Source organism: Devosia sp. 2618 (genome assembly GCF_040546815.1).
In the GTDB taxonomy this organism is placed as follows: Bacteria; Pseudomonadota; Alphaproteobacteria; order Rhizobiales; family Devosiaceae; genus Devosia.
Map to the genome: position 1 here is coordinate 1630447 of NZ_JBEPOO010000001.1, position 52821 is coordinate 1683267.

The window sequence follows — 52821 nt, forward strand, 5'->3', positions numbered from 1 at the left end:
TTGAACGGCTCGCCATTCTTGAGCAGGCGCACCAGCTGGCAGATGCGGACGTCCATGTCGGCAGCGTTGAGCGAGACGGCCTTGGTGGCCGCCTGCAGGCGCTTGACGTAGCCCGAGTGGTCGGCGCCGAGCACGTTGATCATGTGCTTGAAGCCGCGCAGGAACTTGTTGCGGTGGTAGGCGATATCGGCGGCAAAATAGGTGTAGGAGCCGTCGGACTTGACCAGCGGACGGTCGATGTCGTCGCCGAAATCGGTGGCGCGGAACAGGGTCTGCTCGCGGTCTTCCCATTCCTCGGGGGCCTTGCCCTTTGGTGGCTCAAGCCGGCCTTCATAGACCATGCCCTTTTCGCGCAGCCACTGCAGCGTCAGTTCGATGTCGCCGCCGGGGCCATGCAGCGTCCGCTCGGAGAAGAACACGTCGTGGTGGATGCCGAGCTGGGCCAGATCGGCCTTGATCAGCACCATCATGGCAGCGAGCGCCTTTTCGCGGGCGATGAGCGCGGCTTCATCCTCAGGCAGATCGAGCAGCGTGCGGCCGAACTCTTCGGCCAGTTCTTTACCAACGGGGATCAGATAATCGCCGGGATAGAAGCCGGATGGGATCTCGATGGTTTCGCCAAGGGCCTCGCGGTAGCGCAGCAGCGCAGACCGGCCGAGCGTGATGGTCTGGCCGCCGGTGTCGTTGATGTAATATTCGCGCGTCACTTCATAGCCCGAATAGGCCATGAGCGAAGCCAGCGTATCGCCGAACACGGCGCCACGAGTGTGGCCGACATGCATGGGGCCGGTTGGGTTGGCCGAGACGTATTCGATGTTAACGGCTTCGCCCTGCCCAAGGCTCGACCGACCATAATCAGCGCCCTGCTCGCCAACGGCGCGCAGCACCTGATGCCAGATGGGAGCATCGAGGCGGAAATTGATGAAGCCGGGACCGGCGACTTCGACAGAGGTCACGTCGGTATCGTGCTTGAAGTGCTCGACAAGCGCATTGGCGATTTCGCGCGGATTTTTGCCGAGGGGCTTGGCGACGATCATCGCGGCATTGGTCGACAGGTCGCCATGGGCGGCGTCGCGCGGGGGCTCAACCACGATGCGGGCGAGCAGATCGGCGCCGACTTCGGGGAACAGAACCTGCATTGCATTGGCAATGCGCGCGGAGAAAAGGGCGAAAACGTCCATGATAGACCTGACTATTGAAGTGGGCCGGGGTTAACGGAAATCCGGGCGAGCGTCAAACAGCCGGGCATATTCGTCGATGGCGTAGGGATCGGTCATGCCGGCGATAAAATCGGCAACGACGCGGGCGAGATGGCTTTCATCGGTGGCCGACAGGGCATATCCGCCCCAGCGGCCCGGCAGGTCGCGGGTTTTCATGTAGTGGGCGAAAAGGTCGCGGACGAGGGCCTCGCTGCGGCGGACGGGCACCATGACGGATTCGTGGCGATAAACCTCGGTGAAGAGGAAGGCCTTGAGGCCGCGTTCGGCTTCGGCGACGCGGTCCGAGAAGGTGACGAGCGTCTGGCCGGCATTTCGCACATCTTCGGCCGAGGTGACGCCCGAGGCGCCGATATTGGCGGAGGTGGTGGCGATGACGTCTTCGATGGTGCTGGTGATCAGCCGGCGCTGGACCTCGTGAGCCTGCCGGTTGGGCGCGACTTCGGGGTAGCGGGCGAGCACTTCGCTGACGATGGGGCCGGCGAGCGGCACATCGATGAGGTCTTCGAGCACGATCAGATCGGCGCGCAGGGCGTCGTCGATGTCGTGGGCATTGTAGGCGACGTCGTCGGCAATGGCGGCGATCTGGGCTTCGAGCGAGGCGTGGCTGGATATGCGCAGATCGGCGATGGCGGGAATGTCATCGAGACCGGCAGGCACGCCTTCGAGGGCGTATTTGCCGTAGGGCGTGCCGTCCTGATTGGTTAGCGGCCCATTATGCTTGAGGATGCCTTCAAGGGTCTCCCAGGTGAGATTGAGGCCATCATGCTCGGCGTAGCGGTTTTCGAGGCGGGTGACGACGCGCATGGCCTGGATGTTGTGGTCGAACCCACCATAGGGCTCCATGACGGCGTGCAGCGCGCGTTCGCCGGCATGGCCGAACGGGGTGTGGCCGAGATCATGCGACAGGGCGACGGCCTCGGCGAGGTCTTCGTCGAGCCGTAGGGCGCGCGCCATCGAGCGGGCCATCTGGCTGACTTCGAGTGTGTGGGTCAGCCGATTGCGGAAGTGATTGCCATCGTGCTGCAGGAAGACCTGAGTCTTGTGCTGGAGGCGCCGGAAGGCAGTGGAATGGATGATGCGGTCGCGGTCGCGCTGGTATTCGGAGCGCGTTGGACTGGGTCCGGTGCCGTAGAGGCGGCCGAGGGAAAGTTCGGGTTTGGAGGCGTATGGCGCAGTATCGCTCATTGGTGATGGTTGCCCATTGAATTGGCCCTTTTCATTCGCGCCAAGAGTTACTATTTTAGCCTGACCGTTATGACATTACGGCTTGGAATAAAAATGACTGCAACCGCCCTAGCCTCCCCCAAAGTCGTGTTGACCGATCGCGCTGCCAAGCGCGTGTCGCGCATTCTCTCGAAAGAGCCCGAAGGCACAGTGCTGCGCATCTCGGTCGCGGGCGGCGGGTGTTCCGGATTCCAGTATGAATACAATCTCGTACAGGAAAAGGCGGGCAACGACGACATCGTTCTGAGCAAGGGCGATGCCGTGGTGTTGATCGACTCGATGAGTCTCGAATTCATGGGTGGCGCGGAAATCGACTATGTCGACGACCTGATCGGCCAGTCGTTCCAGATCAAGAACCCCAATGCCGTCGCATCCTGCGGTTGCGGCACGAGCTTTGCGGTGTGATCTGACCGACATCAATGACGTTTAATCCCCGCGCGAGCGGGGATTTTTGTTTGTGGGCAGTGATGTTCCGCTGGGCGATAGTGGATGCCTGCACGGAGGATTCGGATGGCTTTGGAAGCAGCACTCGATCAGGTGGTCGCCAAGGCGATTGCCGATGAGCGTATCGTCGGCGCGGTGCTGATCGTCCGCAAGGATGGCCAGCTACTCTACGAGAAAGCGCATGGTCTGGCGGATCGCGAGGCCGGTCGGGCAATGGCGACGGATGCGATTTTCCGGCTGTCGTCGCTGACCAAGCCCGTGGTTGCGGCGACAATTCTGGCGCTGGTCGACGGCGGAAAGATGGGAGTCAGTGATCTGGCGACGGCCTATCTGCCGGACTTCAGGCCGCGACTGGCGGACGGTTCGACGCCTGATATTTCCATTCATCAGCTGCTGACGCACACGTCGGGGCTGGGTTCCCTCGACATTCTGACGGCGGCCGAGACTGCTGCTGGCGTCAACAAATGGCATCTAGGGACCGATGAAATCCTGCGGCGACTGGCTGATCTGCCGCTGCTGTTCACGCCGGGAACCGCCTGGAGCTATGGCGCGTCGATCGATGTTCTGGCGGTGATCGCTGGGCAGTTGGTTGGCGGTACGTCGGAAGATGCGATCCGAAAATACGTAACCGATCCGCTACGGATGAGCGATACACGGTTTGGGGTGACGGACCGGACGCGGCTGGCGGCAGCTTATGCGGATGCGCCGACAGGCGCCGAGCTGATGGGCGATCTGCATAGCGTGCCCAACAATTGGGGTGGCCTCACCACCTATGATCCCGGCCGGATATTTGACGCACTGGCGTTTCAGGCGGGCGGCGGCGGCATGGCGGGCAGCGGTGGTGACTTCATGACTTTGCTCGAAACGCTGCGCACGGGAGGCGGAGCGATTCTGAAGCCTGAGACGGCGCGGCTGGGGATGCAGGATCAGACGCCGCAACTGGAGTTTGCGCAGCAGCCGGGCTGGAAGTTCAGCTATTTTGGCGCCTGGGTGGATGATCCGGCGCTGGGCGGCACGCCCGCGCCGCGCGGGACCAATCGCTGGGGCGGCATTTATGGGCACAACTGGTTTATCGACCCGGTGAACGAGCTTACCGTGGTGTCGATGAGCAATACCGGGCTTGAAGGGTCGGACGGAGCCTATGTGGCAGAGGTGCGTAACGCGATTTATGCGGCGCTGGGCTAGTTGCCCCCTGCCCGGCTGAACGGTAGTTTCGCGGCAACGGAGAATCCGCATGCGTATCGCGACCTGGAATATCAACGGCATCAAAGCCCGGCTCGAAATCCTGCTGACCTGGTTGGCGCAGGAAAAGCCGGATATCGTGGTGCTGCAGGAGATCAAATCGGTCGACGAAGGCTTTCCGCGCGCCGAGATCGAAGCGCTTGGCTACAATGTGGAAACGCATGGGCAAAAGAGCTGGAATGGCGTGGCGATCCTGTCGCTGTTGCCGTTTGACGAGGTGTCACGCGGGCTGCCGGGCGACGATAGCGACGAGCAAGCGCGGCTGATCGAGGGCGTGTTTTCGGTGGAGTCCGGTGCGATCCGGGTTTGCGGGATTTATCTGCCGAACGGTAACCCGGTTGATACGGAAAAATTCCCCTACAAGCTGGGCTGGATGCGGCGGCTTGAGGCCTATGTCGAGGAACGACTGGCGCTTGAGGAGCCGTTCGTTTTGCTGGGCGATTTCAACCTGATCCCCGCGCCAATTGATGCGCACGATCCGCAGGCGTGGTGGGGCGATGCGCTCTATCGTCCGGAAAGCCTCGAACGCTGGCGGACGCTGTGCAATCTGGGGCTGACCGATGCGCTGCGCGCAACGACGTCAGAGGCGGCTTATACGTTCTGGGATTTCCAGGCGGGCGCGTGGCGCCGCAATGCCGGTATCCGCATCGACCACCTGATGCTGTCGCCACAGGCGGCGGATCGGCTGGAAGACGTGGTGGTGCACAAGGATGTGCGCGGCTGGGACAAGCCGAGTGACCATGTGCCGGTCGAGGGGCGATTTACGTTCTAATTGGTAAGTGGTTGTTCAACCGCTGAACCCCTCACCCGACCCGTTGGGTCGACCTCTCCCCTCAGGGGAGAGGTGAAGGGGGTGGCACGATCTTGCCACGCCCTCGTGGTTCGAGGGTCGCTGCGCTCCCACCTCACCATGAGGGCTACTCTTGATGCACAGCGTCATTCCCGCGAAGGCGGGAATCTCACTTTGGACAGGCGCTAGAAAAGGTAGATTCTCGCCTTCGCGGGAATGACGTCGTGTTTAGGGGTGCGCCTGGAAGCAAGGGCCCTCAAGGACGGGTGCGCGCTGGCGCTACCTGCTAGAACCCAGCGAACTGCGGCGCGATGCTTTGGGCAAGAGCCAGGGCCTCGGCCTGCTGGGCCGGGGTAGCGTTGGCGTTGGCGTGCTGGAGCATGTCGTCGACCCAGGCGGCGTCGCTGGTACCGGCGCAGCGCAGGTGGGAGACGGTGAGCCACATCAGGCCTTCGACCGGCTGGGCTTCGATGCCAGCGAGGCCGTTGAACAGCAGATTGCCGAGCTGAGCCTGCGCCGGGCAATTGCCCTTGCGGGCGGCCAGCGAGAACCAACGGGCGCTTTGCAGCGGGTTCACGCCCATTTCGGCGTCATTCATGTAAAGCAGGCCGACGCGGTACTGAGCGTCGGCATCGCCGAAATAGGTTGCGGCGTGCAACAGCAGGGCATGCGACCGATTGGCATCGGCGACGATGCCAGCGCCGGGCAGACCCTTTTTGTAGTAGTCGCCAACCTTGACGAAGGACTGGGCGACAATGTCGGCCTCAACGCCCTTGGGGGCTGCGTCGGCATGCTGATTGGCGATCTGGGAAAAATAGCCGAATGCCTTGGCCGGGTCGCGATCAACGCCCTCGCCATTCTCGTACATGGTGCCGAGCTGCCACATGGCCATAGGCTGGCCGGCATCGGCCGCGTCTTCGAGCGCCGACAGCAGATCATCGCCCGAAACGCCGCCACCGGCGCCATCGAGCATGTTGGCCATGTTCAGCGCGGCGTCGGCCGCGGTCTGGGCGTGCACAGGCAGAATTGTCGCGAAAGCGAGCACTGCTGCCGTTGTCACGGAAATCAGGGAATAGCCCCTAATGGTCCGCATATTTCTCCTTTTGCCCGCAGTCACGCGGGCTAAAACTACTGGTCGGTCGCAACTGTCGAGGCCATCAGCCGTCGCCAAAGCGCCCGTGAAATGTTTCCGGGTCGAGGACCGATGTGACGCCATCGGAAATGTTTCAGTTAAGAATTCAGTAATCTTTGTTTGCGGCAGGATTTGAGCCAAGCCCATCACAACATCGCTTTTGCTGCGTGCGTTCTGATGCAGAGAAAATACGGCCATTGCTCGCTTCGCCTTGGTCACGTCTACGTCCACTCTTTCCCGACGTAAGGCCCTGCGACTCTTGACAGAGTCGCGTGCCACGCCATGGCCTGGGCATCGAGGGGAACAAAAACATGCAGGCACAGCAAGACTGTCGCCTGCACAAGTCACCCGCCCCCAGATGCCTGTGCCATTCTCGTTTAGGGTGAGATTGTGGCGACAAACATCGCCAAAAGGTTGCCAGGGCCGCAGGGCAAAGTGATTCAACCGCGTTGTTGCTGATTCAGCACAGAAATGGGCGGTTTGGGAGAATTCCGTCCTATAGCCAGCGGCGGCCGCGCATCCACCAGACAAGGGTCAGCGACAGCACGAACAAAGCCACGCAAACCACCCAGAAGGCATGCGGATTGTCCGAGAAGGGAATGCCGGCGACGTTCATGCCAAGGGCACCGGTGAGCAGCGTCAGCGGCATGAAGACGACCGTCACGGCCGCCAGCACCAGCATGGTGCGGTTCATCTGTTCGGCGCGGGCATCGATGATCTGTTCATGCACCAGCACGGCGCGTTCCGACAGCGCCTGTAACTCATCGCCGAGGCGCGCCGAACGGGCCGAGGCTTCGCGCAGGCGCAGGCGGTCGCGGGCGGTGAAGTGGCTGAGGTCTTCGATTTCGAGCGTGTTGAGCACGTCGCGCTGCGGCCAGACCAGGCGGCGGAAGCTGATCAGTGTGCGGCGCAGATGGCTGAGTTTGCCCTGGGCCTTGGAGGTGTTCTGGATGATCAGCGATTCCTCGATCTCGTCGAGGCGGTCACCCAGGCGCTCGACCAGCGGCTCAAGACGGTCGGCGGCGCGCAAGCCAAGGCGCGACACCAGATCGGCGGGCGAGACCGGCGCGTGATGGGAGGCCTCCCATTTGGTGAGGCCGAGGAAATCCAAAATATTGAGCTCGGATGCGATGATGACGCGGCCTTTTTCGATCCACAGCGTCAGCAACTGGCGGCCCAGGTCCTCGGGCTCGGCGCCGGGACGCGCGACGCGCATGACCACCATGGCTCGGTCTTCGATGACCGTGCAGCGCGAGCGGCTGCTGGGGACCGTGAGCAGATCGGCATTGAAGGGGCCGAGCTCTTCCTTGAGCCAGACCTTGAATTCGGGCGCTTTGGAATTGCCGCAGACCAGCTTGAAGCCGCGGAGCGGGATCTTGACCTCAGCGGCGGTGGGCTCATGGCGGATAACGCCGCCCTTGCCGTCAAATACCAGCACTGCGCCAACGCCGATCATGCCGTTCTGTACGGCACGATCAGGCGGTTCGTGCGGGATATCGTCCATGATGGGTCTCGATGGTGAAAGGCGTTGGCGAAGATGCACTGCACGCTCAGTCGTCACCCTCCCCCTTGAGGGGAGGGATCAAGGGAGGGGGTATGGTTCCGCGCAGACAGTGTGCGGAACCATACCCCCTCCCGGTTCGATCACGGACTTAGCTGAAGCTAAGTCCTATCTCACTCGCCCTCCCCTCAAGGGGGAGGGTGAGGCCGGTGGTTGTTGCAGTTTAGGCTAGTTCAAACGCTTGAGCGCTTCGGCGATATGGTGGCGGCGTTCGATGGCGGCTTCACGACGGGCTTTTTGCTCGTCGATCACTTCTTCGGGCGCCTTGGCGACGAACTGCTCGTTGCCGAGCTTCTTGTCGATCTGGCTCACTTCGGCGTCGAGCTTGGCGACTTCCTTTTCGAGGCGCACCTTTTCGACAGCGATATCGATGACGCCGGCAAGAGGCAGAGCCCAGGTCGCTTCGCCGACGACGAACTGCGCGGATTCGCCTGGAACGGTCGATTGCGGCGAGATTTCCTCAAGGCGCGCCAGGCGGGTGATCAGCGAGGTGCCGGCGACGAGGCGGCGCAGGGTGGTTTCCCCTGCCCCAACCACGACGATCGGCAGCTTGGCGCCAGCGGGCACGTTCATTTCGCTGCGAACCGAGCGGACATTGGTGATGACGTCGATCAGCCAATTGAGTTCAGCATCGGCTTCGGCATCTTCAAGGCCCGACAGGTCTGGCCATTCGGTGAGGATCAGCATGTTCTCGCGCGGGGCGCCGAACTTGCCGGTCTCGGCCCAGAGCTCTTCGGTGACGAAGGGCATGAAGGGGTGGAGGATGGTCAGGATCTGGTCCAGCGCCCAAGCAGCAGTGGCACGGGTTTCGGCCTTGGCGACCTCGTCCTCGCCCATGAAGACGGGTTTGGCGAATTCGACATACCAGTCGCAGAAGGTGCCCCAGACGAAGTCATAGGCGGCGTTGGCGGCTTCGTTGAACTTGTAGTCGACGATGCCCTGCGTGATGGCGGCAGCACCGCGTGCAGTGGCTCCGACGATCCAGCGATTGAGCGGAAGCTTGTTGGTCTTGGGATCGTAGCCCTCGACGCGGCGGCACTCGTTCATCTCGAGGAAGCGCGCGGCGTTCCAGATCTTGGTGACGAAGTTGCGATAGCCTTCGACGCGCTGGATCGAGAGCTTGAGATCGCGTCCCTGCGCCGCCATGGCGGTGAGCGTGAAACGGGTGGCGTCGGCGCCATACTGGTCGATCAGGGCCAGCGGGTCGATGACGTTGCCCTTGGTCTTGCTCATCTTCTGGCCCTTTTCGTCGCGGACCAGGGCGTGCATGTAGACGGTGTGGAAGGGTTCTTCCTCAAGAAATTCGAGGCCCATCATCATCATGCGGGCAACCCAGAAGAAGATGATGTCAAAGCCAGTGACGAGAACGCTGGTTGGATAATAGCGCGCCAGTTCGGGTGTCTTGTCGGGCCAGCCGAGCGTCGAGAACGGCCACAGCGCCGACGAGAACCAGGTGTCGAGCACGTCTTCGTCGCGCTTGAGCTGGGTCGGCTTCATGTAGTGAGCATCGGCCTGACGCTGCGCCTCGGCTTCGTCATAGGCGACGAAGGCGTGATTGTCCGGGCCATACCATGCCGGGATCTGGTGACCCCACCACAGCTGGCGCGAAATACACCATGGCTTGATGTTTTCGAGCCAGGCGAAATAGGTGTTTTCATACTGCTGCGGCACAAATTTGGTGCGGCCTTCGCGGACGGCGGCCATGGCCGGCTGGGCCAGAACGTCGGCCTTGACCCACCACTGGTCGGTCAGGAACGGCTCGATGACCACGAGTTTGGACTTCTCGTCATGGGGCACCATGATCTTCTTGTCCTCGATGTGATCGAGGCCACGCAGCGGGTTCTCTTCGGCAAGCGCGGTCAGATCGGCAACGATGGCCTTGCGCGCGGCGAAGCGCTCCAGACCGCGATAGGCGGCCGGAATGAACTCGTCGGAAATGATGTGGCCGCGCGTCGTGAAGACGTTGATCTGCTCGAGATCGTTGCGAACGCCTACTTCAAAGTCGTTGAAATCGTGCGCAGGCGTGATCTTGACCGCGCCGGTGCCGAGCGCTGGATCGGCGTATTCATCGGCAACGATTGGAATGCGGCGACCGACCAGCGGCAGGTCGACGAACTTGCCGACCAGCGAGGCATAGCGCTCGTCTTCAGGATGCACGGCAATGCCGCTATCGCCGAGCATGGTCTCGGGGCGCGTGGTGGCCACGACGATGTAGTCGCGGGTTTCGTGGCCTGTGACCTCGCCGTCTTCGTCCTTGATCGGGAACTGATAGGTTACGCCATCGGCCAGCGGATAACGCAGGTGCCACATGTGGCCCTTGATCTCGATGTTCTCGACTTCAAGGTCCGAGATGGCGGTTTCGAGGCCGGGGTGCCAGTTGACCAGTCGCTTGGCGCGATAGATCAGGCCGCGATTGTGCAGCTCGACAAACACCTTGGTCACGGCGCGAACCATCTGGTCGTCTGGCGCGCCATTCTGGCCCATGGTGAAGCGTTCACGCGAAAAATCAGCAGACGCGCCGAGGCGCTTGAGCTGGTTCATGATTGCGCCGCCGCTCTCGCCCTTCCATTCCCAGACGCGTTCCAGGAATTTTTCGCGGCCCATCTCACGGCGACCGGGCTGCTGGCGTTCTATCAGCTGACGCTCGACGATCATCTGGGTGGCGATGCCCGCATGGTCCATGCCCGGCTGCCAGAGCACGTCCTTTTTGAGCATGCGGTTGAACCGGATCAGGATGTCCTGAATCGTGTTGTTCAGCGCATGGCCGATATGGAGCGAACCGGTGACGTTTGGCGGCGGAATGACGATGGTGAAGGTCTCGGCACCGGGCGCGGCCCCTGCCCCGGCGGCAAAGGCATTGGCCTTGAGCCAATCGGCATAGACCCGGGTCTCGACGGCGCCGGGCTCATAGGACTTCTCAAGCATTGATCACTCGCAACAGCAGCGACCCGCCAAGGGGACATTCTCGGATGAGAAGGACCCGGCGAGCCGGACAAACAGGTTTGGCAGACTTCAAGCAAATGCGGGGTGCGGGGTCAACTGGAAGTGCGCATGGCTGATGACCGCGTGGTGGGGGTGCGGGGTTCATAAAGGGGAATGGGCGACGCGGAAGAAAGAATACCCCCACCTAACCTCCCCCTGAAAAGGGGGAGGGACAGATCGAGGTTTGGGCGCGATCTGGGATGTAGCGAAAAGCTTGAGTTGGACTCGATAGATCGCGCACACGCGATGGGATTCCTCCCCCTATCAGGGGGCGGTTAGGTGGGGGTACTGCGATGGTGCAGTCGTTCGCCTATTCGCCGCGCGAAACGCGGGAAATTTCTTTTTCGACCATGCGCTCGACGACGGATGGCAGGTTTTCGTCCAGCCATTCCTTGAGCATGGGGCGCAGCATGTCGCGCATCAGCGACTCGATGGTGGCGCCGGTATTGCCGAGGCCCATGCCATTGAGGCGAGTAATCGAGCTGCGGACGGCAGCCTGGGTGGCTGGCTCAAGCAACTGATCGGCCATGTCGCTGGACAGGGTTGGATCGGGCAGCGGCGCGGTGGGCTGCGGGCGCGGCGCGTTGAACGACGGCGCTGGCTGGCGAGCAACCAGTGGCGGCGGATCAAATGCCGGCAGTTCTTCTTCCGAAGAATCAAAAGCAATGTCTTCGGGATCGATCAGCTCGGGTTCGGCAAAAGCCACCGGCTCATCATCTTCATCTTCGGCGGCATCGGCGAGGATCGAGTCAAAGCTCAAACCGCCAACACTGTCCCCGCCCCGATCGATGATCTGCGTCGGCGACAGAGCCAGAGGCTCAACATCGTCGAGCATGTCGCTCAGATCGCGGTCGATTGGATTGCTCAAAGCACGCGAGGGCGCGGCCTGCATCGGCGGAGGCGCGGCCTGAATGTTGGGCCGACGCGGTACACCCGCTGCGTCATCATCCGCAATGATCTGCCGGATGGACGACAGAATTTCGTCCATGGAGGGTTCTTTGGGGGCCGGCTTGTTCATTGGTGCCTCTTACTCGTGCGCCCGAACCAGTACGCAGTCTCCGCAATATGACTGATCTGATTCGTCAACATCACCTTAACGGCAGAGGTTGCGTTTAGGAATCACTGAGGCGAGGAGTCACACGGTCTTCCACTAAAAGTTGTGGCCGGGCATAGGCCCGGCCACAAAACATGGACGAAACTGCGTTTCGCCTAGTCGGCGACGTTGCGCAATTCGAGCCAGACGTCATCGACAACCTGGTTGTAGCGCACGGCCGACTTGACCTCGACGGGCAGGCCAAGGTTTGGCGCCGTCAAACGGCCCATGGCCGCGAGCAGCGAGAACGTCGCGACGACCTTGTTGGTCTGGGCGTTGATCAGTGTTTCGCGAGCCGTAGTGAGATCGGCCTGCGAGTTGAGCACATCGAGCGTGGTGCGCGACCCGAGATCGCGTTCCTGGATGACGCCATCGAGCACGGTGCGGCTGGCCGAAACGGCCGAGTTTGCCGCAGAAATCTGGGCGTCGGCGCTCTGGATGCCGGCCCAAGCCGAAATCACGGCTTCACGGACCTGATCGTAGGACGACATGGCCGTCACTTCAGACTTGATCTGCTCGATATTGGCCTTACGCACGCTGGCGCCAATCGCGCCACCGGCATATATCGGCACCGAAATCTGGAAGCCGAGGCTGCCGCGAACAACGTCTTGGCCCGGTAGGGTCGACAGACCAGTCCCCAGCGACCCCGTTACGGTAGCGGTCGGACCGAACGCGGCCTGGGCTGCGTCGCTGCCGGCCTGAGCGGCGCGGATGGCGGCCTTCGACAGCAGAATGGCGGGATGGCCGGCCTCGGCCTCGGACAAAGCGGCCTGCAGCGTGCTTGGAATCAGGCGCGCATAATTGTGCGACGCATTGAGATTGCTCGGGGCTGCGCCAACATAACGCTGGAAAGTGGCCTGGCTGATTTCAAGGCTGCTCAGCGAGGCACGGTAAGCCGCGTCGCCCTGCGCGAGACGCGCTTCGGACTGTGCGACATCGATCCGAGTGCCTTCGCCAACATCGAGGCGGTCACGCGACGACTGTAACTGCGCCTGGAAGAAGGTCTGGTTATCCTGGCGGAGTGAAACCAGCTGGCGATCGGATAGCACCGACATATAGGCCTGCACCACAGCAAGCAGAACGTTCTGCTCGGTGTTGCGGATCTGGTATTCAGCAGCTTCGGCGGCGGCGCGGGCCGCCTCGACCTGTGCGTCAGTCTTGTAGTTGTCGAAAATGGTCTGGCTGTACTGCAGGCCGGCATTGATCGAAGTGCTATCGGAGTAAGTCCCGCCAACACCCTGGAAACTGTAAGTACCACCAACAGCCGCGCCGAGCGTGGGGCGCGTTCCGGCCTTTGCCAGCGCGACGTTTTCGGCCGATGCCTTGGCTTCAAGCAGCGCTGCCTGCAAGTCTGGCGCGTGATTATAAGCCGCCGTCAGTGCCTGTGTGATTGACTGGGCGTTAGCGCCGCCGACCGATGACGCCGCCAGCGCCATAGCCAATACGCTGGCGACCAACTTTACGCGAAAACTCATTGCCCGCCTCCAAAATACCCCAAAATCATATGCGCGGCACATGGGGCACACAACAGGCCGCGGTCATTCATTGCGTCTATTAACGCGCTATTAATCCGGTTCGTGCCCGCCGGGCAACACAAGGTTGGCCGCATCAGAACACAAATTCTTCTTTTGCCGGGGGCGCAAACAACGGGGGCAAGTAGGCATTGAACTCGCTCCTCGACGTTACTTTATGGCCGGCATTGACGTAAACATGGGCGGTTGCGACCGCGCCAGCCCGTATCAGCGCGACGAGACGCCCACCCGGGGCCAGATGGGCCAGGAAATTGTGCGGCACCGTATCGAGCGCCCCCTGGACTATGACGACATCGAACTGCACCGCGCCGAGCGCGGTGACATCGCCGACGATGACGCTGGCATTGGTGATGTCGAGATCGGACAGATTTGTAGTGGCGGTGGCGGCCAGCGTGGCGTTTTGCTCAAGCCCGATAACGGCTTGGGCAATGCCGGCGATCACGGCCGTCGAATAGCCAGTGCCGGCGCCGATATCGAGGACCGTGTCGGTTTCGGCGATTTCCGCAAGCTGCAGCATTTTGCCGAGCGTAGCGGGCGCACCCATGAATCGACCGGCGCCAAGCCATTGAACATCGTCGATATAAGCGGTGTCACGGCAACGGGAGATGACGAAATTTTCGCGCGGCATGCGGCGCATCGGCGCCAGAACCCGCGGATTGGTGACGCCGCTGGTGCGGAGCTGGCCATCGATCATCGCGGCGCGCATGAGATTAAAATCAACCATAGAAAATGCGCAGCCTTCAGCGACCATATGCCGGACGTGAATATAACCCGCCATCGACGATGGCAAGACTGCGCATCGCACAGAGATACATTTGCGGTGCATGAACGCTATGCGATGGGATGAAAATGCTGAAGACGTTGTCGTCGACGCTGATTTGCAATCAAAAACTAACTTATTGATATAAATGGCTATCTCGCCTCAGGTGCCATTCGTGTGCCTCCACACCTCCGGTGTGGCCCGAGTCGACGGGCCGAGAAGGAGCATCTGCCGCCGTCGCATCGGATCACGAAGGAATGACGCCAGGAAGGTTCCGGCAACCATAAGAGCGAAGGTTCAAGGCCCGCGATAGCAGGTTCAGGCAAGAGAAGGCCTGCCTTCGAGTGGAGCCTCCCCATCTTGTTGGACAACGGAACAGGCCACGAAGCAGTTCACGAATTGGGGCGCTGATAAACAAAGTCCGTGGCACATGTGTGCTGCGGAACGCCTGAGGCAGGCAAAACCTCTCCCCGCAGTCAGATGGATGCGGCTGTATCGGCTAACTAGATAGATCACAGTCGCGCAGGTGCGACATATCTAGAGATACCATACCCCGTATCCGTAAGACCGAAGCAGTGCGGCTCGCAGGGGAAACACCCACCCATCCAAGGCCGTCCACCAGAGCGGTGTTGTCATCGATCTGCCCGCTCGCACTTTGGCCTTGAGAGCGTCCTATGTGTTATTGAGGAAGGGCCCCGGCATGGCGGTGCCAGGCCAAACTACGGTTTGAGATGGAATGTCTCTGTCAGGTCGCCCGGTGCGTCGAAGGCGAGATACGGTATGCCAAACGCGCCGTACACGTCTGGGAGAAAAGCTGACTTCTTCAAGTTGGGACTTGGCAATTCATGCGTCACCATGACCGCGCCCGTTGTCTTCGCTTTCGCTTGAACGATGGATATGCACCTTCTAGGGCATGTGCAATCGCTGGCTGAGTCTAACGCTTGCCAGAAATGACGGTTGCGATTTCCGCAAAGGCCGCCTCAGTTGGCGCACCCTCAACTTACCAAACAGCATCTTTTCGGGTCATTGCGCAGTCACTCAGATCATCGTCACCAAGTGTCAGGTCGCCGCTAACTTTGCAAATTTAGCCCGCATCGACTTCGCAAACGTGATCCATCCATGGTCGTGACGACTAACCTGCGCCAAGTAGCGTGGGGCCGCCGTTTAAGCTAGCATCGATTTGGATGCATTCCGTGGCGGCATTTGATGGGTGCGCAGCGAGGCACCACTAAGTTGCCTCGCTGGCCTATCAACCGGCAGCGGGTCCGGTTATCCAGATCATCACGCAATCTTTGCTGGCGGAAGCCAGTTATCCACGTCGTTGAGTTGATTGCCGGATTCAACGATTTTCCAGAAGCTGTGGTCGGCCCAACGAATGATCGTGTTCTCTAGCGAGCGGGTCACCAGTTCGCCTTCAGCCGAGTGGCCGCCTGCGATATGGGCGACCGTCTCGGGCAATTCCAACGTCAGACAAATATAGACGCCATATCCTGGGTGACGGATGGACGGCAGGCCTGCGGCGGATGGGTCGGCTCGCCAACGGTCGACGTTCTCGGGATCGAACTCCCAGACCTTGCCGATGTCGTGGCAGAGACCGCCGGCGAGTAGAACGTCACGATCATAGGCAAAACCCGGAAAGAGCATATCCAGCTCCTCAGCCATGCCAAGAGCGAGGCGCGCGACTGACCGGATGTGATCCGCCTGGGTGCCGGTACGCAGGGGCATGGAATCGTAGTTGCCCGAAGGCTTGAGTTCGCCGAGCTTGCGAAAGCCGCTGACGGCCAAAGCCGCTGCCCAGGCGTTGAGAACTTTTGTCCGCAGTTCGACATTCTCGATCCAACCGATTTCCGGCATTTCTTCGAGGACGGACTGACGCATGGGTTCGGTGATGGTAACCGTTTTTCCACGCAGACGGACGACGAGGTCTTCAGACATTCAGTTTAACTCCAGTTAGTCAGAATTCAGCCGCGGATCAGTTGCGGCAGCCACAGCACAATTTGCGGGAAGGCGATCACGAGACCGATCATGGCCAGGATGGCGAGCATGAACGGCGCGACCCCGATCATGATATCAGTGAGCGAGCCGCGACGGCGAACCCCCTGGACCACAAAGAGATTCATGCCGATGGGCGGGGTTATCAGCGCCATTTCGCACAGAAGCACGATCAAGATGCCGAACCAGACCGGATCGAAACCGGCACCGACAACCAGCGGGGTGAGTACTGGCACCGTGACGATCATCATCGGCAGCGGATCCATGAAGCATCCCAAAACCAGATAGATCAGAATGATGGTTGCCAGTAGGGCAAAGGGCTCTAGACCAAGCGAAACGATGCCCGTGTTCACTGCGCTCACCAGGCCCATGGCCGAGATAACGAAGTTGAGAAACCAGGCCGCCATGACGATCAGCATGATCATGCCGGTCGTCCGCATAGTCCCATCGATGGCTTCCAGCAGCATGCGCGGCGAGAGTTGCCGGTAGAAGGCCGCCAAGAGCAGGGCCGAAACCACACCAAGAGCGGCAGATTCCGTGGGCGTGGCAATGCCCATATAGATTGAGCCAATTATGATCGCGAAGATGAATAGTGGTGGCAGGAGGGACGGCAGGCTCTCGACGCGGGCTTTCCAGCTCGTTTCGATCTTCTGCCCTCCCAAGGCCGGCTTGATTGCGCAGACGACGTATATCACCAACGAAAACAGCAGCGCCAGAACCAGACCGGGAACGATGCCGGCCATGTAAAGGGCAGGAACCGAGGTGCTGGTCAGCCAGCCATAGAGGATGAGGTTGATCGAGGGCGGGATGAGAATACCCAGCGTACCGCCAGCGGCTACGGACCCGTAAAACAGGCGCTCGCCATAGCCGTAGCGCTTGATCATCGGCTTTGCGACGACACTGATGGTTGCGGCTGTCGCAACGCTCGAGCCGGAGGTTGCCGCGAAGGCGGCACTGGCGCCGATATTGGCGTGCATCAAGCCGCCCGGCATCCACCCGATCCATTGCACGATTGCGCCATAGAGGCGATCGGCAATGCCCGCGCGCAACAATATTTCGCCCAGAAGGACAAATAGCGGCACACTTACGAGGAGATAATTGGACGAGGACACCCAGCTCAGTTCACCCACCGCCAGAATGAGTGGCATCGGCGAAAAGAACCAGTCGAGCCCCATGGCCAAGAGCAGCATGACAGCGCCAATTGGCAGGCCAATGGCCAGCATGCCGAAAAGAAGTCCGAGTGCGGTTGTGATCATCATGAGCGCTGTTCCGAAGTTTCGAGCCGACTCGCGGTTTCTGCGATCGCTTCCTCGACGTCGTCGTCGGTACTGGGCGAAGCCGCGATACGAGCAGCCTCATTCAGGTCCTTGCGCAGGACCGCCCGCAGAGCCTGGACGGAGCGTCCAATGGCAACCAGGGTGAACCAGGCAAGCCCCCAGGTCCAAAGGCCCTGCGGAATAGCGAGGGGGATGCCGAGGGGCGTGTTCGAGCGTGCGCCCAAGCGAATTGACGTCGAGAGCATCCCATAAGCGCCGTAAAACAGCGCGGCGCCGACGATGGCTAGGCTCAGCAGTGCGATAACGTCGAGCAAGCTGCGCGGGGCGTCCGGCAGCTTGCGGGCAAGGATGTCCACCCGGACATGACCGCGTTCAAAGATCACATAAGCCAGCGACCAGGTCGCGGCCAATGCGAGGGTGTAGGAGGCCAACTCCGTCCCTACGCTCATGTTACCGATGCGGAACATGCGCATAAAGACTTCGACGACAATCAGAACGGCAACGCCCAATAGGGCGCTGCCTCCGATTCTGGCCATCCAGAGCGAGACTGCGCTGGTGATTGGTTCAAGTTTCTGCATGATAGTTATTCGGCAATTTCCAGGCCGACGACCTGTCCAGCCGAAGCGTTCCAGTTGGCGACGCATTCCTCGCCGCAACGGTCGGCCCAGCTCGGCAGGACGGTACTGGTCAGCACTTCTGCCGCGTGGGCCCGATCTTCTTCCGAGAGTTCAACCAGGGTCATGGGCCGATCGGCGACGATGCCGTCCCGGCAGTCGCCCTCAGCGATATTACAGTTGATACCATCCTGGATGTCGCTGACTGCCTGGGCCCATTGACGATCCTCCATGCCGGCAAATTGCTCTGTCAGGAACGCCTGGGTTTCGGCCGGCAGGCGATCCCAGCTATTGGCGTTTGCTGCAAAGAAGGTCATCGACCAGCCCATGGGCAGGACAACCAAATGGTCGGTAACCTCCCACCAGCGGGCGGTGTTGCCGGCCGAAGTACCGGTGACAGCACAGTCGGCCACGCCGCGATCCATGGCGGGCACCACTTCTGCGAACGGGATGTTGACGGGCTGGCCGCCCAAGCCTTCTACCAGTTCCGCCATCGAGCGGTTGAACGTGCGGATCTTGAGACCCGAAATGTCTTGGAGACCGGCCACCGGTTTGTTGCAGTAGAGCACCTGCAGAGCAATTGGCGCCATGGAAAGCAGCTTCACGTTGAAGCGCTCGGCCATTACGGCCTCGAGTTCAGGACGCAGGGCGTCCGCCATGGCCCGCTGCACATCGATGTCGGCGGTGAGGCCCGGCAGATCCAGCGACTCGAACTGCGAGGCTTCGCCCGCCATATAGCTCAGGGTGCCTTCCGAGATATCGAACATGCCCAGGCTCAATAGCCGCAGCACTTCGGGCCCTTGAATCCCCAGGTCGTCCAGCGAACCAAACGTTGTCGAAATAGCGCCGCCGGACGCTTCGGACAGCTCTTCGGTAAAGAACGGCTCCTGAATGAAGCGAAACTGGTTCTGAGTTTGATTCCCACCCGAAACCTTCAGATTGACGCTCGCTAATTCCTGCGCGCTCAATGCTACGCCGCTCAAGGCAGTGAAGCTAAGAACTGCAGCCCCTATACAAGCTTGTACATTATTCATCTGTGATCCCTCTCCCTCGGAAAATCCCTCATATGCGCGAATTTTGCGCATGGCGCAGGCAGCGCCTACCTCGCAATCAAACGGTAACAGTATTGAATGAACTCGCCTAATTAGTATTTCTGGAGACAAATTATTGGAAAAACTAATATGAGAATTTCGTTAGGTCATCTTGAGGCAATGGTTTGGATCGCTCGGTTGGGAAGCGTAAGCGCAGCCGCCGACCACCTAAACTTAACTCAATCGAGCGTTTCGCTGCGTCTCCGTGATTTGTCGGATGCGTTGGGACGCACGCTATTTGTTCGTCAAGGCAGGCGAATGGCCTTGACGCCAGACGGTTCCACGACCCTTGCACACGCAATTCTTGTCATCGAACAGGTAGACAAACTTTATGAAAGCGCACGACCACAACAAATCGCTGGCACTCTCAGGATGGGTGTCAGTGAAGCGATCGCAATGGCAGGACTACCAAGCATCATAAGTAAACTTGCCAAGGCCCATCCGAAACTCCGACTGGAGCTGGCCATTGGCACGAGCGCAGATTTGGAACGAGACCTTTTAGCCGGAAATGCAGACTTGGCACTGGGCATCAATTTATACGAGGATCCCAGACTAAAGATCCTGCCATTGGGTGAGCAACAATCCACTTGGCTGGCTTGTGCAGGTCTGCCGCTTCCGGAATGTGTGCGACCGCGAGACATTGGTCATTTGCCTGTACTCACTAACCCCAGTCCGTCCCCGATGTATCAACAGACAGTGAACTGGTTCCGCACGGAAAGGATCACACCACACCATATTTCTGTGTCCAACAGCGTGACTGTAATTGCCCATATGGTCGCAGCGGGCGTTGGGGTGGCAATTCTGCCGACGCGACTTGTAGAAAAGAAAATTACCTCCGGTGAGGTAATAGCGCTCCGCAGCGAACCAGCGATTGAAGCCTCATTTTTGAGCGCCGCCTATCGCGCGGATGATTGGCGTCCTGCCATTAACGCAGCACTGGATGTTGCGCGTGCCGTCATTGACGACATCCACTGGCTCGAACCTTCGCGGCGACTAAGCTGAGGCATTTTTGTCGCATTCATGTCGGATGTAATCGCTATGGGCGTCGAGAATGGCCAATTGAGGACTACCCCTCCAACACACATTAGCTCGTTACCGTGTGATGTGGTATTCGCATCGAGGTGCCGCGCTTTCCGCATCGTGTCTTGTGTTACCCCGCAGGAATTATGCCTCCAAATGTTCGGCTTAACCGACTCATCAGGCAGTGACCCGCGGGCAAATGCGTGGCCCTATGCGTACTCAATGGGTTTGTCGGGGCACAAATCACAATCCAGCCCGACCATATCGAGTTAGTCGAGCAAATTATTGATTTTGTGATAGAATTAATTGGAGGCCTCGTCCGGACCGCCAGAAACTTGATAAGTCAAATGCATAAGGCCCCGGTGGGACAAAAGCGAAGCGCCCGCAATCCGGGGCGTGCGTAAATCAAGTGTCCCACTTTTCCAATCATGCAGCCAATTCGTCCTAATCGCGTTTCCCACCCAAATCTCGGGAGATGTCGATGATTCTGAAGCGCATTACGGCCGATCAGGTGGCCGAGCTAACCGATAGCGTTATCGTCTCGGTCGGTGCCGAAGACCCGGCCAGCGTCACCGCCAGCGTCTCATGGATGGAAGAAGGCGATATCCTCGCTGACGAGGGTCCGCTCACCGTTCCCGATGCTTTGACCCTCGCGCAAACCAAAGCGGACGAGATGGGCAAGGACACCATTTACATCACTCTCCAGCCGGATACCTTCAAGTGGCTGAAGGAATGGGGCGTGCTGAGCTAACATGTGCGGACGTTTTACCAATGAGATGACCTGGGCGGAAATCCACGCGCTCTACTCGATCCACGACGCGCCACCTCCATCCTCCAACATGCAGCCGCGCTTCAACATCGCGCCAACACAGACGGTGCAGTTTGCCGCGCTCGATAAGGCCGGGAACATGGAGCTCAACCAAGGCCGCTGGTGGCTGGTGCCGTTCTTTGCCAAGGAACTGCCCAAAGCCGCAATGTTCAATGCTCGCATAGAAACGGTCGACACGTCGGGCGCCTTCCGCGAGGGCTTCAAGTCGCGCCGCTGCCTGATCCCTGCCGATGGATATTTCGAATGGACCACCAACGAGGTCGACGGCAAAAAAGACCCATGGTTGCTGCAGATGCCAGGCGGAGCCGGTTTCAGCTTCGCCGGTATCTGGGCGCACAATGAACACCTCGACGTCACAAGCTGCACGATCATCACCGCGCCGGCCGTCCCAGAGATCGGGCACATCCATACGCGTATGCCGGTGATCCTAAGCCCCGAGACCTATGGCGCGTGGCTCGATACCGGAATTCAGGGCTCGGAGGCCAAGGCCCTCTTGCTCGGTAGCCAGATCGACAGCCAGTTGGAGTTTCACCGTGTCAGCCGCGAAGTGAACAGCAGCCGGTACGAGGGCACCGACACCAAGAAACCCCTGATCAACTCGCTCTAGCACAAGCCTATGGTCTTCCGTCATCCGCGCAGGATAAGGTTCCACCATGGACCCTTTGAAGCAGCGACTGTTGGACGATGCGAAAGCCCTTGTTTCGCGGAGCGCCGAACAGGACGCAGGGCTTTCTGAAGTTGAGGCCGCGCTCGATGAGTTGATCGACGCGAGACTTGGGCCCATAAGCAAACCTGACTTGCGACTGGGCCAAAGGGCTATTGGGACCAAGGGGGCGCGAGAATGAGCCGCGTGCCGTCGATCCCGCGCAGGCCGATCACGCCACTCGATGAAATCGAAGCCATGCTGAACGTCTCAGACGATGAGGGAAAACGCCGGCAGGCCGAGTTTATCCGCGACGAGCTAGCGCGGATCGGCAATGAGATCGCCGCCCCCGCGAAGACACCTAAAAACCGCTGATCAACTCGCTCTAGCGCTTCCGGCGCCACAACTCGCGAGCGCTGGCAGGCAACCGATCCTCGTCAACGAAGACCTCGTCCACCCACTTCCACTCTGCCGTCGGCCTGCGGATCACGAGCGCACCATCATCGTCCAGATCAGGTAGACGGGTACTGACTTGCAGGTACTGAGACTTGCCGCATCTAGAGCACTTGGTGAAAACGCCCATGGCAGGTCGCTCCGCGCCATACACCCTCACCAAATCTCGGGCCAAGAAGTGGCTGGTGCGCCGACACAGGTTGCACCGGACCACATAAAGCCGATTGTCCAGCGCCATATCCGCCAGTTTTAGGCTTTCCATGGTGCGCCGGCTCGGCGTCATGCCCATTAGCGCACCATAGGCTTCTTGACGTCTAGCGCTTCGCGTACGGTTGAGGTGGGGTACCCAGTTAGCTTCACGATGTCTTTCGCATCTAGGCCCGTGTCAAACAGCCGCCTAATCTGCACCGTCTTCGATGGCTTGATTTTCATGTCCATGTTTTTCACCTCATTCTAGCCAAGCCTTGACCCGATCTGAGGCGGCTTATAATGAGAACGAAATAAGAACACAGGCGATATCATGTCAATGGCGAAACTCACCACCCCAACGAAGTTGATCGTTGTGATTGCGTTTGTGAGAGACGATGAGGGCGAGCTGCAGCCCGCGTTCGAACCGCGCGAAGTGCAGTCCGAGGATAAAGCTAAGTATGACGCCCGCATGTTGGCGGCATCGAACCAATATGCGGGCGTTATCGCGTGGTGGCGCTCGGCGGATCTGGTGAACGGCGTGTTTGGCGACCCCGTCGTGTTACATCAGTGGGGCGATATCCCGGAGATGGAATAGCGAATCCTATCACTTGAGCCTTGCAGTCGCCCTGATAACCTCGTTTTTGAGATCATCAACGACATTGGCCAGCCCATCGATTTGGCTCGCGAGTTTGTCGGTGGCAGTGGCATGCGCCCGCGCTGTTACGTTCGCCTCTGTTACCGCAACGGTCAGACCGTCGACCGAACCTGCAGCTGACAGCAACGCGGTTGGGTCGACAATTACCGCTGCCACTTGGGCAGAGCCCGAGGATGCCGCTGGCGCTGTATGCTGCCCCTGCCAAAGGCCGAGATAGCGAAAGCCAATAATCAGCGCCAGCACGATGCCCAGCGTCACCAGCGCAAGCGGCTGGTCAGCAATCAAATCAAGAAGCTTTTCCACGCCGCGTTTCCCCTTGGTCGTGTGCAGCACGATGGATATTGACCAGTTCGCCTATTCCAAACAGCGGATAGATGGCGAGCCATGTGCTGACGACACCGGAAGACGCGAAACCATAAACGATGCCGAACCAGATAAGACAGCCGACGCCGGCAGAGACTTGCCGGATCATCGGGGTAACGTGCCGCCGCGCGCCGTTGACGATGAGGCCGCCAATACGGGCGACCCCCAGCACCACCATGATCCAGCCCAATGCCGCGCCCGATGGGAACACGGCACGAAAGCCAGCCCAGGCAGGTTGGTTGAAAAGGTCTGGGCTGGCCAGCAGGACCAGCCCGAACATCAGCGTGTGGAAGGCCATGAACCATTCCATGATCCGAGGGCCGAACCTGTGCTGGATTTGTATCCAGAGGCCCGGCCCCGCGTGTGGGGTCTGGTTCATTTGCCCGTGATCCTATCCCAGAGGGTGCGGGGCGGCTTTGCAGCTTCCGCCAGTGCCTCGACCTTTCGCGTAGTGGAAATGCCCGCGCCTGACTTCGGCAGCGCGATCTTGGTGCCATCGGTGGTCACCACCTGGGCCTTGGTCGTGGCGCGATAGGACTGCAGCTGCGTCCAGACGTACCAGCCGAGGCCGATGGCGGCCGAAATGGTCAGCCCGCCCCCCTGCCCCGAAAAGATCGCGTGAACGTCATTCTTCATACTCTGAGGCATGGCCAGATAGATCGGCACGAAGATGGTGGCCAAAGAGCCAAGCTCCTGCACACGACGCCAGAGCCAACCAGCGGCTGCAGATTGAATAATGGTGGTCAACATGTGGTCCTCCTAGAACCGGACAAAGAAAAGGCCCGCAACTGCGAGCCCGAAAAGGATGATGGTGATGATGCCCCAAGGCGGGGATTTGCCCTTGGCGGATTCAGGTAGCGGCGTGACGGGGATCGGTTTGGGCTTCGGCGCAGGCTCACCAGCGAGCCCAGCCTTGAGTGCCGCCTGATACTGCTCGGCATAGCCAGCGATCAGGTCAGCCTTGTCGGTGCCGTTGATGACGCGACGGGCATTCTTCCAGTCGACCGCCGTGCTGGTGATGTAGTCGCCGAGCTTCTTGCCGGTGAAGGTGCCGAGCATCGAGCCCTCAACGAGGATGCGGGCAGCTATCGGCAACTGCTCGGCCAGTTCCGGTTTGCCGACAATGTCGACGCCGAGGCGCTTGGCCCAATCGGTGTAGTTGCGCCGGCCGGTGATATGCGCCAGCCCGCGCCCCATGAACCGCTTGCCGTCACCGGCCTGCGTGTTGCCGAGGCGAAATGCGAGACTGTTGCGGGGATCGTCCTTGGTCCACGGCTTATCAAAGTCGCGCTCATATCGGCGCTGTGCCCTCGTCGGCCTCCAGATTTCCTTGAGCCATTGGAGCTGGCCGGTTTCGTGGTGTGCCGTCGCCATGAGGTAGGCCAGCTTATGGGTCTGGCCATCGCCGTAGCGATCCCAGGCGGATGCGATTGCGTTGAGCCCTTCGACCTGAGCCTGATTGAGCTTTCCGTCGAATAGCGATGTGCGCACCGCGTCGAAGAACGCAGCGTTTAGGGCCATGACGGCCTCCTATGATGTTGAAATAAAAGTGGAAATTGATCTTGGGCAGTGGAAATACCACCGTTGCAACGTTAGGAAAAAAAGCCGACACACTTAGCTTTTTTAAATGTCGCCCCAAGAGAGCGGTGCTACCGCAACTTCACAAGGGATCTTCCAATGTCAGTAAAACACCGTGTTGTAGACCTGCGATCCGGGATCATTGATCCTCATGAAATCATCGTCGAGGGCGCGCGCTCGCCTGAAGATGCAGTACGACAAGCACTGGGCTGCGATCTTGTGAGAAGCGGCCAAAAGCGCCACCTTGCTGCCCGCGTCTATTTCCAACTGCCAGATCAACCAGTGAGTATGGTCAGGCTCTACAACAAGGCCGAAGGTCAGTAGATCGGACCGATAACCTCGTCATCGCCATAGCGTCAGGGTGATATCATGAACCAAGAAAACACAGTCTTAGAAGCTAAAATAGCAATCGACGGCCGCACCTACATAGCGTCCTATTACGTTGAGGCTGGATTGGTCCATACGATCATCGCTGGTAAAAAATACATTGCCCCTTTGATCGAAATCACCGCACTCGATGCAGTTAAGTCGCTGATGCAAAGGCATTATGATTTTCAAGCGGATCAGTCTGGTGATGATGTAGTTTGGCAGACGAAATCTGGACCGACCGATGGAACGGAAGAAAGTCCGTAGGCGAGTTCTGCATCAGTAACCACGGGGTATCACCGGGAACCTTTCGTGGCCTACTCCATTCCTTCAATCGAAGCCCCAACGCTTCACCTGGGCCGAGGCGGGATGACGCTACCGCTTCGGCCTTTTTGTGTATCGGAACCCCTTATTCGGCTGGCGGCGGTTTGACAGTGGACGATGCTGGCCAGCAGGCCTTGCTCTGCCCATCGTCAAACGAGGCGATGACCTCGCCATCATTGCCCTTAAGCCGCAGCCCCGAGCCATCCTTGTCCACGCTGGCCACGCCCTCGATGGAGATCACGCTGCCATCGGTCAGCTGCACCTTATAGGTCTTGGCCATGATCATGCCCCCGCATTGGCGCTAAGGGCGCTGTTCAAGTCCTCGATTTGCACGTCGCGATCAGCGACGGCGATCTCGAGGTTGGTGATCCGATCCTTGAGCCCGTTCACCAGTTTGTAGAGCTTGCGCAGCTCGTCGTTCTTCAGTGCCAGTTCGCTCGCGAGCTGCGCCACCTGATTATTGCTTGCGTCCATCGGTCTTTCCTTTCTTGCGTCCGAAAAAGAAGAACAGCGCCCCGCCTGTCATCACGCCGATGAACATGAGGGTCGCTGCGAAAATGTCCTGCGTGGCCACGCAGTGCCAAAGCTCCAGATTGGCAACGACGAAATCGTTGAGGGTGGTGCCGGTGTGGAAGGCGAAGTCGTGTGCATCGCAGCACACGCGCCAATCCAGCCCGCCCCAGCCATTGATAAAGCCGGTGCAGCCGTCGTCTTCAAAAGCGACGCTCATCGCAGCACTGGCCAGTCGACAAGCGCCGCCGCGTTCGCCTGAGGCGCGGTGTCCGCCGCCATGACCAGGCGCTTGTGCCCTAGACGTTTGCGCTCGATGATTGCCGAGATGGTCGCCCACAGCAGGCCTTGCTCGATCACCACCTGGGCGGCACCGAACAGCGACAGATCGAGGTCATCCGCCTCGGCATGCAGGTTCGGCACTTCATACTGGCTGACAGTCGTCACATAGTCCTGGGCGGCTTCATCCCAGACTGTGTTCTGCATGATCATTTCGGCTTCGCGGAGCTTCTGCTCATAGACCAGAGCCTGCCCCGCCCCCAGGGTGATCACCGAGGCGCGCAGGTTTTCGGCCTGGTCATCGATCTGCCGGCAGAGGCGAACCTTGAGACCGGTGATATCTTCGGCGCGCACCCTCATTGGACGACCACCTCGAATGTCTCGCGCTGCCAAGGAAACGGCGGCGCAACGAGGAAGCTGTAGAGACCCGCGCGGGTGCTGCTCCACTCGAAGGCACCATCGTCAACGGTGAACGTCGCGAGATAGGCCGGGTCGGTTCTTTCCACGCCGAAGTTGCGTATCGCCACCTCAGTGCCAGCCGGAACATTGCCGATCAGAAAACTGTCGACATCGTCCCCGGTAATCGTCTTGTCGTCAGGGATCGAGACGCGCGGGCGCGGCACGGCGACATGCTCGACCACATGGAACAGACGGTCATCGAAATCCCCTTCGAGGATGATCTCGTTTGGCGCCTGCGACTGAGCAGCCATTTCTTGCAAATTTGCCGCGCCGGTGAGGGTACGAAGGATTTTGCCGGTTTCGGCGTCGTACACTAAGTAGCTCAAAACTCACCTCTTGCTGTTCAGATAGTCGATGCTGCGGAAGCCGTAGTTGAAAACGTTGCCGATATGACCGCCGCCCCCCACGTTGCCACTGACGGTGAGCGTCCAGGTTGCGTTTGAGGGAGAGTTGTCGACGTAGGCCAAGCCCCATTGCGTGCGAGGGAACTGGGCTGCACCGATTGCTGCGGACACCATTGTCGTACCGTTTTTCTTAAGTTTGATGGTGCCGTAGTAGGTGGTGCCGTTCATCCATAGTGTTGCAAGCGCCCTGACAATGAGCCGGTTTCCGGTGGGGTTGATAGCGAAGGTCTGGATGGTGTGGTCGGCGTTCGTATTGCCGGTAGAGTCCTCATTGGTAGAGACCACAGCATTGGCTACCGTCACAGCGTTATTGGCGATCACGTCGGTGATCACCACGCCATCGACAAAGAGGCTGGCCGTGTTGATGGCTCCGGCAGCGATCTTGCCTGCGATGATCGCGTTTACCGCCAGCTTGTCAGCGGTGATCGCGCCATCGACAATCAGTTCGGCGCTCGCCCGGCGAAACACTGCGACATTGGTGACATTGAGGCCGCCGGAGCTGTCAGCCTGGGCGACTTTTCTTACAGTAAGGGCTGTAATACCCGCTGCGCCTGGAGGGACTGTGAAGGTCCCGCTAATCGTGGAAAACGATGTGCTAGACATGTCTCCACTATCGGCAACGACTAACGCAAGGCCCAAGCTTGCACCAGTGTTGTCGATAAACCCCGCTCGGAGGTGAATTCGAGACTTGCGCGGAGCCCCAGTAGTCTCGGCATCGACCCGGAACAGAAACTGATCTCCTGGCTGGCAGGAAATGATGTTGAGGCCGATTGCGTTGGCGTATCGGTCAACGGTCGTCTCGTCAAACTTCAGAACATATTGCGTTGGGGCATCGCTCGGACCACTCACGACCGTCACACCAGCTGGCAACGTCCAGCCGGCGGCGTCACCATTCACAAATGATCCGTTCGGTACAAGGTTTTCGAAGTCCGTCAGGATCAGCTCTCGCGCAGTAATCGAGTTCGCCACCAGCTTGTCGCCAGTGATCGAATTGGCCGCAACTTTGTCCGCAGTCACGGCGCCGGCACTGATCTTGACCGCCGTCACGGCACCAGTGGCGATCTCAGTAGCCGTCACAGCGCCAGCGGCGATCTTGGCAGTCGTGATGGCATTGGTGGCGATCTTGTCTGCAATAATCGCATTCGCAGCGATTTCTGTTGCGGTCACCGCACCGGCCGCGATCTTTGCGGTCGTAATTGCATTCGCGGCCACTTCAGTAGCCGTCACAGCGCCAGCAGCGATCTTGGCAGTGGTGACCGCATTGGCAATGATCTTGTCCGCCGTAACCGCGTTGGCCGCGATCTTATCCGCGGCAACTGCGCCGGCCGCCAGCTTGGGCGTACTGATTGCGCCGTCAGTGATCTGGGTAGCCGTGATCTGCCCAGCAAGGTCATCCGCAGCGACAGCCGACGTAAATCCTGCTGTCCCCGAGGGAGAGCCAGCGTGGCGGTAAAGCTTGTCGTCCGTGGTCAGAAAGACCTGGCGGCCCTCAAAATTGCCAGTCGAAGGCAGACTGCCCACGATTTCGATTGGGGTCAGGCCCGATGCGAACTTGGTGATAGTCACCGCGCCATTGGCCAGCTTATCCGCAACCACAGCGCCGCTGGCTAACAGTTCCGACGTCAGAGCCGCCAGGGCGATCTTGGTCGTGCTGACGGCCCGGTCGGCCAGCTTGAGCGAGGTGACTGCCCCATCCATTAGCTTGGACGCGGTTACCGCAGCATCTGCGAGCTTGGTCGCAATGATCGACCCTGCCAGGACATCTGAATAGGCGCGCCCGGTGGCAAGGATCGTCGACGCCCAAGGCGTAAACGTCTTGAGCCGATCCGGCACGGTCGTGATCGTGGCGCGGGCCACATAGACCTTGTCGGACTCGACGTTCTTGCTGGTGATATAGCGACCACTCTCGGGGTTTACCGCAACGTCGTACTGCAATTCCGTTGCGCTATCCGCGCCAGCACCCGAGTTGACCTTGTAAACGATGCGCACGGCCGTGATGGTCGGATCATCAGGAGGCGTCCAGGTGAAGCGCAGCACCGGTACATCGAGCCCGCCGGTCCCGTTCAGCAAACCGGCTTCGACATCGAAGTTTTGAACGGTCGACAGAAGGCTTGGATTGATCGGCGCCGTCGGCGGAATGACGATAGGACCGGGCGAGATACCAGCGGACGAATAGACATCAGCGCCGGTCTCGGACAGCGTCAGCGTCACCCGCAGCTGGGCGTCAGCACGCCATCCAGTGACCAGCCACGACTTTCCGTCGAAGGTGACCCACTCCCCCTCTTGCACGGCAAAGCCAACGCGGCGCGACACCGGCACCGTGGCGGACCCGCCCTTGCGGTTCTGGCGATAGCGAATGTTGAGCAGGTACTGTGCAATGTCCGGGTCGCTCACCTGCAGGAAGTCATTGCGGGTCTGGCGCGGTCGGCCATCAGCGGCGACATCAGCATTGACATAGACCGGCTTCAGGCTGTCAGGCGTCCAATGCGCTTCGCGGGAGATGAACTGCCCAGACATGTAGTTGTAGAGCTCGAACGCCGACTTGCGGCGCTTGAGGTCCTGGGCACGGTCGATGGGAATGTCGTTTGCCGTGATCGAAACAACAGGGATTTGCGGCGCACCAGCCACTACCCCAGACAGGCCGCGCCGATTGAGGGCATAGCCAGCCATAGCGTCGTCGAACTCTTTGAGGATTTCGGTGTGGTCATCCTCGGCGTTGACGAACAGGCCGCACTGATAGGTGGGCTTGCCGGCGCGCACGGCATCGCACGCGTTCATCGAGGCGATGTAGGAGCCGAGGTCCAGCTGGCCGAGGCTTTTGCCCTCGCCGATCAGGGTGCGCCCGGAGATAAGCCCACGCAAACCCAGCTGATAGTTGAGGCGATGCACAGCCGGGTTCTGTGTGTAAACCCAAGTCGACGGAGTGCCGAGACGCTGCGGCCCGGAGCCACCGGCAACCGTGCTGTCTTTGCGCGGGTCGTATTCACGCAGACCGCGCAGCACGAACTCGAACTCGGCACGGCTCTTGAACTTCTCCGCATCATACTGGCGCTCAAGGACGACATAGGTCAGCCCTGCGCAACGCGATGTGTTTTTCCAGTTCTGACCCAGACCAGCGGTGTCGGCGACGAGCTTTGTATCGACACCCTGCCCCGGCCGCCCATCATAGAAACGGATCGAAATGAGCGTGCCAAAGCCGCTGACGCCATAATGCGCCGCCTCATTGCCGATGACCGGACGCGTGACGAGGGTACGCCTTTCGCCTTCGAAGAACACGACAGGTTCAAGTCCATCGCACCAGCCGTTGGCCAGCAAGAGAACGTCGGCGTTGAACTTATTGCCGCTGCCCCACTTGGCATAGAAAATGTGATGGCCCTTGGTCTTGCCGGGGCCGAAAAGCGTTGAGGCCGGCACGTCGGCGCCATACTGAATTTCGCCCTGCACGGCCGCATATGCGCGCTGCTTGGGGCGATTGAGAGACTGCATAAGCAACGACGCGCCAAAGGCCAGCCCGCCAGCGATGAGCGTTGCCGCAATCGCGGAGCCGCCAAAAAGCGCGCCCGCAATTGCCGCGCCGGCTAGGGAGAAAATTGGCATGGACGAACTCTTGGCTTAGCCGACGTGGAACGCGGCGAGGATGCTGGGCATGTCGTGGAACGACTGGCCGCGCGCGGTCTTGGTGATGAACTTCTGACCGACACAGATGCCGACGTGCTCGCCATCGGTCAGCAGGATCACGGCCAGGTCGCCCACGCGGGCCATAGCAGGCGCACACTGCTCAAAGTGCGTGCTGAACAGGGCGACGAGGCTGGTATAGCCCAGACGACGCAAAGCGCGCTGCGCGCCCGCCAGCGTGCGATAGGCTTTGGCATAGCGCGTCACCAAGCCAAGGGACGAGTCGAGCGCGTCGGCGGTTTGCAGGCCAAAGAAAAAGCAGTCGGCGCTGCCCGGTGTATAGGGCTTGGCCATCTCCTGCTCGATGATGCGCGCTGCGATCTCGAAACGGGTCTCAGCCATTGCGCTGCCCCCACTCTACCGGGACCGTTTGCACCGTCGACGCGTATTCAAGGCACGTGTCGGTTGCGAGATTGTCGAACTGCTGCTCGGCCTGGGCACGCTTCACATGGGTTGCGCCGCGCGCCGAACGGCCCGGCGGTTCAAGATCGATTTCCAGCGTCAGGCTGCGCACGCCGTTGCCGTCCGCTGCGCCCTTTCGATAGCGAACCTCGTTAATCTCATAGATCGATGAGGCCAGCACGCCGACCGGGTTGCCCGTGGCCGGGTCGCCTGCCAGATGGGAGATGATCACCGGGCTATTGGGATACTGGAACTCCTCAATCTTGGCGATTGCGTCGTTCTCGTTTTCAGTCGGCACATTGGAAAAGACGATGGTGCGAGAGGTGACGGCAGCGCCGAGCGACTGGTTCATGTCGCCCATATCGAGAAAGCGGTTTGGGTGATAGATGAGCCCGTTATAGGTGTAAGGGCGGCCGCCGCGATGATAGCCGACAGTGCGGCCAGGCAAGTCAAAGCGCACCAGATCAAGGCGCAGCATCTGGCCATCGTTGAGCAGTGTCTCAACAGCGGGATCAAGGCTCATGCGAAAAACACCTCCTGGGCGGTGAAGCTGGCGCGGCGCTCGATCAGGGGCTTGGACGCGCTAAGCGCGCCCGGATCGACCTGCATCAGGCAACTGGCTTTTTCGAAGTTTGCGGTGAGCGGCAGCGGGAAGTTCTGCAGGTCGAGCCCATGCCGGATTGGCAGCGTCACGACACCAGAAGCGCTGGCGCGCACATCGGCGGTGATGCGATGCAGCGAAATGATGCTGGCCGATCTTCGCACCTCGACATAGTCCCCGGCGCGAAACTGGAAGTTAGCCGGCAGCATCGACACCGTCAGTGAAAAGGCAGTTCGGCCAGTGATGGTAGCGGTGCCGTCGAATGCCCCGCCGCCTGCCCGCGTGCCAGAGAGCGGCGCGTGGTCATCAGTGTGATAGTCAATCGGCCGGGGCCGACTAGCATCATAAGCGCGAAACACCTCGCCATTGTCACCCGCCATCATGGCGAACGCCTCAAGCGCTCCCATCTGTGCAGGCGTGAGCGCGGTCGTCGTCCAGCTGCCACGCCAGTACGGCGTGCCGAACCGCATGCTTTCAGTGCGCCGCCCTTCCATGCGCTCCAGATCGCGCGGAACGACGGGGTCGAAAAGGCATTCCCACCAGCCGACAATGGCTGGCAGGTCGATAATGGTGGGAGCCATGGATGATCCTTAGAAGGGTTGACCGCCGCCCTGGACGTAGTTCTTGCGCGCTTTGTCATTGGCCTTGACGAGCGACACGGTCTGCTCACCCGTCTGCTCAAGAACGCGGCCCACAAGATCTGGTGACAGCTCGACCAAGACGCGCGATGCGCCACCCTGCCCTACGTCGCCAATGTCGCTGTGCCGAATGACGTTTGCCCCAGCTGGCAGGTTGACCAGTTCGCGGCCGCGCTCGCCAACCTCGACGAGACCGGCGGTCATCGTGCGCCCACCGGTGGCGAGACCCTTCAGGCTGGGACCGTTTAATCCCGGAAAGAAGCCGCCGCCGCTGCCGGTGATCGAGCTTTTGTACCCGCCACCGAATGAGCCCATCAACACGTCAAAGAGCATGCCGAACCCTTGGTTGAGCGCTTTGTCGGCAATGCTATCGATTGCTTTGCCAACGGCGTCGAGGGCTTTGGAAATACCGTCCTTGGCATCGCCGAAGGCTTTGACGACGCTGGTGGCCATGCTGGAAAACTCGGAGCGCGAATTGGCGAGCATGTCGGCCATGACATCGCCGAGCCCCTTCATCGCTTCCTTGGTCTCGCCAGCGGCATCTTTCAGCCCTTTGAGGCCAGCCCCGCCGCCGCTGGTGGTTTCCGCGAGCAGATCGCCAAAGCCTTGCACATTCGCCGTCGCTCCGGCCGCCTCGGTCCCAATGCCCTTGAACATGTCGCCGATATAGTCGCGGTTAAAGCCGGTGCCAAAGGTGGCACTAGCCTTGCCGAAAGCTGCCTCTTCCTCTGGGGTGAGTTTGGCTTTTCCGTCGGTGAGGTCAAACCCGCCGGACTCCCACGAACCCCAGGGTGTCTTGATGGTGAGCGCCGGTCCCTCGAACGACTCCAAGAAGCTGTTCCAGGCCTTCTTGCCGATGGCTGCGAAAAACAGCGGCAGGTTGCTCCACTGCTGTTTGACCGCCTCATAAGCCCCCACGAAGGCGCCGATGGTCTTGTTTGCGGCATCAATGACCACACCGACAAAGTCGATCCCGATAGCTTGCTTGATCTCATCGCGGAATAGAAAGGCTGCGGCAACAGCCGCAGAGAAGGCCACAATGATCGCCCCAATAGGATTGAGCAGAATTGCCGTGCCCACAGCTCGGATCGCTCCAATGGCAGCATTGCCGAAAGCTACCGCCGCAACAGACGCGGCAGTCCAGACCGCTGGCCCCATCGCCGTCATCAGAGCAACACCAGCGACAGCAACGACGCGCCCCAGTAGCCCCATGTTGTCCGTCACAAAACGAAGGGCCTCGGCGATTGCGATCAGCCCGAGTTCAAGCCCGAGATTGATTTGAAGGCCGTTGGCGATCGCTTCGAAGAAACCCTCGACACCGAGCCAGGCGTTCGCTGAGGCTTTGGTGAGGCCGCTGAATCCAGCCTCGGCAACGCCCTTCACCTGCTCGTTCAGCGCGTCCATGACGACGCCCTGCGCGCCGATCAGGTCATTGGACTTGATGAACCCGGCAATCATCTCCTTCTGTTGATCGGTGAATGTGATGCCGCGCTTGGTGAGCATCGCTAGACCCTGCTCAGGATCGGCAAGGGCCCGCGCAAGGCCCTCGACGTTCTGCTTAAGATCGCCACCCCACGCCGCAGCCATGTCATCGGCCAGCTCGATAGCATCAAAAAACACCTCGCGGCTGAAACCGAAGGTGGCCAAATTTGTCGATACAGCCATGACTTCTTCAGCGGCGCGACCTGTTGAACGCTGTAGGTCATCGGCGAATGAAGCCACCTCCGCAGCACTCGTCTTTGCGGCATTGCCCGTGTTCGCCAGTGTCTTATCCAACTCGGCAGAGAGCTTGCGCATCTCCTCGATACGACCAACTGCCGCGCCGATACCCGCCGAAAATGCAGTGAAAACACCGACAGCGGCAAGGCCGCTGAAGACCTTGCCGAGCCCGCCGATCTGATCTTTCACGGCTTTCACGCCATCCTGAAATTCGGCCGTGTCCAAACCGAGATTGACGCGTAACGCCCCAATAACTGCGTTCTCTGCCATGTTCGCACCATAAAAAAAGGCCCGCCGAAGCGAGCCTTGGAGAACCAAAAATATGCCGTTGCGATTAGCAGCCGCCACAAACGCCGGTACTGCCGGGATCAAGCCGCACTAGCACTTTGCATCGCCCGACGCCCATCGAATGACGTTGTTGAGCCACATGGAATTGTTGATCGTGTTGCCGGAATGAACTGTCATGGAAGACCCCTTCCCGGCTTGTTCTACCTTGGCCTTCCAATAGAAATTCTTCATGCCGAGGTTCGACATTGACAGGGTGACTTCCCCAAACCCGAGTTCACTATAAAGCTGCCCGTCAACAGACATCGACGCATAAGCGTTCAGGCTTCCACCCGCACAAGCATTCGCAGCAGTGAACACGCGGCGGTATATTTCCTGATAGTTCTCAGAGTAGCCGCGCGTCTCAACTTTGGTTGAGGAGCTTTGCTCCAGTTTACCAGCGGTTGCGGAACACGCTGCAAGGACCAAAACGGACAACAGCGTGCCAACCCGTCTAAATTTCATCTGAGACCCCCCGATTTTGAGGGCGATTAGTGCACAGCCTTGTTCCAATGAAAAGGGACTCAAGCTGTGTAAATCACTCTGGCAACTACCAAGCCGCCAGAATTTCCGCCTGGGCTTTCCAGTGCTGCTTTTGCACCTGCCGCCCCGGATCGCTTGACTGGAGCTTTTTGAGGTCTGGCATCTTTTTGGCCTTGGGCAGGGCCGCAATGTTCCAGACTGCCCACGCCAGTTCGTTATGGTCGCGTCGCATACGCGAGGCGATGCCCGCTTGAACAATGGCGACCTCTTTGGCCGTCATCGTCCAAAACAGATCGGCGGGTTGCCCGAGGAATATCCAGTTTTCGAGTAGCGACGACCAGTCTAGCTGGCCGCCGCCTTCCGAGGGGGGCCTTTCGCTTTTGCCTCCGGCTGGGCCAGCTTGAAGGCCTGAGCCACCTTGGCGGCCCAGGTCGACATTTCGGCGAGTGTGATCAGATCGCCGACCTCGTCGAGGCTGAGCTGATGATGCTTCTTGAGGCCAGCCCAGATCACCACCATGAGGGTTTGTGTCTTAGGCTTGTCTTCGTTTAGATCGGCCAGCACCGCCTCGATGGTTCTGCCGGGAAACTGCCCCTCGATGGCGGCCACAGCCCCCAGCGGGTAGCAGAGCACAAACTCGCCGGCGTCGATCTGGACGATGACTTCGCCCTTCTGGGGATTGGCCATTATGCTGCCACCACGTTTGGAGTTGCGAGGGAGGTTACAGGTGCTGCCGCGCCCGCCGAATTGGTGGCGGTTACAGTGACCGTGATCGCGGCGCCGACATCGCCAACGACTGGCGTGTAAGTCTTGTCCGTTGCGCCCGCGATGTTGGTCCCACCCTTCTTCCACTGATAAGCGAAATTGGCGAACGGTGCCCAGATGCCAGGCTGTGCGGTCATCACCACGCCGACGCGCGCTGCGCTGGTGGCGATGGATGGCGGCACACCATTGACCGGGAGGGTTGCCGTGTCGGTGGTCTTAGCGCCGGCACGTTTGAACGTGGCCTGGAACGTCATGCGGTCATCGAGCGGGATGGCCTGGCTATAGCCACGGCGCACAACCGGAAACGTGGTGCGCACACCGTTTGGCAGAGTGATACGGCCACGGTTCTTCTTGCCACGGGCCGCGATGATCATCAGGTCCGTGGCCGAGCCCGGAATGTAGTTGCCCTCGACCGTTGCCGCGCCAGGCGTGGTCATGCCGGGAATGTACTCGCGGGTCCGGTCGGGGGAAGTGTAGTGCGTCGCCTCGACTTCTTCGTCGTCGTCCTCGCCGGGATCGACGTTGATGACTTCGCCGAGGGGCACAAACACCGTTGGCGTGGCTGCATCAGCCATCTCGAATACGGTGCCATAGCCAATCATGGCCTGAGTGTCGTCAGCCATTGCAGTCTCCTATGATGTGAGGAAAGGTCAGGCTGTCGCCGACCAGATCAGATAGTCCACGCTGGCGGTAAACCAGCTGCTCGCTTCGGTACGTGCCCGCGTGCGATGCCCTTGCTTGAAAGCGCCGCCGAAGCGCACGCCCTCAAATTCTCCGCGATAGCCTGACAGCTTGGCGTCCAGCGCCTCAGCAATCTGCCGGGCTACCTCGCGAGTGCGCCCCCGGCAGTCAAACTGCACACGCCGCCCGACCAGCTTGACCGGGCCGGAATAGGTGTAGGTCGGCTCAGTCGATATCAGGAACATCACGATCAGCGGCGCTTCGATCCCTTGCGGGGCTTCGTCCCAATCAATGTTCTGCTCGACCAGCGCCGCCAATGGCGCATGGGCTAGCAGCAGATTCGCCAGAACCGTTTCCATCAGCCCGCTTTCTTTGCTGCCCGCCGAGCCAGACGCTTGGCCGCCTTGGAAATTTCAGCGCCAAGCTCGGCTTTGACGATGTCGAGTGCGGCCCCCTTCTCTTGGTCCCAGGCGGGACGCATGAACGATTGGGGGCCATGCCGTTCGTTGCCAAATTCCTGCTGCACGGCGGCAGGGTCTTTGGTGCCGACAAAGGCCTCAGAAAATGCCTTGTCGTTTTTGGTCTTTTTCCGGTGAGATGACGCCTGCCGCCGCGTTAGCTTTGTGCCGACCACGATGGACGACTTGAGGTCTTTGCCTCCGGTGGCCGGATCATCCGGCGCCAATCGGGCAGCGGCATCGGCAATCGGCTGCCCTGCTTTCATCAACACGCGACGGCCTACATTGCGCGATGTGGCCTTTGGCAACTCGCCCAATGCAACATCCAGTTCCCGCAATCCCGAAACCCGCATGGTCAATTTCATGGCTGGTCGACGCGAGCGTTGGCGCGGATCAGCATGCCTTCGCGATAGCCGATCTCGGTAGCCTCAACGAGGTCGTACACCGTGCCCCGGAACTCAACTTCGCACGACGGATCGATATCTTTGACGCGGCTTGACCAGTGAACCTCAAAGATATCTGTGACCTGCGCGGTCACCTGCGCCGATGCCAGGCGTTCATTCGCTGTTGCACGACGCCAAGACGCCCAAACCGGGCCGACCGTATCCCATGTGGTGATGGGCCTGTTCTGCGCATCGCGCGTCAAAGATGGTCGGCGCAACACTATGCGCCGATCAAGCTTCCCCGCTGAAACGCCCATCAGACTGACCACACCCGATAAGGCGACAACAGGGCCTCGGCAGCGAAAGGCATTGCTGTGGCAATCGTTCCGACAACAACATTCTCACGCGACCGGAACCACTGGCCGACCAGCAACAGGATGGCTTGGCGTATTGCCGGCGGAACAGTGCTTTCGCAAAACTCGGCAATATCACCATCAGCCGGCGTCACCCGATCTGGGTAACCGCAACGATACCGAACGCGCACCGGGTCGGGCCCACTGCCGAGCGCAGGCCATTGCTCAGACCAGATCGAGCCGTTGGCCAGAAGCCGAAACCGATCATCTGGAAAAGCCTGTTCGACGCCATTGGGATCGGTGTAACCGACGCTAACAACTTCGATGGCAGGCGGATACGGCAACCGATCATTGCCAAAAGCGTAGTCGACCAGCTCAAGCGTCTGCTCGCCAAGGCATCGCCCCAACCAGCCGCCCGGACCATCGAGCCAACCCGTTGCCGCCGCGACCAGCCCTTCCACATACTCACGCTGCTCATCGTCATCGAGGCGCAGATGCCGCATGGCATCCTCCCAACGGACAATAGGCTGCGGCGCGACGACAACGCGGACGTGCATTTAAGATGCCTTATTTGCAGGCGGCTGCTCGGCCTTGTTAGACGGAAGCTGATCAGCCTTTGTCTTGGCATCAGCGTCGGCCTTTGTCTTGGCATCAGCGTCGGCCTTTGCCTTGGCATCAGCGTCGGCCTTCGCCTTGGCATCAGCGTCGGCGTGACCTTTAGGGGGAGTTTTCGAAACTGCGTGAGGAAGCTTGATTAGCAGTTCATCCCCATACGCATCCGACACCGCGAACGCGTCACCGGGCTTGAGCGTATCGGACTGAACTGCACTGATGCTGACCTGATCGATGACGTAAAGTTTCATGGCGTTTCTCCTATCAACTCATGAAAACGGCGGCCGCTTTCGGCCGCCGCTCGTGATCAGCCGACAGCCTTATGGCGCCTTGGTCGCAGCGGTAATGCTGGCGGGGAAATCGCCCTTGATGAAGGCCTCAGGACGATAGACGGCGAGAGCAGCGCGCTCTTCGGCGCGGATCGTCACCAGGTTCTTGCGGAAGTTGTCGCTGTCTTCGGTCGAGATTTCGACAGTGGCTTCTTCGCGGTCAAACAGCTGGGCACCGAGCTTGAAAGCACCGACCAGATACTTGTCGGCGGTCATGGCAGGCGTTTCGACCACAGGCAGGCGCCACAAGCGCGGCGCGGTGCCGTCTTGAGGGTTTCCGATAATATGCCGACCAGTCGTATCCTTCACCAACTCGATGGTCGCCCAGTCAGTGGGATGCATCACGACGCCGGTAGGAGGAAGTTCAGCAAGAAATGCCTGAAGCATTGCCAGGCGGATCACATCAATTTTCGTCACCGGCCCCGCGATGGTGGTTGGGGGAACGAACGCAGTTGCCTGCGTGTAGATACCGTTGAGGTCGGTGCCGGTGCCGGACCCATTGAGGATCTGGTTATCTTCCACAAACGCGAGACCATAGCGGAGACGTCCGTCGATGTACGACATCAACTGAGGTACGTCATCGAGGATTTGCTTGGTTGCCAGCACCCAGTGAGCAATCGTGGAAACTGCTGCCGTCACCAGATCAAACTTGATTTCCGACTGCGGCTTGGTCGCACCAGAAGTTTCTGAAACGGTCCCGGCGTTGTTGGTGAAGCCGGTTTCCTTCACATACTGGATAGCGTTCGAGTTCGTGCTACCCGGCGTAATCAGGTCACGCATGGACATAGTGCGCAGCCCAGGCATGATAATTTCCGGCTGGCGCTGTGGCACGATCAGATCGCCGGCAGAACCGTTGGCATCTGTGGTCAGCGCCGAAATGATCGCCTTGACGGCTACGGACACCCGGCCCTTGCCGCCCGACTTGATCCAGCTTTTGACTTCTTCATTTTCGGTGACCAGCTGGCCTACCGACTTTCGCTCCTGCGGCTCAGCGGTACGCTGAACCATCTTCTGTTCGATCTCGGTGAGTCGCGCCGAGATTTCATTGTGTTTGACCAGCGCTTGGTCAGCAGTCTGCTTGGTTTCGTCAGTCACCTTTCCGAGGTTTTTCAACTCCGCATTGGTGGTTTCAGCGGCCTTTTTGACTTCTTCAGCGGCCTTGATCAGATCGGCGGCAAGCTGGGTGATGTTCGGTTCGTCGGACATGAGTGTTCCCTTAGGTCCGTGGAGGAAGGAAGGCCGCGACTGCCTTTTGCAGCGAAGCCAGGTCATTCGCCTTCACGCCCTCGGACTCGCTCCGAATGGCCTTCGCATAACCGACAGAGGCGATCCGTACGGCCATGGCTTTGGGGACACCTGCCTCGCGCAGGATGTCCTCGAATTCTTTGACGGGCATGGGTTCGCCATCGCGCAAGCGACGTGCAAATTCATCCATGCGCTCAGACTTGACGGCTGTGATGCCGGCGCGCCGATTGGCGGGGAAAGAGACCGGGCTGATTTCCATCAGGTCCAGTTCCAACAGCTTTCGGTTGTTGCCTTCTGGCTCAGTGCGCACTTCGCGGTAGCCAATGGATAGGCCACGCACCGCGCCGTTCTTCGCCAAGAGGTAGGCCTCGTCCGCTTTTTGTACCCCAAGGATAAAGCGCCCCTTGCCTTTGAGGCCCTTGGCGTCTTCTTCAAGTGCGTCCCAGACGCCAATCGGATGCTCCCAATTGTGCTGCCACAGCATGAGCGGACTGGACTTCTCTTTCTCGTGGCGAGCCAGGCTCTTTGCAAAAGCACCCGGCATGACAATTTCGCCATAGCTGTCGGCATTTCCGAAGATCGAGCCGTAGCCCTCAAAGGTGCCGTCTTCCGACACGTCTTTGACGTGCAGGGCAAAATCCTTGGTCTTCATGGTATCTCCTAAACCGGATCGCCCGGTGCGGGCTGAACCGCTCGAGGCGGCGTCTTGCCGAGTTGATCTAGCGGAAGCAGGTTTGACTGGACGGTCAGCACATCGCCGCCCTCGACGGGAATGAGGTTCTCGCGGCGGCGCATCTCGTTGCGGGTCATCCAACCGTTCTGACCGCCAGAGGCATATAGCGCCGCCCGCCCCGTGCTATCTGCGCGAAGCAAGCCTTCCAGAACGAATTCCGCGTAGTAAGAGCCGCGCTCGGACGGCTTCAGAAGCTGCTTTTTTACGGATTGCTCGATGCGAACCAGGTACGGGCGGAGCGCGTAGGTCAGGAAGCCAATATTTTGGGATTCCAGACCAGAACCCCAGCTCGTAGAGTTTTGCGTGTGGCCAACCATGAACGGTGGCACGCGATAAATTCGGCAGACTTGCTCGACGTTGAACCCGCGCGTTTCAATCATCTGTGCATCTTCGGGGTTCATGGTGAGCTGCTGCCAGTCCCAATCCTTCGGCAATGGCATCACCTTGCCGGCTGCCTTGGAGCCCATGAACTCAGCGAAAAGCTCCATCAGTTCTTTGCGCTGATCTGATGTGGACTTGCCTGTCGCACCTTCTTTGGCAAACCCGGCGATCTGCAACCCACCTTCCATAAACTGGACTGCAGCATCTTCAGCGGCGATGGCACCGCGCATCACCTGCCACCCGTAGCGGATAGGCGAGAGACCGACCTCCCCCCCAAAACCAAAACCGCGAATGTGAAAAATCTTGGAGGCCGGCAACATTTCGGTACGGCCACGATCGCTGAAGGAATAGCGAAGATCGCCGTTGCTGTCCCGCCTGACTGTTGTGGTCGGCGGCAGCGGCTCCAACGCCACAAGCCGCTCTCCGAGCATCTTTTGCTCGGAGAATGCGTTGCCCCACCCGCAAAGTTGAGCGACCTGCCCCTCCCAGAACTCGGCAGCAGTCTGCCAGGCGTTGGGGCTGTCATGAAGAAGCCCGTAAAGCGCATGGTCTCCGGCGACTTCCCGGCGATCCTGATCTATTTTTCTATACAATGGCAGAGGCAGAGTGCCCGAGGTTTCGGACAGCAACCGGATGCAAGCCCATGCGGTCGATAAAGACAAGGTGCGATCTATCGAGGCTCGCACTGGCGCACGGTCGGCATATGCCGCCTGCGTCTCTTTGCTATCGCGACCCGAAATCTTGGGATTCGATCCCCAACCGGCCAACCATCCAAACGGGTTCATGCCTGCGCCTTCATGCTATTGAGGTAGTCGTCTAAATCCTCGCCTTCCTCCTGATCACCCAGAGCAAGGCAGACGCCCATGACGACAGCGACAGGGCCGTCGATTTTGTCCAGCGAACTCTTTTTGTCCGGCACATAGTTTAGGTTCGCATCAAACCGCACGGTGCAATGCCCCATCATCCAGGCGAGCATCGGATGCCCGCCATGTTCGATCTTCTTGGCGAAGATCAGCCGTTCAAATTCCTTGGTCGCTGCGCCCAAGGTCTGGTGACCTTGGCGCAGTTCGGTCATCAGTTCCGCGTCCATCCCATCGCCTTGTAGATCGGCAGTGAGCTTGCGAGCGTTCCACGGATCAAATCCAAACTCGATCAGATCAAAGTCATCGCCAGCTTTGATGATCGCCGCCTTCACGAAGTTCTGGTCGACATAGTCGCCAGGCGTCGTTTGAAGCACCCCATCATCAACCCACTTCCGCCAGTTGACGCGCTTGTCTTCTTCTGCGCGGGCTTCAAGTGTGTCCTCGGGTACCCAGAAAAATGGAATGATAACCCACTCCGAATACTGCTCACCAGGCGGCAGCAAGATCACCAGCGCCGTAACGTCACGAGTGGCGGACACGTCACAAGTGACGTAGGCCTTGCGCCCGCGATGCTGCTCGTAAAGAGCGCCCCAGCTGGTCGGATCGGTGGTGCATGCCGACCACTTCGAGCGAGGTATCCAGGCCGATACCGTGTCGACCCACCTGTTGAGGTGATAGCACTGAAAGACCGCCTCGGCGGCTGGTCGTCCGAGCGCCTTTTTGTATTCGCCCCTCAGATAGTCGAGCGTTGGCGTCAAACCCAGACTGGGGTTAGCCTTCCTCCACACCGTCTCGTCAGCCCAATCATCCTCATCATCGACACCGAAGAACACGACCAACGTGGTCGGGTCGTCGAGGTCGCCACGCATGATGGCCATCGACTCTTCGAACCACTCATACCCAACGCGGTTCTGTTTGCGGCCTGCGGTCGATGCGTAAAGCTCTATCGGCTGCAACCGGGCCCCAGTCCCCTGCCGCAGCGTGTCGGCTAGTTCCTTGGTCCGCCATTCGTGAATCTCGTCACCGAGGATCACAGTAGGCGAGCGGCCATGTTTGCCGTCTGGCGCCCCGGTCAGGAGCTGGCACAATCCCCGCGTCTCGCGGATGAAAATGCTTTTGTCATTGAGCGCGATCCGCTCATTGCCTTTGGCATCGGTCAGCAGACCGTTTGCCTTGGCAATAATGTCTTGCATCTTGCCGAAGGGAACCCGCCCCTGATCTTCATTGCGCCCGAAGACGAAACCCTGCGCGCCGGAGACTTTCTCGATAACGAAGAACAGCACGCCCAGCGCCGCAAGAAATTCACTTTTGCCGTTCTTACGCGGAATCCACAAATCCAGCCGGCGAAACAAACGGACATGAACCACGATATTTTCGTGGGTGCGCGGGTCGACGACATCAATAGGCTTTTTCCAGCCGACCAGAAGTCGAACTACCATCTCCTGCCAAGGCAGAAGCTTGAACGGCACGCCGTCAAAACGGTCGTCAGTAAGCCGAAAGACAGTTGGCCAGAGCGCAACAATTTTGTCGGCCTTGGCGTAATCGAACCAGGCGCCCTTGACCAAAGCAGCCGCGCGCCAAGCCTGCATCGCCCAACGGTAGGCCGGGTCATTTTCATACGGCTTGAGCCAGACCGGAAAACCTTCAAAGCCAACTGGCAAGGCGGTCGAGGTCAATTCGGCAGCGTCCCCGGCGGCGCGCTATCTGCGTCATTCATGACCCCCATGGGGTCGACGGCATCACCAGCGCCACTACCTCGACCCGGTGCGCCAGGCCCTTCACCAAACGGTAAGCGCCCCTGCGATGCGTTGAAGCTCTCAACGCGTGTCATGTCGCTATCGCTGCGCGGGGTAAACCCGAACTCATGTTCCATAAGGCGCAACTCGACGCCCACCTTTGACATGTAGTCGACGCTGGGATGCGTCCGATAAACATCATGACCGTCACCCTTGGTCACCTTCACCACTACTCCGCCCTTGGGCAAGTCCCGGCGAAGCTGTTCCATGGCCTCAGTCCACTTCTGAGTCAGCGCGCAATACCGTGCCAACGCCCCGCGATACCCCGGACGACGGCGGCCCGAGGTGCGCAGAACTTCCGCAAGTTCCTTCCACAGCGCGATGGCAACACGCCAATGCGCCGGCGAATTGGCGAAGAAGGCTGGCAATGGGTAAGGGTCCGCCTGATTGACCGGCTCTTGCTCGGCAGACGCGACAGCATCTGCAATCTCTTGCTCAACCTGCTTTTTCCGCCGACCGGGAAAGCCTTTGGCGGCTTGCAGTGTCGGATCATCCTTTCTGCGCGCCATCAGCTAACCCGTTCTATTGCCAGAAAAAAATATAAACGCGAAAATTCCGCGCCGATTTTTTGTGTGTTAGACCGCCGGTCTACGCTTGAATCGTTGGGGACTTTTGACCCACCCCCGCCCCTAGTTTTCGATGGTCACCGACGCTGTCACTTCCACTTGGCGCCGCCGATCCAGCCAGCGACCGTCATCAGCCAGGTCAAGACCGTCAGCCGAGCGCGAAACCTGCGAGCGCCGCGAAGCTGGATTGATATCGTCGTCTTGGGCACGTCCACGACAAGGTTAGCCATCAGCCTCACTCCTCAGCTTTGCCGCCAGCTTGAGCGCGAACGGGCTATCGATCCACAGATCGGCGATGGTGATCGCCCCGCGCGCCCACATCAGCTCAAGGCGTTGCTTGACCACGTCATGGTGCCAACGACACGACGACTGCCACAGGGTGGTGTTCCAGAACTTGACCGTATCGCCCTTGTGCGGCTCGACGTGATCGACCAGTTCGGCCGGAACGATATCGCCAGCGGCAAGGCATCCGACACACAGCGGACTATTCCGCATATGTCCCTTTGCCGCCTTGGCCCAAGGCCGACCATACCCACGCGATGCAGCAGACCCACGGCGATTGTCATAGATGCGGGTTTGCTGTTGCCGGGTTGGCTGGCTGGATGAACGGAAGCGCTTAGGCGATGTCGGCATGCGGCACACCACAAACGAAAACACGCCGCTCGGGCGTTCCCGTGCAGCGTGCAAAATCCCCTATTGGGGTAGTTCTCATATGCCGCAAATAGCTGCGTATTGTCAACGCGTTCGGCGGCGACGGATCACCTTTGCCGGCGCCGACCAATCATTGGCCCGTCCAGCTATCGGGTCAGAGGCCCGCGCCCTAAGGGTTTCGACGGCCTCGACGGAAACCTTGGGGCTGCGAATAACCTGATCGAGCGGACTGCCATCAGGACCAAACACCACCGGCTTTGCCGAATCATCGAGCCAAGGCGAATGGCCAACGGCAGGCCCAGTCGCCTCATGCCGCGCCATGACCGCATTGAGTGGCGACACGATATCGGCCAGCCCCTGCCACCACACATGCCATTGGGCGCGATGGAAGTTGACGGTGTCGCGCTGCTCACCAACGAACCCCATGCGCGGACGCCGATTACCTTGCCGGTTCTTCGCGTCGTCCCAGTCCCACAGCTTGCGCCCACGCCCATCGACCAGCTGCTGATAGCTGCCATAGCCCTCCTCGCACCAGTCTGGCCGCAACGCAGCACGACCATACTGCACCACCAGGGCACGCGCTTCTTGGTGCAGTTGATCAATGGCGAGCTTGATCTGCATGGCGTCGTCATCGCTCCACAGCGCAATCGTCGGGTGCGAGCCGTGGTTGTCGTCGTCGATGATCGTTCCAAGGTCGGAGAAGTCATCCCGCACCCGTTCCTTGCCCGCCCAGCCCAATCCCTGATCGCGCAGCGCCCAGATCACCAGCTGCTCGATGTCGCGTTTTTCCCGCACTGCCAAAACCGTCACCGCCCTACAACTCCCCAGCCAAACCAAACCGTCGACATGCCCATCAGCCCGCCGCCTTCCGCGATGCCGCCGCACTGGCAATGGCATCGAGCACCAAGGGCAAGCCGGTGCCCGCCTTGCGCATCTCCGCCGCGATGGCAGGAGCCCAATCGATTGAAACCAAACGCGTCATTCCTTCCACATACTGAGGCTTTTCAAGCCGTTTCAGGAACTCGTTGACCTGATTTGTTAGCTTTGATCGCACCGCGTCGGCACTCACATCACGGCCACCGGCTATTGGCAGGGGCAGATAACCCTGCCGCCGATCCACCACAGCAGTCGCGCGCTTGCGTTGTGGTCTAACAACCATTGAATCTGAATCTGGTTTGGTTAGATGGTTTTGGGTGACAACGTTGGCCGCATTGGCGGACAACATTGGCCGCTTGGCCGCAATATCGCCCTCGGCAGCGCGCTCCACCATCAGCGACCAGTTTGGCTGATAGGCATTGGCAAAACCACGCCCGCCATGCCGCGTCTTGCCGAACAAGCCCGACGCCACGAGGCTTGCCACCGACCGACGCACCTGGCGCACCGATATGCCCAGATCGTCCGCCAGAGAAACCGAGCCCGGATCGCAGCGCCCCGTGTCGAGATTGAACCGCTCGATCAGGTGAGACGCCAGCGCCTGCGTAGAAGGCGACAGCATGGATTGAAGGATCGCCTTTCGGGCAATGGCCTTGGCGTTTTCCGGCGGCGCGGTCACTGCCACTGCGCCGGAGAACGCCGCAGCGTCAGCCTGCACAGCAACGGGGCGCAGGCCATTGGCCGCCTTGATCGGCTTGGCAGACACAACAGGCGCCGAAACACCATGAGCCGCCAACGCAGCCGTCAATCGCTCAAAGGCGGCCAGCAGCGCCGAGCCCTCATAGCCGGCGATCATCAGTTCTTTCAGAAGGACAAAGTGTACAGTCACGGCGCTACCCGATAAGGCGGTAGGATCGTGGTACCGGCTACTAATGCAAGCGAGAGGCTGGTGTGCTCCGGAGATTTTTTATGAAAGTGCCCAACCTCGTGCTGTGCTTTGTAGCAGGTGCGGTAGTTGCCACCGTGGTTGTTACATCCGCGCTTAATCGGTGGCCGCTGACCGCCGACTCCCTGGTGGGTGAAATCGGCATCCTCCCTTTTGGAGTTGCGATACTGACAGTGTGTTTTCTCGGCTTTAACTCGTTGATTGCACGAAAAGGCCTCGCCAACACTGTTAGGGCGATCGAGCACTCTCAAAAGGCAGAGGTTGCCACCAGGTACCAAAAAGCTGCAGATCTGCTGGCTAGTGACGGCCAAACGGCACGGTTGGGAGGCATATTCCTTCTGCGCGGAGTGGCCATGGAAGACCCTGACACATACTGTACGCCGGCCTTGGAACTTCTCGCAGCTTTTGCTGCCGAACGATCCGCCGCCATTTTCTCGGCCGTTCAGGCTCTGCGGGATGCTCGCCAGACACACAATCACTTTGGCTCGGAGGCGCTTCGTGAACAGGCATCCGCGAAAACACCATACGACGTTGCAGTTGCACTTGATATCTTCGGAAAGCTGAGAGCTTGGCACGTTGCAGAGTTTGGCGAGCTCCCTAATTCGGAGCGGCAACTGTCCCTCAGCAGCATTGCATTCCACAACATCGAGCTGAAAGGCGGTGATTTCTCGGGCGTCAACATTTCCGGTGGTAGTTTCTATAATTGCCGATTTGTTAGCTGTGACATGTCCGAGGTGCGCATTAATGGTCGTATTGGTTTCCGTGTGTTCTTCAGTGACTGTAGCCTTCGACACGCACAGATCGATGATGATGGTGAGAGGCGAAAACTCGACCCCAACGTTAAGTTTGAACACTGCGATACGACGGGGATCAGAGTAGCGCTTGAAGGCGCTCGCGCTCTTTTCGTCGAATGTGATCTGGGTGGGCTGGCAGAAATTGAGGCTACCCGCTGTGTTTTCCAGCGATGCTGGAGCAGTGACGGGGCGCCTATCGTTGACCTTAACTTTAGGGACACTGATCAATCTGTGTTCGAAGTGGATGAAAGTGCCACTTGGTCGCCAGAAACGGCACGCGGGTTTCGAATTTATCGACCGGTTGAGAACCAGCTGAGCTACGTCTTTGCGGCACCAAAGCCTCATGCGTGACATCTTCAACATCACATATCATTCCCAAAGAACATGCAGGCGGCGACGTAGAGAACCAGCAGCCCGAGGCAGCTGGCGACGATGAGCGGAATGTTGTCGGCGATCAAAACAGCACCCCTTGATTGGGGTCGGGCTTGCTGATCAGGCCTTTGCTTTCGGCCAGCCAGCGGGGCAGCGTCACCAGCAGCATGCGGCCCTGCCGTTCGGGCGCTATGTCGATCTGGCTGATGGGCAGGAACACACCGGCCCCATCGTCACCGGCAAGCTTGACCTGAATGGAGTCGCGGGTTTCGTTGATCAGCACCACTGAGAGCGACAGGCGAGCGGGCGCGGTCATGCAAGGCTTCGCTTCCACTTGAAAAAACCCTGCTCGCCCTTGACCGGAATGAACGGCACCGACCGCACTTCGGCCAGCAAAAAGCCGAACTCACCGAAAAACCACGGGCTTGCCGAGGTCATCACGCAATCGATGATGCGCGCCTCGCCGATAATGCCGCCGCGCTCCAGATCGTCGAAATTGGGCAGGCGCAGACCGCTTGGGAATGGATGGTTTTCGCTGATGCCATGCATCGTCGCGAGGCAATGTTCATACTCATCGCGCGTCATGCCCTTGCTGGCATGGATCGCAATCCGCCCGCGCCGCGACGTGCGCCAGCTGCGGTTCTCGACGTTCTTGCCGGCATGCAGAATGGCCCAGGCCCAGGGCTGGCGGATCGACAGGGCAACATCGGGCAGATCGTCGTACATGGGGACACCTCAAGCGAAAAAGCCCCGCGCCCGAAGGCGCGAGGCGGAAAGATCAGACGGTGTAGAAAACGGGAGTGGAGGTTTCGGCGCGCACGGCCTCGCCAATACGGCGGAACTGCTCGCGCTCTATCTTATCCAGACCGGGCACAGTGACGATGAAGGCAACGATGCCCTTGTCCATGCGGTAGCGGAACTTCGCCACCAGTTCGATCAGCTCACCACCCTGGAAGATCGGGACGATGATCTTGATTTCTTCCGGCAGATTGACCTTGCCGCCACCGTTCTCGCCATTGCCCTCGATTTCTTCATAGGTCAGCTGCACCGTGCCATTGCGCCGGTTCACGCCGGATTTGAACCGCACCGCACGATCAATGCGAAGTTCGTCGACCGCCTCTTGCAGATCAGCCACAGCAGGCTCGCTGATCGTGTGGACCATATCTTCCAGCAGATTGCCGAAGGCGCTTTGCGACATCGGCTTGTCGAACACCTGACGCCACTTGTCATAGTCGAGGTCGAACGGGCACAGCAGCTTGACCACATGCGCAGCCCGTTGCGGCAAGGCGCTGTCGCGGTCACCCATGCGGGCTTTGCCGTGATAGTCGAGTACCGCGACGATTTCGTTTTTGCTCAGCGAGGCCCGACAGATGGCCGTGGGGCTTTTGAAGTCCCGGACATAGTCCTTGAATGAAGCTGGCTCGACGACTGTTTCGGAGGCAGTGACGAAGTCGGGCAAAGTCGGGTCGAGCGGCTGCAAACTGTGCGCCACGAGTTCCTTGCCGTGGAAAATCACCGACCCGCCGTTTGGCAGGGCGAATGGTAACGAAATGAACTTGTCACCGAGCGCAGCAAGGGCGACCTCAACGTCGCGGCGGGGTTCTATACTGGTATTCATGTCTTAGTCCTTCAGGGTTGGGCCAGCATCAGCGCCGGCGGTTGAGTTCGTCGGCATCGACAACCGAGGGCATCACTGGTTGGCGCGGATCGCGGCGCGTCAGTTCGCCGTCATCACTGAGGAACATCACGGTCGCCAGGCGCTCCGGTTTGCTCAGCTTGTGGGCGAGCTCGGGCATGATCTGCACGGCACCGTTCTTGGTCTTGAACTTGACCTTGATCGTCACTTCTCCGGTGCGGTCATGTTCATCGGACAAGGCCGTCAGGATTTCTTCGATGGCGTCCTCGGCATCGGCGAGCAGCTGACCGCGATCAGCTTCGGCGATGATGTTTTGAAGCGAACTCACGCGCCTCTCCTTTCGGTTTTCGCCCTGTTGGACGTGCTTGGGATTGGTTTTCATGGCGCTACCGGGCGCTTGGCCTGCGGCAGCAATTCCACCGTGCGGAACCCGGCAAGGTCGGGGCGCTGCGCACGCACAGCGTCGAGCTGACCGGCAAAGCCTATCCAGCTGTCGGCGACGTTCTCGGTCGTCCCGCTCAGGTCGATATTGACGTAAAGGCCATCAGAATTGCGCAGCCGGTAGCGACACTGCGTTCGCGCCCACGCCTCACGGCCCATGCGCGTCTTGGAGGCCAGCAGGGGTTCGCCCTTGGCAACGAGACGATCCCGCAAATAGGCATGGGCACCACCAGCGGCGCGGGCGCGCAGCTTGTGGGCAACGCCGCCCATCCAGTTGGTGTCGCGCGTGGTGACTGCGATTGAAGGCATGCTCATGAACTGCGCTCCGCATTGATGTTCTGCAGGCGTGCGACATTGCGCGCCTGGTTGGTGACGCCGGCCTCAAAGGCCCATTTGCGAATTGTGTTGATCGGACGCCCCAACCGGTCGGCCAGCGCCTGGGCATTGTCGCCCGTATATTCGGCAGCGATGATCGGCAGCGCCGTGGCCTTGTCGACCGAGATGGCAGCAGACAGCGCCGAGGCGGCGTTACCGGCCTCGACCAGACCGACCACGGGATGGGCTGTAAACCGCGCCACATCGTCGGGCTTGGCCAATGCCGAGCGCTGCCCCGGTGGCACCCAGAACGGCGGCTGTGGCGCCATGCCCTTGACCCAGACCAGCCACATATAGTCGCTTTGGGTCGCGCCATCGGGCTCCCACCGGCCCATATGCAACGGCACATCTTCGGCAAAGATCGCGATGACGGTTGGCGGCGTGACGGAAAACAGACGGTTGAACCGCCCCTGACTGGCCAGCCAGCCCAGCCGAAGAAAGGCACACACGCCGACATTGGACTCGCGCAGCGCCCGCAGAACGAACTGCTCAGCCTTGTTGCCAAACGGCGAGTTCATCACCGTCCAGTCGGCCGGCTCAAGCGCCGCGTCAGCATCGAGATAGTCGACAGTGCCGCGCCAGCCGGGCGGCGACACGCCATCGACCGAATAGTCGAAAATGTCGGTGGCCCAGATGGCGGCGGGACGCGCCTCTTGCAGCACGGCGGCAATGTGCCCCTCGCCACAGGACGGCTCGCGCACGGTCTTGCCGGTCACCGATTGGCCCAGATGCGGCAACACCAGTTCCAGCAGGGAGCGCGTGGCCCAGGGTGGCGTCGGCGAATAGTCCAGATCATCGGCAGGCAGCACCCGCGAGTTCTGCACTGCCCGCGCATCGCGCGGCTTGGCCAACTCGCTGCGCACAGCCGCCGAGAACGCCCGCGGATCGTTTTCCCGCAGCAGGCGCAGCTGCTCGCCCACCGATAGCTTGGTCGCGGACTCGGCGGCAGAAACCGCGATTTCGCCGCGCTCGACGCTTTCGATCAGTTCCGGCGCGCCGCGCTCGCGCACCACATGTGCCGAGGCAACCGAACGCTCCGAAACGTGCAGGATGTCGGCGGCATCCGACCGGGACAAATTCTGCAAATTTGCAGAATTATCCTCAGCCTTGGGCGGACGCCCAACCGTCATGGTGGCGAGGCTGTCGGCGATCATCGCCCGCTGCCCTTCGCTGAGATGGCGCCGATGCAGGTTCTTGCTCAGCACCCATGCCAGCGGATCGCCATCCTGCGCCGGGTTGAACCGGCGATAGTGCGAAACCCAAAGGTCATGCCCATCCTCGGGCAGTTCGCCCGCAAGAACCCCTGCCCCGACCGCCGCCCGATAGCGGTTGCGGCCATCCAGAATTTGACCGTCGAGAATGACGATGCGCTCACGCAACCCATTGGCCGCGATATCGACGCGCAGCGCATCGGCATCGGCAGACCCGAGCATGGGAAACAGATCAGCCAGCGGATGGGCTGGAATGGCGAAGTCAGGCAGATCGGTGGCCATCAGAACACCAGCCTTTCCACCCGCACGAAGGGGCTGTCTGGCTTGTCGTCATCGGCATCGGCAAAGGCCTCGAAAACGTCGAGCGCCTTGCGCAGTTCGGCGGCATTGCTGCGCCCAAGCACGATATGGCCGAGGTCGCCCTCAAGCCGCAGTTCCAGCAGCTGCGTTCCGGCCGTCGTGCCGGTATGCCCAGCAGCCACCAGACGCGCCTCAACCGCCAGCCGGCGGCGATGCTCGGAAAGCGGCATGATGCGATTGGAATTGCGTCGAACAGCCCGCGCGCCGCTCATCGCGGCACCCGCTGGTTGATCGGCCCATCAAACAGGGTCACGCGCTCGCGTGCAGCGTCCAGCGACAGCCGCTTTGCCGTCGGCGTCAGCTCCACCAGCGGCGCATAGTCGGGGTCGCCATTCTCGGCGACAGGGTTGAGCGTTTCGCGCAGCAGAACTTGAATCTGCACCTGATGGCCCGTTGACTGCGCATGCGCGCGGGCAACGGCCTCGCCACCCTTGCCAAACCATTCCGCGCCGCACGTGGCGCAGGCGGTTTGCATATTGAGCCGGAAAGCATCGACTTTCATGACGCGTCCCCATGCACAACTTCGGCGCGGGCCTGCATCTTGAGGGCGAGCAGCTTGACGATGGCCTCCTCGACTTCCCGCTCAAAGTCCGGCAATTCGTCCTCGGTGATCACGCCATCGTCGAGCACTTCGCCGAGCCGTGAAAACACATCGGCGCATTCCTTCATGGCCTGCGCAGTCACGCGGCCAAGCTTGGTCCCGCTATTGATGACCTCGGGCAGACGCACCAGCACGAAGCCGAGCATGCGCGCAGCGGCCTTGATGATCCGGCCATTGCCGTTAAACGCATCAAGCTCGACGGCGACATCGAGCGGGATATGCCGATCATCGACAACGGGATTGGCATAATCGGAGAAAGCCGCCGCGCGAACGATGCGCCCGGACACGTTGGCGCAGTTTTCCTGTCCACCCGCTTCCACCACGGCCAGCTTGACGACGCCCTTGAGTTCCCGACGAAACATGCTGGTCAGGGTCATGGCGTCACCGCGTGAGTCAGATTGGCCGCTGGGTGACGCATGACCGCAGCGTGGCCCCGTGCGAGAACTGCAGCATGAAAAGACCGATTGTGCCCCTCACCGCCGCCATGACCGCCGCCCTCGACAATCTGGCGAGCGCGCGAAAAGCCAA

Annotated in this window: 66 protein-coding genes (1 of these 66 only partly in view); 11 read left to right on the forward strand and 55 right to left on the reverse strand. The window is 60.0% G+C overall.

What is annotated here, in order from left to right; all coding sequences use genetic code 11:
• Both argS and ABIE28_RS08120 read right to left on the reverse strand, forming a co-directional pair.
• Positions 1-1181, reverse strand: the 5' portion of a protein-coding gene (gene argS / locus ABIE28_RS08115) for an arginine--tRNA ligase (protein WP_354061788.1). Its footprint begins 565 nt before the window's first position; 1181 of the gene's 1746 nt are visible here — the first part of the coding sequence; its start codon is at positions 1179-1181; its stop codon lies off the left edge, out of view.
• Positions 1182-1211: 30 nt separating this feature from the next.
• Positions 1212-2405, reverse strand: a complete 1194-nt coding sequence (locus ABIE28_RS08120; RefSeq protein ID WP_354061789.1) for a deoxyguanosinetriphosphate triphosphohydrolase — start codon at positions 2403-2405, stop codon at positions 1212-1214.
• Between the two features lie 93 nt (positions 2406-2498).
• On the opposite strand from ABIE28_RS08120, the gene erpA reads away from it, so the two are divergent.
• The 3 genes from erpA (at position 2499) to xth (ending at position 4902) form a co-directional block, all read left to right on the forward strand.
• Entirely contained in the window at positions 2499-2849 is a 351-nt protein-coding gene (erpA, locus tag ABIE28_RS08125; RefSeq protein WP_354061791.1) for an iron-sulfur cluster insertion protein ErpA, read from the forward strand.
• Positions 2850-2954: 105 nt separating this feature from the next.
• On the forward strand, positions 2955-4073 hold the full coding sequence (locus ABIE28_RS08130) for a serine hydrolase domain-containing protein (RefSeq protein WP_354061793.1): 1119 nt from the start codon (positions 2955-2957) through the stop codon (positions 4071-4073).
• A 49-nt stretch (positions 4074-4122) separates the two neighbouring features.
• Positions 4123-4902 carry an exodeoxyribonuclease III gene (gene xth, locus ABIE28_RS08135; RefSeq protein WP_354061795.1) on the forward strand — a complete coding sequence of 260 codons (780 nt, stop codon included), beginning with the start codon at positions 4123-4125 and terminating at the stop codon, positions 4900-4902.
• 304 nt (positions 4903-5206) lie between these two features.
• Here the strand turns inward: xth and ABIE28_RS08140 are convergent, their stop codons facing one another.
• The 11 genes from ABIE28_RS08140 to ABIE28_RS08185 form a co-directional block, all read right to left on the reverse strand.
• Positions 5207-6013 carry a tetratricopeptide repeat protein gene (locus ABIE28_RS08140; RefSeq protein ID WP_354061797.1) on the reverse strand — a complete coding sequence of 269 codons (807 nt, stop codon included), beginning with the start codon at positions 6011-6013 and terminating at the stop codon, positions 5207-5209.
• 535 nt (positions 6014-6548) lie between these two features.
• A complete protein-coding gene (locus ABIE28_RS08145; protein WP_354061799.1) occupies positions 6549-7556 on the reverse strand; it encodes a CorA family divalent cation transporter in 1008 nt (335 codons plus the stop codon).
• A gap of 225 nt (positions 7557-7781) precedes the next feature.
• The gene (locus ABIE28_RS08150) at positions 7782-10538 is read right to left on the reverse strand and encodes a valine--tRNA ligase (protein ID WP_354061800.1); all 2757 of its coding nucleotides are present in this window, start codon (positions 10536-10538) and stop codon (positions 7782-7784) included.
• Positions 10539-10905: 367 nt separating this feature from the next.
• A complete protein-coding gene (locus ABIE28_RS08155) occupies positions 10906-11613 on the reverse strand; it encodes a PopZ family protein (protein WP_354061801.1) in 708 nt (235 codons plus the stop codon).
• A 191-nt stretch (positions 11614-11804) separates the two neighbouring features.
• Positions 11805-13163, reverse strand: a complete 1359-nt coding sequence (locus ABIE28_RS08160) for a TolC family outer membrane protein (protein WP_354061803.1) — start codon at positions 13161-13163, stop codon at positions 11805-11807.
• Positions 13164-13296: 133 nt separating this feature from the next.
• Positions 13297-13944, reverse strand: a complete 648-nt coding sequence (locus ABIE28_RS08165; protein WP_354061805.1) for a protein-L-isoaspartate O-methyltransferase family protein — start codon at positions 13942-13944, stop codon at positions 13297-13299.
• 755 nt (positions 13945-14699) lie between these two features.
• Positions 14700-14879 carry a DUF4411 family protein gene (locus tag ABIE28_RS21135; RefSeq protein ID WP_502913429.1) on the reverse strand — a complete coding sequence of 60 codons (180 nt, stop codon included), beginning with the start codon at positions 14877-14879 and terminating at the stop codon, positions 14700-14702.
• Positions 14880-15261: 382 nt separating this feature from the next.
• Positions 15262-15915 carry an HD domain-containing protein gene (locus tag ABIE28_RS08170; protein WP_354061807.1) on the reverse strand — a complete coding sequence of 218 codons (654 nt, stop codon included), beginning with the start codon at positions 15913-15915 and terminating at the stop codon, positions 15262-15264.
• A 26-nt stretch (positions 15916-15941) separates the two neighbouring features.
• Positions 15942-17228, reverse strand: coding sequence for a TRAP transporter large permease (locus ABIE28_RS08175; protein WP_502913430.1), 1287 nt, complete (start codon positions 17226-17228; stop codon positions 15942-15944).
• On the reverse strand, positions 17228-17827 hold the full coding sequence (locus ABIE28_RS08180; protein WP_354061811.1) for a TRAP transporter small permease subunit: 600 nt from the start codon (positions 17825-17827) through the stop codon (positions 17228-17230). The genes ABIE28_RS08175 and ABIE28_RS08180 overlap by 1 nt, the downstream gene beginning before the upstream one ends.
• A 5-nt stretch (positions 17828-17832) precedes the next feature.
• Positions 17833-18897 (reverse strand): TRAP transporter substrate-binding protein, encoded by a 1065-nt coding sequence (locus ABIE28_RS08185; RefSeq protein WP_354061813.1) that lies wholly within the window; start codon positions 18895-18897, stop codon positions 17833-17835.
• Positions 18898-19044: 147 nt separating this feature from the next.
• Here ABIE28_RS08185 and ABIE28_RS08190 point away from each other — a divergent pair, with 147 nt between their 5' ends.
• The 4 genes from ABIE28_RS08190 (at position 19045) to ABIE28_RS08205 (ending at position 21821) form a co-directional block, all read left to right on the forward strand.
• Entirely contained in the window at positions 19045-19956 is a 912-nt protein-coding gene (locus ABIE28_RS08190) for a LysR family transcriptional regulator (protein ID WP_354061815.1), read from the forward strand.
• Positions 19957-20455: 499 nt separating this feature from the next.
• Positions 20456-20725, forward strand: coding sequence for a hypothetical protein (locus ABIE28_RS08195; RefSeq protein WP_354061817.1), 270 nt, complete (start codon positions 20456-20458; stop codon positions 20723-20725).
• 1 nt (position 20726) lies between these two features.
• The gene (locus ABIE28_RS08200; RefSeq protein WP_354061819.1) at positions 20727-21410 is read left to right on the forward strand and encodes an SOS response-associated peptidase; all 684 of its coding nucleotides are present in this window, start codon (positions 20727-20729) and stop codon (positions 21408-21410) included.
• Positions 21411-21644: 234 nt separating this feature from the next.
• Positions 21645-21821, forward strand: a complete 177-nt coding sequence (locus tag ABIE28_RS08205; RefSeq protein WP_354061821.1) for a hypothetical protein — start codon at positions 21645-21647, stop codon at positions 21819-21821.
• Between the two features lie 10 nt (positions 21822-21831).
• Here ABIE28_RS08205 and ABIE28_RS08210 read toward each other — a convergent pair whose 3' ends face one another.
• Positions 21832-22188, reverse strand: a complete 357-nt coding sequence (locus tag ABIE28_RS08210) for a hypothetical protein (RefSeq protein WP_354061822.1) — start codon at positions 22186-22188, stop codon at positions 21832-21834.
• 237 nt (positions 22189-22425) lie between these two features.
• On the opposite strand from ABIE28_RS08210, the gene ABIE28_RS08215 reads away from it, so the two are divergent.
• Positions 22426-22683: a hypothetical protein gene (locus ABIE28_RS08215; protein ID WP_354061824.1), complete on the forward strand. Its 258-nt coding sequence runs from the start codon at positions 22426-22428 to the stop codon at positions 22681-22683.
• Between the two features lie 9 nt (positions 22684-22692).
• Here the strand turns inward: ABIE28_RS08215 and ABIE28_RS08220 are convergent, their stop codons facing one another.
• From ABIE28_RS08220 to ABIE28_RS08235, 4 genes are read right to left on the reverse strand one after another with little or no spacing between them, the layout of a single operon-like run.
• Positions 22693-23046: a hypothetical protein gene (locus ABIE28_RS08220; RefSeq protein WP_354061826.1), complete on the reverse strand. Its 354-nt coding sequence runs from the start codon at positions 23044-23046 to the stop codon at positions 22693-22695.
• Positions 23030-23485 (reverse strand): hypothetical protein, encoded by a 456-nt coding sequence (locus ABIE28_RS08225; RefSeq protein ID WP_354061828.1) that lies wholly within the window; start codon positions 23483-23485, stop codon positions 23030-23032. Before ABIE28_RS08225 ends, ABIE28_RS08220 begins: the two co-directional genes overlap by 17 nt.
• On the reverse strand, positions 23482-23856 hold the full coding sequence (locus ABIE28_RS08230) for a hypothetical protein (RefSeq protein ID WP_354061830.1): 375 nt from the start codon (positions 23854-23856) through the stop codon (positions 23482-23484). The genes ABIE28_RS08225 and ABIE28_RS08230 overlap by 4 nt, the downstream gene beginning before the upstream one ends.
• 9 nt (positions 23857-23865) lie before the next feature.
• Positions 23866-24627 (reverse strand): hypothetical protein, encoded by a 762-nt coding sequence (locus ABIE28_RS08235; RefSeq protein WP_354061831.1) that lies wholly within the window; start codon positions 24625-24627, stop codon positions 23866-23868.
• Between the two features lie 156 nt (positions 24628-24783).
• On the opposite strand from ABIE28_RS08235, the gene ABIE28_RS08240 reads away from it, so the two are divergent.
• Positions 24784-25008, forward strand: coding sequence for a hypothetical protein (locus ABIE28_RS08240; RefSeq protein WP_354061832.1), 225 nt, complete (start codon positions 24784-24786; stop codon positions 25006-25008).
• Positions 25009-25053: 45 nt separating this feature from the next.
• Positions 25054-25317 carry a hypothetical protein gene (locus ABIE28_RS08245; protein ID WP_354061834.1) on the forward strand — a complete coding sequence of 88 codons (264 nt, stop codon included), beginning with the start codon at positions 25054-25056 and terminating at the stop codon, positions 25315-25317.
• Between the two features lie 142 nt (positions 25318-25459).
• Here the strand turns inward: ABIE28_RS08245 and ABIE28_RS08250 are convergent, their stop codons facing one another.
• The 28 genes from ABIE28_RS08250 to ABIE28_RS08385 all read right to left on the reverse strand — a co-directional run bounded on the left by ABIE28_RS08250 (position 25460) and on the right by ABIE28_RS08385 (position 46446).
• Positions 25460-25654, reverse strand: coding sequence for a hypothetical protein (locus ABIE28_RS08250; RefSeq protein ID WP_354061836.1), 195 nt, complete (start codon positions 25652-25654; stop codon positions 25460-25462).
• 2 nt (positions 25655-25656) lie between these two features.
• Positions 25657-25848, reverse strand: coding sequence for a hypothetical protein (locus ABIE28_RS08255; protein WP_354061837.1), 192 nt, complete (start codon positions 25846-25848; stop codon positions 25657-25659).
• Positions 25832-26104 carry a hypothetical protein gene (locus ABIE28_RS08260; RefSeq protein ID WP_354061839.1) on the reverse strand — a complete coding sequence of 91 codons (273 nt, stop codon included), beginning with the start codon at positions 26102-26104 and terminating at the stop codon, positions 25832-25834. Before ABIE28_RS08260 ends, ABIE28_RS08255 begins: the two co-directional genes overlap by 17 nt.
• Positions 26101-26523, reverse strand: a complete 423-nt coding sequence (locus ABIE28_RS08265; RefSeq protein WP_354061841.1) for a hypothetical protein — start codon at positions 26521-26523, stop codon at positions 26101-26103. Before ABIE28_RS08265 ends, ABIE28_RS08260 begins: the two co-directional genes overlap by 4 nt.
• A complete protein-coding gene (locus tag ABIE28_RS08270) occupies positions 26520-26948 on the reverse strand; it encodes a hypothetical protein (protein ID WP_354061843.1) in 429 nt (142 codons plus the stop codon). Before ABIE28_RS08270 ends, ABIE28_RS08265 begins: the two co-directional genes overlap by 4 nt.
• Positions 26949-26951: 3 nt before the next feature.
• Positions 26952-30623, reverse strand: coding sequence for a phage tail protein (locus tag ABIE28_RS08275; protein ID WP_354061845.1), 3672 nt, complete (start codon positions 30621-30623; stop codon positions 26952-26954).
• Positions 30624-30638: 15 nt separating this feature from the next.
• Positions 30639-31043 carry a DUF6950 family protein gene (locus ABIE28_RS08280; protein WP_354061847.1) on the reverse strand — a complete coding sequence of 135 codons (405 nt, stop codon included), beginning with the start codon at positions 31041-31043 and terminating at the stop codon, positions 30639-30641.
• A complete protein-coding gene (locus ABIE28_RS08285) occupies positions 31036-31626 on the reverse strand; it encodes a DUF2163 domain-containing protein (protein WP_354061849.1) in 591 nt (196 codons plus the stop codon). Before ABIE28_RS08285 ends, ABIE28_RS08280 begins: the two co-directional genes overlap by 8 nt.
• Positions 31623-32285, reverse strand: a complete 663-nt coding sequence (locus ABIE28_RS08290) for a hypothetical protein (protein WP_354061851.1) — start codon at positions 32283-32285, stop codon at positions 31623-31625. Before ABIE28_RS08290 ends, ABIE28_RS08285 begins: the two co-directional genes overlap by 4 nt.
• 9 nt (positions 32286-32294) lie before the next feature.
• A complete protein-coding gene (locus ABIE28_RS08295; protein WP_354061853.1) occupies positions 32295-34331 on the reverse strand; it encodes a phage tail length tape measure family protein in 2037 nt (678 codons plus the stop codon).
• A gap of 108 nt (positions 34332-34439) precedes the next feature.
• Positions 34440-34850 (reverse strand): hypothetical protein, encoded by a 411-nt coding sequence (locus tag ABIE28_RS08300; RefSeq protein WP_354061854.1) that lies wholly within the window; start codon positions 34848-34850, stop codon positions 34440-34442.
• Between the two features lie 85 nt (positions 34851-34935).
• Positions 34936-35148 (reverse strand): hypothetical protein, encoded by a 213-nt coding sequence (locus ABIE28_RS08305; protein ID WP_354061856.1) that lies wholly within the window; start codon positions 35146-35148, stop codon positions 34936-34938.
• A gap of 62 nt (positions 35149-35210) precedes the next feature.
• Entirely contained in the window at positions 35211-35555 is a 345-nt protein-coding gene (locus tag ABIE28_RS08310) for a hypothetical protein (protein WP_354061858.1), read from the reverse strand.
• The gene (locus tag ABIE28_RS08315; protein WP_354061860.1) at positions 35555-36256 is read right to left on the reverse strand and encodes a phage tail tube protein; all 702 of its coding nucleotides are present in this window, start codon (positions 36254-36256) and stop codon (positions 35555-35557) included. The genes ABIE28_RS08310 and ABIE28_RS08315 overlap by 1 nt, the downstream gene beginning before the upstream one ends.
• Positions 36257-36283: 27 nt before the next feature.
• Complete coding sequence (gene gp17, locus ABIE28_RS08320) at positions 36284-36673, reverse strand: tail completion protein gp17 (RefSeq protein WP_354061862.1); 390 nt, start codon at positions 36671-36673, stop codon at positions 36284-36286.
• Complete coding sequence (locus tag ABIE28_RS08325; RefSeq protein ID WP_354061864.1) at positions 36673-37137, reverse strand: HK97-gp10 family putative phage morphogenesis protein; 465 nt, start codon at positions 37135-37137, stop codon at positions 36673-36675. Before ABIE28_RS08325 ends, gp17 begins: the two co-directional genes overlap by 1 nt.
• Positions 37134-37472 carry a phage head closure protein gene (locus ABIE28_RS08330; protein WP_354061866.1) on the reverse strand — a complete coding sequence of 113 codons (339 nt, stop codon included), beginning with the start codon at positions 37470-37472 and terminating at the stop codon, positions 37134-37136. The genes ABIE28_RS08325 and ABIE28_RS08330 overlap by 4 nt, the downstream gene beginning before the upstream one ends.
• A complete protein-coding gene (locus tag ABIE28_RS08335; protein ID WP_354061868.1) occupies positions 37472-38011 on the reverse strand; it encodes a head-tail connector protein in 540 nt (179 codons plus the stop codon). The genes ABIE28_RS08330 and ABIE28_RS08335 overlap by 1 nt, the downstream gene beginning before the upstream one ends.
• A gap of 54 nt (positions 38012-38065) precedes the next feature.
• A complete protein-coding gene (locus tag ABIE28_RS08340; protein WP_354061870.1) occupies positions 38066-38371 on the reverse strand; it encodes a hypothetical protein in 306 nt (101 codons plus the stop codon).
• Positions 38372-38440: 69 nt separating this feature from the next.
• The gene (locus ABIE28_RS08345) at positions 38441-39655 is read right to left on the reverse strand and encodes a phage major capsid protein (RefSeq protein ID WP_354061872.1); all 1215 of its coding nucleotides are present in this window, start codon (positions 39653-39655) and stop codon (positions 38441-38443) included.
• A gap of 10 nt (positions 39656-39665) precedes the next feature.
• Positions 39666-40346, reverse strand: coding sequence for an HK97 family phage prohead protease (locus ABIE28_RS08350; RefSeq protein ID WP_354061874.1), 681 nt, complete (start codon positions 40344-40346; stop codon positions 39666-39668).
• Positions 40347-40354: 8 nt separating this feature from the next.
• Positions 40355-41593: a phage portal protein gene (locus ABIE28_RS08355; RefSeq protein ID WP_354061875.1), complete on the reverse strand. Its 1239-nt coding sequence runs from the start codon at positions 41591-41593 to the stop codon at positions 40355-40357.
• Positions 41590-43347 (reverse strand): terminase large subunit, encoded by a 1758-nt coding sequence (locus ABIE28_RS08360; RefSeq protein WP_354061876.1) that lies wholly within the window; start codon positions 43345-43347, stop codon positions 41590-41592. Before ABIE28_RS08360 ends, ABIE28_RS08355 begins: the two co-directional genes overlap by 4 nt.
• Positions 43344-43976: a P27 family phage terminase small subunit gene (locus ABIE28_RS08365; protein WP_354061878.1), complete on the reverse strand. Its 633-nt coding sequence runs from the start codon at positions 43974-43976 to the stop codon at positions 43344-43346. Before ABIE28_RS08365 ends, ABIE28_RS08360 begins: the two co-directional genes overlap by 4 nt.
• 146 nt (positions 43977-44122) lie before the next feature.
• Positions 44123-44263, reverse strand: coding sequence for a hypothetical protein (locus ABIE28_RS08370; RefSeq protein ID WP_354061880.1), 141 nt, complete (start codon positions 44261-44263; stop codon positions 44123-44125).
• A complete protein-coding gene (locus ABIE28_RS08375; RefSeq protein ID WP_354061882.1) occupies positions 44256-44666 on the reverse strand; it encodes an HNH endonuclease in 411 nt (136 codons plus the stop codon). The genes ABIE28_RS08370 and ABIE28_RS08375 overlap by 8 nt, the downstream gene beginning before the upstream one ends.
• 102 nt (positions 44667-44768) lie before the next feature.
• Positions 44769-45494 carry a hypothetical protein gene (locus ABIE28_RS08380; RefSeq protein ID WP_354061884.1) on the reverse strand — a complete coding sequence of 242 codons (726 nt, stop codon included), beginning with the start codon at positions 45492-45494 and terminating at the stop codon, positions 44769-44771.
• 43 nt (positions 45495-45537) lie between these two features.
• Positions 45538-46446: a hypothetical protein gene (locus ABIE28_RS08385; RefSeq protein WP_354061886.1), complete on the reverse strand. Its 909-nt coding sequence runs from the start codon at positions 46444-46446 to the stop codon at positions 45538-45540.
• 80 nt (positions 46447-46526) lie between these two features.
• Between ABIE28_RS08385 and ABIE28_RS08390 the strand changes: the two genes are divergently transcribed.
• The gene (locus ABIE28_RS08390) at positions 46527-47648 is read left to right on the forward strand and encodes a pentapeptide repeat-containing protein (RefSeq protein ID WP_354061888.1); all 1122 of its coding nucleotides are present in this window, start codon (positions 46527-46529) and stop codon (positions 47646-47648) included.
• 103 nt (positions 47649-47751) lie between these two features.
• On the opposite strand, the gene ABIE28_RS08395 is transcribed toward ABIE28_RS08390, so the two are convergent.
• From ABIE28_RS08395 to ABIE28_RS08435, 9 genes are read right to left on the reverse strand one after another with little or no spacing between them, the layout of a single operon-like run.
• Positions 47752-47985, reverse strand: coding sequence for a hypothetical protein (locus ABIE28_RS08395; protein ID WP_354061889.1), 234 nt, complete (start codon positions 47983-47985; stop codon positions 47752-47754).
• On the reverse strand, positions 47982-48395 hold the full coding sequence (locus ABIE28_RS08400; RefSeq protein ID WP_354061891.1) for an ASCH domain-containing protein: 414 nt from the start codon (positions 48393-48395) through the stop codon (positions 47982-47984). The genes ABIE28_RS08395 and ABIE28_RS08400 overlap by 4 nt, the downstream gene beginning before the upstream one ends.
• A 52-nt stretch (positions 48396-48447) precedes the next feature.
• Positions 48448-49287 carry a DUF2303 family protein gene (locus ABIE28_RS08405; RefSeq protein ID WP_354061893.1) on the reverse strand — a complete coding sequence of 280 codons (840 nt, stop codon included), beginning with the start codon at positions 49285-49287 and terminating at the stop codon, positions 48448-48450.
• A gap of 28 nt (positions 49288-49315) precedes the next feature.
• Complete coding sequence (locus tag ABIE28_RS08410) at positions 49316-49633, reverse strand: YfdP family phage-associated protein (protein ID WP_354061895.1); 318 nt, start codon at positions 49631-49633, stop codon at positions 49316-49318.
• A 50-nt stretch (positions 49634-49683) separates the two neighbouring features.
• Positions 49684-50061 (reverse strand): hypothetical protein, encoded by a 378-nt coding sequence (locus tag ABIE28_RS08415; protein WP_354061897.1) that lies wholly within the window; start codon positions 50059-50061, stop codon positions 49684-49686.
• Positions 50058-51614, reverse strand: coding sequence for a ParB N-terminal domain-containing protein (locus ABIE28_RS08420; RefSeq protein WP_354061899.1), 1557 nt, complete (start codon positions 51612-51614; stop codon positions 50058-50060). The genes ABIE28_RS08415 and ABIE28_RS08420 overlap by 4 nt, the downstream gene beginning before the upstream one ends.
• Positions 51614-51904, reverse strand: coding sequence for a hypothetical protein (locus tag ABIE28_RS08425; protein WP_354061901.1), 291 nt, complete (start codon positions 51902-51904; stop codon positions 51614-51616). The genes ABIE28_RS08420 and ABIE28_RS08425 overlap by 1 nt, the downstream gene beginning before the upstream one ends.
• On the reverse strand, positions 51901-52194 hold the full coding sequence (locus tag ABIE28_RS08430; RefSeq protein WP_354061903.1) for a hypothetical protein: 294 nt from the start codon (positions 52192-52194) through the stop codon (positions 51901-51903). The genes ABIE28_RS08425 and ABIE28_RS08430 overlap by 4 nt, the downstream gene beginning before the upstream one ends.
• Positions 52191-52670: a phage regulatory CII family protein gene (locus ABIE28_RS08435; protein WP_354061905.1), complete on the reverse strand. Its 480-nt coding sequence runs from the start codon at positions 52668-52670 to the stop codon at positions 52191-52193. The genes ABIE28_RS08430 and ABIE28_RS08435 overlap by 4 nt, the downstream gene beginning before the upstream one ends.
• Positions 52671-52821: the final 151 nt, after the last annotated feature.

Bases quoted from the DNA above. Each gene is read 5' to 3' on its own strand.
- erpA (WP_354061791.1), top strand. From the start codon at position 2,499: ATGACTGCAACCGCCCTAGCCTCCCCCAAAGTCGTGTTGACCGATCGC.
- ABIE28_RS08375 (WP_354061882.1), bottom strand. From the start codon at position 44,666: ATGCCGACATCGCCTAAGCGCTTCCGTTCATCCAGCCAGCCAACCCGG.
- ABIE28_RS08305 (WP_354061856.1), bottom strand. From the start codon at position 35,148: ATGACGGCCAAAGAGGTCGCCATTGTTCAAGCGGGCATCGCCTCGCGT.
- ABIE28_RS08400 (WP_354061891.1), bottom strand. From the start codon at position 48,395: ATGTACGACGATCTGCCCGATGTTGCCCTGTCGATCCGCCAGCCCTGG.
- ABIE28_RS08365 (WP_354061878.1), bottom strand. From the start codon at position 43,976: ATGGCGCGCAGAAAGGATGATCCGACACTGCAAGCCGCCAAAGGCTTT.
- ABIE28_RS08235 (WP_354061831.1), bottom strand. From the start codon at position 24,627: ATGGCCCTAAACGCTGCGTTCTTCGACGCGGTGCGCACATCGCTATTC.
- ABIE28_RS08195 (WP_354061817.1), top strand. From the start codon at position 20,456: ATGATTCTGAAGCGCATTACGGCCGATCAGGTGGCCGAGCTAACCGAT.
- ABIE28_RS08185 (WP_354061813.1), bottom strand. From the start codon at position 18,897: ATGAATAATGTACAAGCTTGTATAGGGGCTGCAGTTCTTAGCTTCACT.
- ABIE28_RS08255 (WP_354061837.1), bottom strand. From the start codon at position 25,848: ATGGACGCAAGCAATAATCAGGTGGCGCAGCTCGCGAGCGAACTGGCA.
- ABIE28_RS08190 (WP_354061815.1), top strand. From the start codon at position 19,045: ATGAGAATTTCGTTAGGTCATCTTGAGGCAATGGTTTGGATCGCTCGG.
- ABIE28_RS08290 (WP_354061851.1), bottom strand. From the start codon at position 32,285: ATGGCTCCCACCATTATCGACCTGCCAGCCATTGTCGGCTGGTGGGAA.
- ABIE28_RS08335 (WP_354061868.1), bottom strand. From the start codon at position 38,011: ATGCGGCATCTGCGCCTCGATGACGATGAGCAGCGTGAGTATGTGGAA.
- ABIE28_RS08165 (WP_354061805.1), bottom strand. From the start codon at position 13,944: ATGGTTGATTTTAATCTCATGCGCGCCGCGATGATCGATGGCCAGCTC.
- ABIE28_RS08280 (WP_354061847.1), bottom strand. From the start codon at position 31,043: ATGGCTGAGACCCGTTTCGAGATCGCAGCGCGCATCATCGAGCAGGAG.
- ABIE28_RS08355 (WP_354061875.1), bottom strand. From the start codon at position 41,593: ATGAACCCGTTTGGATGGTTGGCCGGTTGGGGATCGAATCCCAAGATT.
- ABIE28_RS08285 (WP_354061849.1), bottom strand. From the start codon at position 31,626: ATGAGCCTTGATCCCGCTGTTGAGACACTGCTCAACGATGGCCAGATG.
- ABIE28_RS08250 (WP_354061836.1), bottom strand. From the start codon at position 25,654: ATGGCCAAGACCTATAAGGTGCAGCTGACCGATGGCAGCGTGATCTCC.
- xth (WP_354061795.1), top strand. From the start codon at position 4,123: ATGCGTATCGCGACCTGGAATATCAACGGCATCAAAGCCCGGCTCGAA.
- ABIE28_RS08345 (WP_354061872.1), bottom strand. From the start codon at position 39,655: ATGTCCGACGAACCGAACATCACCCAGCTTGCCGCCGATCTGATCAAG.
- ABIE28_RS08405 (WP_354061893.1), bottom strand. From the start codon at position 49,287: ATGAATACCAGTATAGAACCCCGCCGCGACGTTGAGGTCGCCCTTGCT.
- ABIE28_RS08205 (WP_354061821.1), top strand. From the start codon at position 21,645: ATGAGCCGCGTGCCGTCGATCCCGCGCAGGCCGATCACGCCACTCGAT.
- ABIE28_RS08350 (WP_354061874.1), bottom strand. From the start codon at position 40,346: ATGAAGACCAAGGATTTTGCCCTGCACGTCAAAGACGTGTCGGAAGAC.
- ABIE28_RS08395 (WP_354061889.1), bottom strand. From the start codon at position 47,985: ATGACCGCGCCCGCTCGCCTGTCGCTCTCAGTGGTGCTGATCAACGAA.
- ABIE28_RS08370 (WP_354061880.1), bottom strand. From the start codon at position 44,263: ATGGCTAACCTTGTCGTGGACGTGCCCAAGACGACGATATCAATCCAG.
- ABIE28_RS08245 (WP_354061834.1), top strand. From the start codon at position 25,054: ATGAACCAAGAAAACACAGTCTTAGAAGCTAAAATAGCAATCGACGGC.
- ABIE28_RS08170 (WP_354061807.1), bottom strand. From the start codon at position 15,915: ATGTCTGAAGACCTCGTCGTCCGTCTGCGTGGAAAAACGGTTACCATC.
- ABIE28_RS08325 (WP_354061864.1), bottom strand. From the start codon at position 37,137: ATGAAATTGACCATGCGGGTTTCGGGATTGCGGGAACTGGATGTTGCA.
- ABIE28_RS08275 (WP_354061845.1), bottom strand. From the start codon at position 30,623: ATGCCAATTTTCTCCCTAGCCGGCGCGGCAATTGCGGGCGCGCTTTTT.
- ABIE28_RS08210 (WP_354061822.1), bottom strand. From the start codon at position 22,188: ATGGGCATGACGCCGAGCCGGCGCACCATGGAAAGCCTAAAACTGGCG.
- ABIE28_RS08260 (WP_354061839.1), bottom strand. From the start codon at position 26,104: ATGAGCGTCGCTTTTGAAGACGACGGCTGCACCGGCTTTATCAATGGC.
- ABIE28_RS08420 (WP_354061899.1), bottom strand. From the start codon at position 51,614: ATGGCCACCGATCTGCCTGACTTCGCCATTCCAGCCCATCCGCTGGCT.
- ABIE28_RS08225 (WP_354061828.1), bottom strand. From the start codon at position 23,485: ATGAACCAGACCCCACACGCGGGGCCGGGCCTCTGGATACAAATCCAG.
- gp17 (WP_354061862.1), bottom strand. From the start codon at position 36,673: ATGGAAACGGTTCTGGCGAATCTGCTGCTAGCCCATGCGCCATTGGCG.
- ABIE28_RS08120 (WP_354061789.1), bottom strand. From the start codon at position 2,405: ATGAGCGATACTGCGCCATACGCCTCCAAACCCGAACTTTCCCTCGGC.
- ABIE28_RS08265 (WP_354061841.1), bottom strand. From the start codon at position 26,523: ATGAGGGTGCGCGCCGAAGATATCACCGGTCTCAAGGTTCGCCTCTGC.
- ABIE28_RS08340 (WP_354061870.1), bottom strand. From the start codon at position 38,371: ATGAAACTTTACGTCATCGATCAGGTCAGCATCAGTGCAGTTCAGTCC.
- ABIE28_RS08155 (WP_354061801.1), bottom strand. From the start codon at position 11,613: ATGAACAAGCCGGCCCCCAAAGAACCCTCCATGGACGAAATTCTGTCG.
- ABIE28_RS08315 (WP_354061860.1), bottom strand. From the start codon at position 36,256: ATGGCTGACGACACTCAGGCCATGATTGGCTATGGCACCGTATTCGAG.
- ABIE28_RS08300 (WP_354061854.1), bottom strand. From the start codon at position 34,850: ATGAAATTTAGACGGGTTGGCACGCTGTTGTCCGTTTTGGTCCTTGCA.
- ABIE28_RS08390 (WP_354061888.1), top strand. From the start codon at position 46,527: ATGAAAGTGCCCAACCTCGTGCTGTGCTTTGTAGCAGGTGCGGTAGTT.
- ABIE28_RS08295 (WP_354061853.1), bottom strand. From the start codon at position 34,331: ATGGCAGAGAACGCAGTTATTGGGGCGTTACGCGTCAATCTCGGTTTG.
- ABIE28_RS08310 (WP_354061858.1), bottom strand. From the start codon at position 35,555: ATGGCCAATCCCCAGAAGGGCGAAGTCATCGTCCAGATCGACGCCGGC.
- ABIE28_RS08435 (WP_354061905.1), bottom strand. From the start codon at position 52,670: ATGACCCTGACCAGCATGTTTCGTCGGGAACTCAAGGGCGTCGTCAAG.
- ABIE28_RS08230 (WP_354061830.1), bottom strand. From the start codon at position 23,856: ATGTTGACCACCATTATTCAATCTGCAGCCGCTGGTTGGCTCTGGCGT.
- ABIE28_RS08160 (WP_354061803.1), bottom strand. From the start codon at position 13,163: ATGAGTTTTCGCGTAAAGTTGGTCGCCAGCGTATTGGCTATGGCGCTG.
- ABIE28_RS08330 (WP_354061866.1), bottom strand. From the start codon at position 37,472: ATGGGCGTTTCAGCGGGGAAGCTTGATCGGCGCATAGTGTTGCGCCGA.
- ABIE28_RS08150 (WP_354061800.1), bottom strand. From the start codon at position 10,538: ATGCTTGAGAAGTCCTATGAGCCCGGCGCCGTCGAGACCCGGGTCTAT.
- ABIE28_RS08240 (WP_354061832.1), top strand. From the start codon at position 24,784: ATGTCAGTAAAACACCGTGTTGTAGACCTGCGATCCGGGATCATTGAT.
- ABIE28_RS08430 (WP_354061903.1), bottom strand. From the start codon at position 52,194: ATGAAAGTCGATGCTTTCCGGCTCAATATGCAAACCGCCTGCGCCACG.
- ABIE28_RS08130 (WP_354061793.1), top strand. From the start codon at position 2,955: ATGGCTTTGGAAGCAGCACTCGATCAGGTGGTCGCCAAGGCGATTGCC.
- ABIE28_RS08180 (WP_354061811.1), bottom strand. From the start codon at position 17,827: ATGCAGAAACTTGAACCAATCACCAGCGCAGTCTCGCTCTGGATGGCC.
- ABIE28_RS08145 (WP_354061799.1), bottom strand. From the start codon at position 7,556: ATGGACGATATCCCGCACGAACCGCCTGATCGTGCCGTACAGAACGGC.
- ABIE28_RS08140 (WP_354061797.1), bottom strand. From the start codon at position 6,013: ATGCGGACCATTAGGGGCTATTCCCTGATTTCCGTGACAACGGCAGCA.
- ABIE28_RS08200 (WP_354061819.1), top strand. From the start codon at position 20,727: ATGTGCGGACGTTTTACCAATGAGATGACCTGGGCGGAAATCCACGCG.
- ABIE28_RS08215 (WP_354061824.1), top strand. From the start codon at position 22,426: ATGGCGAAACTCACCACCCCAACGAAGTTGATCGTTGTGATTGCGTTT.
- ABIE28_RS08415 (WP_354061897.1), bottom strand. From the start codon at position 50,061: ATGAGCATGCCTTCAATCGCAGTCACCACGCGCGACACCAACTGGATG.
- ABIE28_RS08425 (WP_354061901.1), bottom strand. From the start codon at position 51,904: ATGAGCGGCGCGCGGGCTGTTCGACGCAATTCCAATCGCATCATGCCG.
- ABIE28_RS08175 (WP_502913430.1), bottom strand. From the start codon at position 17,228: ATGATCACAACCGCACTCGGACTTCTTTTCGGCATGCTGGCCATTGGC.